At 41.5% G+C, this 49987-nt stretch carries 50 protein-coding genes and 1 riboswitch; of the genes, 41 read left to right on the top strand and 9 right to left on the bottom strand.

From position 1 onward, the window contains the following. The 3 genes from BUB92_RS06265 to BUB92_RS06255 all read right to left on the bottom strand — a co-directional run. Positions 1-197: transposase family protein (locus BUB92_RS06265; protein ID WP_200774219.1), on the bottom strand; the 197-nt coding region annotated here is incomplete at its 3' end. Between the two features lie 176 nt (positions 198-373). Beyond that, the gene (locus BUB92_RS06260; protein ID WP_159432315.1) at positions 374-793 is read right to left on the bottom strand and encodes a universal stress protein; all 420 of its coding nucleotides are present in this window, start codon (positions 791-793) and stop codon (positions 374-376) included. A 16-nt stretch (positions 794-809) separates the two neighbouring features. Then, positions 810-1940 carry a cation:proton antiporter gene (locus tag BUB92_RS06255; RefSeq protein ID WP_073091684.1) on the bottom strand — a complete coding sequence of 377 codons (1131 nt, stop codon included), beginning with the start codon at positions 1938-1940 and terminating at the stop codon, positions 810-812. Between the two features lie 118 nt (positions 1941-2058). After that, positions 2059-2140: riboswitch (Fluoride riboswitch) on the bottom strand. Positions 2141-2251: 111 nt separating this feature from the next. Here BUB92_RS06255 and BUB92_RS06245 point away from each other — a divergent pair. From BUB92_RS06245 to spoIVA, 10 genes are all read left to right on the top strand, one after another. Beyond that, entirely contained in the window at positions 2252-2974 is a 723-nt protein-coding gene (locus tag BUB92_RS06245; RefSeq protein ID WP_073091679.1) for a DUF1614 domain-containing protein, read from the top strand. Beyond that, positions 2964-4031 carry a stage II sporulation protein P gene (gene spoIIP / locus BUB92_RS06240; protein WP_073091677.1) on the top strand — a complete coding sequence of 356 codons (1068 nt, stop codon included), beginning with the start codon at positions 2964-2966 and terminating at the stop codon, positions 4029-4031. The genes BUB92_RS06245 and spoIIP overlap by 11 nt, the downstream gene beginning before the upstream one ends. After that, a complete protein-coding gene (locus tag BUB92_RS06235) occupies positions 4024-4914 on the top strand; it encodes a YIEGIA family protein (RefSeq protein WP_073091675.1) in 891 nt (296 codons plus the stop codon). Before spoIIP ends, BUB92_RS06235 begins: the two co-directional genes overlap by 8 nt. Then, positions 4914-5108, top strand: coding sequence for a capping complex subunit for YIEGIA (locus tag BUB92_RS06230; RefSeq protein WP_073091673.1), 195 nt, complete (start codon positions 4914-4916; stop codon positions 5106-5108). The genes BUB92_RS06235 and BUB92_RS06230 overlap by 1 nt, the downstream gene beginning before the upstream one ends. Positions 5109-5381: 273 nt before the next feature. After that, positions 5382-5834 (top strand): Hsp20/alpha crystallin family protein, encoded by a 453-nt coding sequence (locus tag BUB92_RS06225; RefSeq protein ID WP_073091670.1) that lies wholly within the window; start codon positions 5382-5384, stop codon positions 5832-5834. A 152-nt stretch (positions 5835-5986) separates the two neighbouring features. Continuing rightward, positions 5987-7291, top strand: coding sequence for a DUF512 domain-containing protein (locus BUB92_RS06220; protein WP_159432314.1), 1305 nt, complete (start codon positions 5987-5989; stop codon positions 7289-7291). A 16-nt stretch (positions 7292-7307) separates the two neighbouring features. Beyond that, positions 7308-8636 (top strand): ribosome biogenesis GTPase Der, encoded by a 1329-nt coding sequence (gene der, locus BUB92_RS06215; RefSeq protein WP_073091666.1) that lies wholly within the window; start codon positions 7308-7310, stop codon positions 8634-8636. 86 nt (positions 8637-8722) lie between these two features. Further along, the gene (gene plsY / locus BUB92_RS06210) at positions 8723-9310 is read left to right on the top strand and encodes a glycerol-3-phosphate 1-O-acyltransferase PlsY (protein ID WP_084728370.1); all 588 of its coding nucleotides are present in this window, start codon (positions 8723-8725) and stop codon (positions 9308-9310) included. Positions 9311-9327: 17 nt separating this feature from the next. Next, entirely contained in the window at positions 9328-10359 is a 1032-nt protein-coding gene (locus BUB92_RS06205) for an NAD(P)H-dependent glycerol-3-phosphate dehydrogenase (RefSeq protein ID WP_073091699.1), read from the top strand. A 161-nt stretch (positions 10360-10520) separates the two neighbouring features. Beyond that, positions 10521-12002, top strand: a complete 1482-nt coding sequence (spoIVA, locus tag BUB92_RS06200) for a stage IV sporulation protein A (protein ID WP_073091660.1) — start codon at positions 10521-10523, stop codon at positions 12000-12002. A gap of 399 nt (positions 12003-12401) precedes the next feature. On the opposite strand, the gene BUB92_RS06195 is transcribed toward spoIVA, so the two are convergent. Both BUB92_RS06195 and BUB92_RS06190 read right to left on the bottom strand, forming a co-directional pair. Continuing rightward, on the bottom strand, positions 12402-12866 hold the full coding sequence (locus BUB92_RS06195; RefSeq protein ID WP_073091657.1) for a hypothetical protein: 465 nt from the start codon (positions 12864-12866) through the stop codon (positions 12402-12404). A gap of 14 nt (positions 12867-12880) precedes the next feature. Then, positions 12881-13921 (bottom strand): copper amine oxidase N-terminal domain-containing protein, encoded by a 1041-nt coding sequence (locus tag BUB92_RS06190; RefSeq protein WP_073091654.1) that lies wholly within the window; start codon positions 13919-13921, stop codon positions 12881-12883. A gap of 466 nt (positions 13922-14387) precedes the next feature. Between BUB92_RS06190 and BUB92_RS11365 the strand changes: the two genes are divergently transcribed. Beyond that, a complete protein-coding gene (locus BUB92_RS11365) occupies positions 14388-14798 on the top strand; it encodes a hypothetical protein (RefSeq protein WP_143156880.1) in 411 nt (136 codons plus the stop codon). Here the strand turns inward: BUB92_RS11365 and BUB92_RS06185 are convergent. Together BUB92_RS06185 and BUB92_RS06180 are read right to left on the bottom strand one after the other, a co-directional pair. After that, complete coding sequence (locus BUB92_RS06185; protein ID WP_073091651.1) at positions 14687-15487, bottom strand: eIF2B alpha/beta/delta subunit family protein; 801 nt, start codon at positions 15485-15487, stop codon at positions 14687-14689. The two genes, BUB92_RS11365 and BUB92_RS06185, sit on opposite strands and share 112 nt — an antisense overlap. Next, entirely contained in the window at positions 15484-15888 is a 405-nt protein-coding gene (locus BUB92_RS06180; protein ID WP_073091648.1) for an NUDIX domain-containing protein, read from the bottom strand. Before BUB92_RS06180 ends, BUB92_RS06185 begins: the two co-directional genes overlap by 4 nt. 102 nt (positions 15889-15990) lie before the next feature. On the opposite strand from BUB92_RS06180, the gene BUB92_RS06175 reads away from it, so the two are divergent. The 7 genes from BUB92_RS06175 to BUB92_RS06145 all read left to right on the top strand — a co-directional run bounded on the left by BUB92_RS06175 (position 15991) and on the right by BUB92_RS06145 (position 23313). Then, a complete protein-coding gene (locus tag BUB92_RS06175) occupies positions 15991-16680 on the top strand; it encodes a tRNA (adenine(22)-N(1))-methyltransferase (protein WP_073091645.1) in 690 nt (229 codons plus the stop codon). After that, complete coding sequence (locus tag BUB92_RS06170; protein ID WP_073091642.1) at positions 16667-17776, top strand: Nif3-like dinuclear metal center hexameric protein; 1110 nt, start codon at positions 16667-16669, stop codon at positions 17774-17776. The genes BUB92_RS06175 and BUB92_RS06170 overlap by 14 nt, the downstream gene beginning before the upstream one ends. 78 nt (positions 17777-17854) lie before the next feature. After that, positions 17855-18880 (top strand): HD-GYP domain-containing protein, encoded by a 1026-nt coding sequence (locus BUB92_RS06165; protein WP_073091639.1) that lies wholly within the window; start codon positions 17855-17857, stop codon positions 18878-18880. A gap of 191 nt (positions 18881-19071) precedes the next feature. Continuing rightward, entirely contained in the window at positions 19072-19401 is a 330-nt protein-coding gene (locus BUB92_RS06160) for an HU family DNA-binding protein (protein WP_073091636.1), read from the top strand. A 157-nt stretch (positions 19402-19558) separates the two neighbouring features. Beyond that, positions 19559-21115, top strand: coding sequence for a spore germination protein (locus BUB92_RS06155; protein WP_073091633.1), 1557 nt, complete (start codon positions 19559-19561; stop codon positions 21113-21115). Continuing rightward, complete coding sequence (locus tag BUB92_RS06150) at positions 21108-22214, top strand: GerAB/ArcD/ProY family transporter (RefSeq protein WP_073091630.1); 1107 nt, start codon at positions 21108-21110, stop codon at positions 22212-22214. The genes BUB92_RS06155 and BUB92_RS06150 overlap by 8 nt, the downstream gene beginning before the upstream one ends. Then, positions 22198-23313 carry a Ger(x)C family spore germination protein gene (locus tag BUB92_RS06145; protein ID WP_073091627.1) on the top strand — a complete coding sequence of 372 codons (1116 nt, stop codon included), beginning with the start codon at positions 22198-22200 and terminating at the stop codon, positions 23311-23313. Before BUB92_RS06150 ends, BUB92_RS06145 begins: the two co-directional genes overlap by 17 nt. Positions 23314-23327: 14 nt before the next feature. On the opposite strand, the gene BUB92_RS06140 is transcribed toward BUB92_RS06145, so the two are convergent. Both BUB92_RS06140 and BUB92_RS06135 read right to left on the bottom strand, forming a co-directional pair. After that, positions 23328-25487, bottom strand: a complete 2160-nt coding sequence (locus BUB92_RS06140; protein ID WP_073091624.1) for a hypothetical protein — start codon at positions 25485-25487, stop codon at positions 23328-23330. Then, entirely contained in the window at positions 25477-27714 is a 2238-nt protein-coding gene (locus BUB92_RS06135) for an alkaline phosphatase family protein (protein ID WP_073091621.1), read from the bottom strand. The genes BUB92_RS06140 and BUB92_RS06135 overlap by 11 nt, the downstream gene beginning before the upstream one ends. Positions 27715-28002: 288 nt before the next feature. On the opposite strand from BUB92_RS06135, the gene speD reads away from it, so the two are divergent. The 23 genes from speD to BUB92_RS06020 form a co-directional block, all read left to right on the top strand. Next, on the top strand, positions 28003-28386 hold the full coding sequence (gene speD / locus BUB92_RS06130) for an adenosylmethionine decarboxylase (protein ID WP_073091618.1): 384 nt from the start codon (positions 28003-28005) through the stop codon (positions 28384-28386). A 215-nt stretch (positions 28387-28601) separates the two neighbouring features. After that, on the top strand, positions 28602-29369 hold the full coding sequence (locus tag BUB92_RS06125; RefSeq protein ID WP_143156879.1) for a polyprenyl synthetase family protein: 768 nt from the start codon (positions 28602-28604) through the stop codon (positions 29367-29369). A 26-nt stretch (positions 29370-29395) separates the two neighbouring features. After that, complete coding sequence (locus BUB92_RS06120) at positions 29396-30844, top strand: menaquinone biosynthesis decarboxylase (RefSeq protein ID WP_073091612.1); 1449 nt, start codon at positions 29396-29398, stop codon at positions 30842-30844. Then, entirely contained in the window at positions 30837-31688 is an 852-nt protein-coding gene (locus BUB92_RS06115) for a UbiA-like polyprenyltransferase (RefSeq protein WP_341372074.1), read from the top strand. The genes BUB92_RS06120 and BUB92_RS06115 overlap by 8 nt, the downstream gene beginning before the upstream one ends. Positions 31689-31737: 49 nt before the next feature. After that, the gene (locus BUB92_RS06110; protein WP_073091609.1) at positions 31738-32316 is read left to right on the top strand and encodes a UbiX family flavin prenyltransferase; all 579 of its coding nucleotides are present in this window, start codon (positions 31738-31740) and stop codon (positions 32314-32316) included. A 23-nt stretch (positions 32317-32339) separates the two neighbouring features. Continuing rightward, positions 32340-33305, top strand: coding sequence for a polyprenyl synthetase family protein (locus BUB92_RS06105; protein WP_073091606.1), 966 nt, complete (start codon positions 32340-32342; stop codon positions 33303-33305). A gap of 21 nt (positions 33306-33326) precedes the next feature. Further along, positions 33327-34109 carry a twin-arginine translocase subunit TatC gene (gene tatC, locus BUB92_RS06100; protein ID WP_084728369.1) on the top strand — a complete coding sequence of 261 codons (783 nt, stop codon included), beginning with the start codon at positions 33327-33329 and terminating at the stop codon, positions 34107-34109. A 130-nt stretch (positions 34110-34239) separates the two neighbouring features. Beyond that, complete coding sequence (gene tatA / locus BUB92_RS06095; RefSeq protein ID WP_073091603.1) at positions 34240-34422, top strand: twin-arginine translocase TatA/TatE family subunit; 183 nt, start codon at positions 34240-34242, stop codon at positions 34420-34422. A 65-nt stretch (positions 34423-34487) separates the two neighbouring features. Further along, on the top strand, positions 34488-35129 hold the full coding sequence (locus BUB92_RS06090; RefSeq protein ID WP_073091600.1) for a precorrin-2 dehydrogenase/sirohydrochlorin ferrochelatase family protein: 642 nt from the start codon (positions 34488-34490) through the stop codon (positions 35127-35129). After that, the gene (gene hemA / locus BUB92_RS06085; protein WP_073091597.1) at positions 35105-36415 is read left to right on the top strand and encodes a glutamyl-tRNA reductase; all 1311 of its coding nucleotides are present in this window, start codon (positions 35105-35107) and stop codon (positions 36413-36415) included. The genes BUB92_RS06090 and hemA overlap by 25 nt, the downstream gene beginning before the upstream one ends. Beyond that, entirely contained in the window at positions 36390-37319 is a 930-nt protein-coding gene (gene hemC / locus BUB92_RS06080) for a hydroxymethylbilane synthase (RefSeq protein WP_073091594.1), read from the top strand. Before hemA ends, hemC begins: the two co-directional genes overlap by 26 nt. Before the next feature lie 3 nt (positions 37320-37322). Continuing rightward, positions 37323-38852, top strand: coding sequence for a uroporphyrinogen-III C-methyltransferase (gene cobA / locus BUB92_RS06075; RefSeq protein WP_073091591.1), 1530 nt, complete (start codon positions 37323-37325; stop codon positions 38850-38852). Between the two features lie 15 nt (positions 38853-38867). Then, positions 38868-40037 carry a radical SAM/SPASM domain-containing protein gene (locus BUB92_RS06070; RefSeq protein ID WP_073091588.1) on the top strand — a complete coding sequence of 390 codons (1170 nt, stop codon included), beginning with the start codon at positions 38868-38870 and terminating at the stop codon, positions 40035-40037. 5 nt (positions 40038-40042) lie between these two features. Continuing rightward, complete coding sequence (hemB, locus tag BUB92_RS06065; protein WP_073091585.1) at positions 40043-41020, top strand: porphobilinogen synthase; 978 nt, start codon at positions 40043-40045, stop codon at positions 41018-41020. 24 nt (positions 41021-41044) lie between these two features. Beyond that, complete coding sequence (gene nirJ2, locus BUB92_RS06060) at positions 41045-42061, top strand: putative heme d1 biosynthesis radical SAM protein NirJ2 (RefSeq protein WP_073091582.1); 1017 nt, start codon at positions 41045-41047, stop codon at positions 42059-42061. Further along, complete coding sequence (ahbA, locus tag BUB92_RS06055; RefSeq protein ID WP_073091579.1) at positions 42042-42494, top strand: siroheme decarboxylase subunit alpha; 453 nt, start codon at positions 42042-42044, stop codon at positions 42492-42494. The genes nirJ2 and ahbA overlap by 20 nt, the downstream gene beginning before the upstream one ends. A 5-nt stretch (positions 42495-42499) precedes the next feature. Beyond that, positions 42500-42961, top strand: coding sequence for a siroheme decarboxylase subunit beta (gene ahbB / locus BUB92_RS06050; protein WP_073091576.1), 462 nt, complete (start codon positions 42500-42502; stop codon positions 42959-42961). 34 nt (positions 42962-42995) lie between these two features. Beyond that, positions 42996-44282, top strand: coding sequence for a glutamate-1-semialdehyde 2,1-aminomutase (gene hemL, locus BUB92_RS06045; protein WP_073091572.1), 1287 nt, complete (start codon positions 42996-42998; stop codon positions 44280-44282). A 12-nt stretch (positions 44283-44294) separates the two neighbouring features. Then, positions 44295-45071, top strand: a complete 777-nt coding sequence (locus tag BUB92_RS06040; RefSeq protein ID WP_073091569.1) for a CheR family methyltransferase — start codon at positions 44295-44297, stop codon at positions 45069-45071. A 215-nt stretch (positions 45072-45286) separates the two neighbouring features. Further along, positions 45287-46048 (top strand): electron transfer flavoprotein subunit beta/FixA family protein, encoded by a 762-nt coding sequence (locus tag BUB92_RS06035; protein ID WP_084728368.1) that lies wholly within the window; start codon positions 45287-45289, stop codon positions 46046-46048. Between the two features lie 38 nt (positions 46049-46086). Next, entirely contained in the window at positions 46087-47040 is a 954-nt protein-coding gene (locus BUB92_RS06030) for an electron transfer flavoprotein subunit alpha/FixB family protein (RefSeq protein WP_073091564.1), read from the top strand. Between the two features lie 101 nt (positions 47041-47141). Then, on the top strand, positions 47142-49271 hold the full coding sequence (locus BUB92_RS06025) for a heterodisulfide reductase-related iron-sulfur binding cluster (RefSeq protein WP_084728367.1): 2130 nt from the start codon (positions 47142-47144) through the stop codon (positions 49269-49271). A gap of 208 nt (positions 49272-49479) precedes the next feature. Then, the coding region (locus tag BUB92_RS06020; RefSeq protein ID WP_278280501.1) for a thiolase family protein at positions 49480-49987 on the top strand (508 nt) is incomplete at its 3' end.

The following is a 49987-nucleotide window of genomic DNA, read 5'->3' as shown; positions in this document are numbered from 1 at the left end:
TTATTTAAATAAGGAATATCTTTTATGCGTTGATACCGGTAATCATGAATTTTTTTAGTTTCCGTTTTACACACCGGGCACTTATGAGGACTTACTGGTTTAGAAATACTTATCTCATAATAGTTATCATACTGCTTGACATCATCGATGTTTACATCTTTTAAAAAAAGCAAATTTTTGTTAAACTGAAATTGCATTGGGAAGAATACCTCCTTTATGAGTGGTTTTGGTTGTTTTTATTAACAGGTATTCGACCCAATGCTTTTTATTTTCCTTCTCCTACCCCAACATTTATTATAGAACCTAAAATAAAAACGGCTGCCAACAATGACTTTGTCGACAGCCTGGCGCGGGGTTTTATGCCCCGCGTGTTTTATCTTACCAGGAGAACTTTACAGGGGGCATAATACATGACCTTAGCTGCCACACTGCCTAAGAGAAAATCTTTAATGGCAGAAGTTCCCCGATGCCCCAGAACAATAAGATCAATTTTTTTGCCGGAGGCAAAATTTAAAATAGTTTCCGCAGGATGGCCTACGCGTATTTCGTTTTTTACGGTTATTCCATGAGCTGTGGCTAAATCTTCTACGGCTTTAAGCTTTTCCTGGAAAAAGGCTTCTCCTTCCGCTTTTACATCATCTACTTCCCCGCTTAAAAATGCAAAATCAGGGGTATGAATTATTGATATGGTATACAGTTCAGCTTCGTATTTTTTGGCCAGGTCTATAGCTACTTCTAATGCCCGTAGCGAAAATTCAGAAGCATCAAATGGAACTAAAATTTTTTCAAACAACTGACTTCCCTCCTTATTAAGCATCTTCTCGCGATTCCATATGCCGGCGGGGATCAAACCATCTCTGTGCTATTATCGTAGGTATTATCGCACTTAGCACGACAGCAGTTACTAATAATGAGAACTGGGTTTTATCGATAATACCGGCTGAGAGTCCGTACATGGAGCTTATGGTACCAAATGTTAATCCGGTACTCATGAGCAGAGTTATGTAGGTGGCATCAGGCCTTACATATTTATATGCCAAGGGGAATACACCTATCCCTTTAGCTATGATTTTTACCATAAAGAGCATAAACAGCAAGCCCAGGTTCAAATAGATGGCAGATAAAGATACATTCATACCGGCTTTCATGAAAAAGAAAGGTGTAAGCATAGAGAAAGATATAACCCTCAGTTTACGTGGAATAGCTGGATTTTGCCGGAATATTTTAGATACTACCAGTCCCAGTATGAAAGCAGGAAGTACAGCATGGCTTGCTCCTAATTGGGCTAAATACATGAGCAAAAATAGTACAAGGAAAATGAGCTTTATTTCAGGTTCTATAACCTTGTCCCCGTATTGGTTAAAAATGTAGGTAAAAATACGGGGAATAAAAATTATTATTAAAGCAGAGCCTATAATAAATAATAAAGTAAACAGGCTAAATTCGGCAAACAGAATGCTTAAAGCAAGTGCTGTGCCTAAATCAGTAACAAAACAGGCTGCCATAAGTATTTTACCGGTTTCGGTGTTAGTAAGTCCTGTTTCTACTAGTACCGCATAAACAACAGCTAGAGAAGTAGTAGAAAGAGCAGCTCCTGCGATTTCTGCGGCTTGAAATGACCAGCCTGCAATATAATAGGTATAGGCAAAGGCCCCGAGAAAAGGAATTAAAAAAGAAAATCCTCCGATCAGCATACTCTCTTTAAACTTTTTCTTCATCAAATCGGTGTCAACTTCAGCTCCCGCCAGAAAAGTTAACAGGATAGAAGCAAAACCGGCTAAGAAATCGATCCATGGGGTACTGTGCAGGCCTAAGAAATTACCCCCGATTATGCCCATAGCAATTTCTATTATGGTAACAGATAAAGCTGCCTGGATAGAGATTAAACTGGCTATAAATATTAGTATGCTCATAATAAGTGCAATGCTGATGTCATTCATGGCCTATTTCCCCTTTATCCAAGATGTAAATGGATTTTGCTTTTTTTTACCCCTCTTACACCTTTCCCATCTTACCTGTCACCCCCTTATTACAGAAAATAAAGAAACTCCTACCTTAAAGAGGGTAGGAGTTATTATCTCACGGGGAGAAGTTTATTGGCTTTACCTGCCAAAAAGCGAACTCCATCGCTTTCCTATTATTTTGTAATTGTAATTTACATTATTTTTTTATTAATGTCAATATCTATACATAAATATCTAAGCGGGCGGAAAACATATTTATAAAAATATTATGAGAAAGGATGAGGGTGATGACTAATTTTCCCCTGGGACTGATAATTTTAGTTGCTGTTTCCATATTAATATATTTTGGGGCTGCTCATCGGGTTTTAGACCGGATGCGGCTGAGTGACAAAGGTGCCTTAGCTGTTATTGCGGCTATAATCATAGGGAGTTTTTTTGATATTCCGGTAATCTCAAGAATAACGGTAAATTTAGGGGGTATTATTGCCGTTATACTGGCAGTCTATGTCTGGTTGGGAGCAGGTACTGCTTATGAAAAGATACGGGCGGTTATTGCCGCTGTGGTAACCGCATTGGCTTTATTTTTGGCGGCTAGATTTTTGGGAGCCGAACCGGAACAAATATTTATTGATCCTATCTATATTTATCCTATAGTTGCCGGTGTAGTAGGCTATTTAGCCGGGAGATCAAGAAGAGGAGCTTTTTTTGCTGCCGTAATGGGAGTTTTAGCTCTTGATATAGGGCAGTATGTATATCTCGTAACCAACAATATTCGAGGCAAAGTAGTTATAGGGGGGGCAGGGGCTTTTGATTCCCTTATACTAGCGGGTATATTAGCAGTACTTTTGGCTGAGATAATAGGTGAAACCTTAGAAAGGGTGCAGGGGGGACCTGATACTGATGATAGGCCTTCTGAGCTCATAAAAAACCTCAGAGAACCTGAACCGGCGCGTAAGCCGTTAAACGAAGGTGAGGCTTATGAGGGAGGTGAGGATAAGGATGAGAAATAGCGTTTTAGTTATAATTCTGGTTTTGGTTTTTACTCTAGCTTTAAATCTTAATTCTTCAAGTGCCCATGAAGAAGCACCTCCCGGTAATTATTACACATTAGTTGATGAACACAACAATATTATTCATCAAACTTCCATTAAGGTGCAGGTAGGAGACGAATATATAAGTGAAGATAATTCTCGCTATGAAGTAGTGGAGATTATAGGATATACAGCCCGCTGTAAATATAAAGGAAAGGAAAAAATGCCGGACCTAAAGCTTAAAGAGGATAAAAATAAAAAAACGGGAATTTTGTTAGGAGAAGAAGCTGTGCCGACTGTTGGGGGCAGGAAACCTACTATTGCCGTTTACTGCACTCATAGTGATGAATCTTATGTCCCTACTGATGGAACGGAGAGCAAACCTGGAAATGGTGGTATTTATGATGTAGCCGAAGCTTTTGTAAGAGAACTGAAGAACAAAGGTTTTGACGTGAAATATGACAATAATAATCATAACCCCCATGATATAAATGCTTATAATCGTTCGCGCAAGACAGCAGTAAAACTACTTAGAGAAAATCCGGATGCCATATTTGATGTACACCGGGATGCAGTTCCTCCCGGACAATATCAGTCTAAGGTAGAAGGAAAGGAAGTTACCAAGATTAAACTGGTAGTAGGAAGATCTAATCCTAATGCGAAAACTAATTTGGAGTTTGCTAAAAGGATTAAGGCAGTTATGGATAAGGAAAAACCAGGCCTTTCTAATGGCATATTCATAGGCAGGGGAGATTACAATCAAGATTTAAGCCCCCGCGCTATGCTTATAGAAGTGGGAGCTCATACCAATGATAAAAATGATGCTATTGAAGGTATAAAACAATTTGCCGATATTATGCCTGAAATCCTGGGAGTAGGAAATGAAAAAGGAGCTGCGCCGGCCAAGAAACCTTTAACCGCAAGCGAAAACAAGAGTGCTTATGGAACAGTAATAGCTGTTATTGTAGTTTTGGCAGCTGCTCTGGGAGGTTATTATTTGCTTAATCAAGGAACGGCAGGTAAGAGAAATGGATAATTATGCGGTAGTAATTTTAGCCGGGGTGGTAGCCGGGTTTTTATCCCGGCTTTTGACCTTGCGCAGTGATTACAGACATTACCCTGCTTTTCCTCATGGCTACTTTACTCATCTATCTTTAGGGTTTATTGCGGCATGTTTAGGAGCCGTAGCTATTCCGGCTATTGCCAAGCCGGATTATGTGGCGGTAACTTTTCTAGTTTTAGCTGCCCAGCAGTTTAGGGAGATAAGAAATATGGAAAGGGAAACTATGACTAAACTGGAAGAGACTAAACTGGTAAAAAGGGGAGCTGACTATATTGAAGGTATTGCCAGAGTATTTGAAGCCCGTAATTATTTAGCTATATTTACGGCTCTGATTACAAGTGGAGTAGCCCATCTCTTCGGATGGCAGTATTCTTTAGCCGCAGGGATTATCTGCATCTATCTTTCCATGCGTTTGATGCGGGGAGCTTATATAGGTGATATAGCTGAAGTTGTGGATGCTACTGTGCATTTCGAAGGCAGTTTGCTTATGGTAGATGATGTAGTAATAATGAATGTTGGGCTTCCTGAAACCAGGGAAAAAATCCTTAAAGAAGGAATAGGGGTTTTAATAAAACCTAAAAATGATGATGCTCGGCTTACTTTGCACAACCCGGGGCAGCGCATGGCGATTATCCATGATGTAGTATCTATTTTAGGGACAAAAGTAGATATAAATGAGACGGAACTGGTTCCTCTAGCCAGGAAACACATAGATAAGGGATATTTAGCCTTTTTTATACTTCCCAATGAACCTGATAGAGAGATACTCAAACAGGTTATAAAAAATGTTCCTCTTATTGAAACAGCTCAGGGTACTGCTCTTAAAAGTTTTTATGGTAGAAAGGCGGCAGATTGATGGATACTAAAATATCAGAATATATTTTAGCTATTGTTACGAATGACATGACTAAAGTGCAGGGAGGGGGATGCCCGGTATTTTATGCCGAGAATGCAGAGGAAAAGGAAAAGATAAGCCTGCTTTTGGCCCGCGCTTTGGGCGGGGTAGTACATGATCTGGAAAATGGGGTTTATTTTATTTGCAAACACTGAGGAGCAGGTTTTTGTCTGATGGTTTGCTAAAAAGGAGGTTGATTTATTTTGGGTTTTTGGTCAATGTAAAAAAATAAATAATGAAATACGGGATTAAATAAAGAAAAAGTAAAAAAAATAAAAGAAATAAATGTATATTTTATTATAAACTAATTTAACAGCCTTATAATGGCTAAAATAATATTTGTATATCTTAATACGAAGTGGTATTTAGTAATTAGAAAGTCAAATAAAGTCAAAAAGAAAAATAAAGTCAAAAAGGAGGGATGTTAGATGTTCGGAGGGTTGACACCGTTTAACAGGAGGAGAGGCGATTTAGCACGAAGAGGTTGGGAAATGTTTGATCCCCAGGGAGTAGTGGAAAGTTTCTTCAATGATTTCTTCTATCCTCATTTTTATCAGCCCCATTATATGAAGGCAGATATTAAAGAAAATGAGAAAGAGTATGTAGTAGAAGTAGAAATGCCGGGGGTAAATAAGGAACAGGTAAATATTGAACTGAGAGATGACCGGCTTACGGTTTCTGTAGTACAAAATGAAGAGATAAAAGAAGAAAGCGCTAATTACATCCGTAGAGAAAGACGTTCCGGTTCTATGAGCCGCACTTTTATAGTAGAAGATGTGGATGAAGAAAAGGTATCTGCCAAGCTAAAAGATGGAGTTTTAACCATTATTCTTCCCAAGAAAAATGGAGCAAGAAAAAATCGCAAGATTGAAATAGAATAGTTAGAGCCAAAATATTAAACTAGGCCGGGTAAATAGCCTGGCTTATTTTATGTTTGTTTTTATTTGACTTAAATGTTAAAATAGTTATCTTGCCAGGGTGTTTTTTTTGTTAGATAATGGTTAGGAATATAAAAACATGGAGAGGTTTAGAAGTGGGTGCCTGTATAATTGATATAATAGAAGGTAGTATTGCTGAGGAGATAGGTTTAGAAAAAGGAGATATACTGCTTTCTATAAATGGACAGGAGATTAAAGATATACTGGATTACCAGTTTTATGTACAAGATGAGTTTATCGTAATCGATGTAAAAAAGACCCATGGAGAAATAATTACCTTTGAGATTGAAAAAGATGAGGATGAAGAATTGGGAGTCTTATTTGCTGATATTGTTTTTGACCGTATGAAGGTTTGCCGAAATCGCTGTATTTTTTGCTTTGTAGACCAGATGCCGCCTGGTATGCGGAAAACTTTATATATAAAAGATGATGATTTTCGCTATTCTTTTCTCTATGGCAATTTTATAACCCTTACCAATCTTAAGGAAAAAGATTGGGAAAAAATAATAGCGATGCGCTTAAGCCCTTTATATGTATCTGTACACTGTATGGATCCCGAGCTTAGAGCTAAAATGCTTAATAATCCTAAAGCGAAAAATATTAGCCGTGATTTAAAAAGGCTTAAGGATGCCGGTATAGAAGTGCATACCCAGATAGTGTTATGCCCAGGGATAAATGATGGAGTAGTTTTAAAAGAAAGTATAGAAAAATTGGCTTCTTTTTATCCTTCGGTTTATTCCGTAGGTATTGTGCCGGTAGGCCTCACTAAATACCGGGATAACCTTTTTCCTTTACGAAGTTTTACCCGAAAAGAGGCAGAAGAGATTATCCGTTTGGTAGATGAATATCAAAAGAGATTCCGTAAAAGATTAGGGAGAGGACTAGTTTATCTGGCTGATGAATTTTTTATAAAGGCAGGTCAGCCTTTTCCCCCGGCTGATTATTATGATGACTACTGCCAGATAGAAAATGGTATAGGGATGGCCAGGATTTTGCTGGATGAATTTGCCGAGATAATACCTGAGCTTCCGCAAGAAATAGAACCCAAAGAAGCATTTATAGTTACTGGTGTTTCAGGGATTCCGGTTCTAGAGCCTATTGTGGACAGGTTGAATCTTATAGAAGGATTAAGTCTAAAGCTTATACCGGTAAAAAATGAATTTTTTGGCGAACAGGTTACGGTAACCGGGCTTTTAACCGGGCAGGATATAATAAACACCCTTAAAGATGGCTACCGGGATAAGATAGTAATTATTCCCCAGGTAGTCTGCAGAGAAGGGGAAGAAATTCTTTTGGATGATATAAGTTTGGAAGACATAAAAAAGGCAACCCGAGCCAGAATTTATACGGTTGATGGCAGTGCTCATTCTTTGGTGCAGACTGTACTAAAATCACGATAAAAATGGAGGAAGGCTTATGGCGAAACCGGTAGTAGCGATTGTGGGAAGACCTAATGTGGGAAAATCTACTTTGTTTAACCGTTTAATTGGAGCTAGAAAAGCAATAGTTGAAGATATACCAGGAGTTACCAGGGATAGGATTTATGATAATTCAGAGTGGCGGGGGCGGGAATTTATAGTTATTGATACGGGTGGTATAAGGTTTGATGAAGGGGATATTTTTGCTTCCGAAATTAAGATGCAGGCAGAACTAGCTATCGAAGAGGCGGATGTTATCATTTTTGTGGTAGATAATAAGACGGGTATTACGGCCGAGGATGAACAGGTAGCCGAGATGCTGCGCCGTTCTCAGAAACCAGTAATAGTAGCTGCCAATAAGGTAGAGGATTTTTCTAAACATATTTCTTATTACGAGTTTTATCAGTTAGGTTTAGGAGATCCTATACCTGTGTCTGCTATGCATGGTATGAATACAGATGAGCTTTTAGATGCGGTAGTAGCTAAATTTCCTCCCCAACCGGAGAAGGAGGAAGAAGAAGACCGGATAAAAATAGCAATTGTCGGCAGGCCCAATGTGGGTAAATCTTCCCTGGTAAATGCTTTTCTGGGTGAAAAAAGGGTAATTGTGAGTGATGTCCCGGGCACTACCCGGGATGCTATAGATACTCCTTTTACTTATGCCGGACGCCAGTATACCTTGATTGATACGGCGGGGATAAGAAGAAAGTCGCGCATAAAGGACGCTACCGAAAGGTATAGTGTAATAAGGGCTTTGCGAAGCATTGACCGGGCTGATGTGGTTTTAATAATGATTGATGCTACCGAAGGGGTAACAGAGCAGGACAAGAAGATTGCCGGTTATGTGCATGAACAGGCGAAAGCCAATATAATTGTTGTTAATAAATGGGATTTAGTAAAAAAAGACGAGCATACCATGAATATCTATGATGAAAGGATAAGGGAGGAGCTGAAGTTTTTAGCTTATTCTCCTATTTTGTATGTGTCAGCAGTTACCAAACAAAGGGTATTTAAAATCCTGGATATAGTAGATTTTGTGGTCGAACAGCATAATCGCCGGATAACTACCGCTGAACTTAATCGGGTGGTAAATGAAGCTATCATGTTAAATCCCCTTCCTGGGGGAGGAGGAAAGAAAGTCAAAATTTTATATACTACCCAGGTACGGACAGCTCCGCCTACTTTTGTATTTTTTGCTAACCATCCGGAAGGGGTTCACTTTTCATATTTAAGATATCTGGAAAATGTTCTGCGCAAGAATTTTGGCTTTGAAGGAACACCGATAAGGCTTTTGGTCCGGCAGAATGAAAAGAAAGAATTTAACTAAAAAGGTTGACGTTAAAAAGGAAAAGCAACCTCTGGTGTCGTATATAGAGAAATCTGCTTATGATTTTTAAAGCGGGGAGGATTACCGTGCAAGAGGCAGGTTTAATAATATTATCGTATATTTTAGGGTCTATTCCTTTTTCCTATCTTTTCAGCCGTCTGTGGGGAGGAGTAGATATAAGGAAAAGAGGAAGCGGTAATGTAGGAGCCACCAATGTTCTTCGTACCCTGGGGCTTAAGGTAGCCCTGCCTGCTTTTATAGGAGATTTTTTAAAAGGAGTGCTGGCAGCTTTTTTAGGCTTAAAATGGGGAGGAGAAGTCCTGGCTTCCGCTTGTGCTATGGCGGCGGTTATTGGACATTGCTATCCGATATTTTTAGGCTTTCGGGGCGGAAAAGGGGTAGCTACGGCAGGCGGGGCAGTGCTTTTTCTTATGCCTGATGTTCTTGGTTTGCTTGCTCTAGTTTTTGTGGGCGTAATCTTTATGTTTCGCTATGTTTCGTTAGGTTCGATTACCGCAGCTTTGGTATTGCCCGTATTAGCTTATTTTATGGGTAAACCCCAAAGCTTTATGGTTTTAAGCATGGTATTGGCAGTTTTAGTTATATACAAGCATAGAGAAAATATAGAAAGGCTCTTAAGCGGCAAGGAACCTAAAATAGGGGAAAAGGCTTAGGGAGGTTTATGGGCGGCATGAGAAAAGCATGTGTATTGGGGGCTGGCTCCTGGGGAACTGCTCAGGCCTTGCTTCTAAGTGATAATATAGATAGGGTAGTTCTGTGGGGAAGAGAAGAAGACGGTATCGAGTCTATCAAGGAAGAAAGAGAGAATAAAAGGTTTCTTCCCGGGATTAAGCTCCCTTCCAATATAGAGATAAGCAGTGATATGGCTTATGCTCTTTATGATGCTGAACTGGCCATTATTGCCGTTCCTGCTCAGGCGGTACGAGGTGTAGTTAAATCTATGGCGGGCTATCTGGAAGACAAGACTTATCTGGTTAATACTGCCAAAGGGATTGAAATAGATACCGGTATGAGGATGAGCCAGGTGGTAGAAGATGTTCTGGGAGGGGAAATAAAATCAAGGTTTGCAGTATTATCAGGGCCCAGTCATGCGGAAGAAGTAGCCCGCAAAATACCTACGGTAGTTACGGTAGCCTCTTTTAAAAAAGAAACGGCTTTTTATGTGCAGGATGCTTTTATGACTACCTATTTTCGAGTTTATACTAATCCCGATGTAGCCGGGGTAGAACTGGGCGGGGCTTTAAAAAATATTATTGCTCTGGCTGCAGGTATAGTACAAGGCCTTAATTATGGCGATAATACTAAAGCGGCTCTTATTACCCGGGGCTTGACGGAGATAACCCGTATGGGCATAGCTCTGGGAGGGGATGCCAGAACTTTTTCCGGCTTGAGCGGAATAGGAGATTTGATTGTAACCTGCGGCAGCAGATATTCCCGTAACTTGAGAGCGGGAGAGCTTATAGCCAGGGGATATTCCCTTCCGGAAGTATTGGATAAGATAGGCATGGTAGTAGAAGGGGTTTATACTACCAGAATAGTTTATAAATTAGCAGCCAAAATGGGAATTGACATGCCTATTACTCAGGCTTGTTATAATGTCCTTTACGAAGGAAAAAAACCGGAAGAAGAATTAAACAGGATAATGAGCCGGCAAAAGAAACATGAGATTGAAGAGATAGTAAATAATATAGAGGGCTGGTAGAAAGTGTGAATAAAAAATCACACTTTTTTTGTTTTCTGGTTATATTACCGAATATTGATAAATATATTTATACTGTTATAGCGTAAGTTGGCATAATAGGTATCCGCACATGGAGGGGAGGGTGCCTTTAAAGTCTAAATCCGAGGGAGGGAGAAAAGAAAGTGGAAGGATACAATATTTTAAATGACATCGCCCAGAGAACAGGTGGCGATATTTATCTGGGAGTAGTAGGACCGGTTAGGACAGGAAAGTCAACTTTTGTTAAAAGGTTTATGGAGTTAATGGTCATTCCTAACATAAAAAATATATATGATAGAGAACGAGCTAAGGACGAACTTCCTATAAGCGGGGCCGGGAAGACTATTACCACTACCGAACCTAAATTTATACCTTCCAATGAAGCTATTGAGATAACTACCGGTAGCGGCATCAGCCTTAAGGTAAGACTGGTTGACTGTGTAGGTTATACGGTGGAAGGCGCTTTAGGTTATGAAGAAGATAATGAGCCGCGTATGGTGAAAACCCCCTGGTTTGACTATGAGGTTCCTTTTGAGGAGGCAGCAGAAATAGGAACCAGGAAGGTAATTACTGATCATTCAACTATCGGATTTGTTATAACTACTGATGGCAGCATAAGCGATATTCCCCGGGAGAACTATGTTAAAGCTGAAGAAAGGGTAGTAAATGAGCTTCTGGAAATTAATAAACCATTTATTATCCTTTTGAATTCACTTAATCCGCATAAAAAAGAGACCCTGGATCTGGCTGAAGAATTGGCCAACAAATATGGCGTTACAGTAATTCCCATAGATGCTGCTAATATTACTCAGGACGAGATTTATGCTATTCTGGAAGAAGTACTTTATGAGTTCCCGGTACAGGAAGTAAATATAAAGCTGCCTAAGTGGGTAGATGAGCTGAAAGAAGATTTCTGGTTCCGCGAAAATATGGAAGGGGCTATAAGAGAAGTTTTAAGTGATATACACAAAGTAAAAGATATAGATAAGGCGGTAGAAAAATTATCTGATATTGAAAACATAAGCTATGTTAGCCTCCAGGAGATGAATTTAGGTACCGGTATTGCTACGATTGAAGTTGAGGTGCCGGAAGAAATGTTTTATCGCTGCTTGAGTGAAGTGAGCGGATTTGAAATAGAGGGAACTCATGATATTATGCGGCTGATGCAGGATTTGAGTGTAGCCAAGAGGGAATACGATAAAGTGGCTGATGCCTTGAGAGAGGTAAGAGAGACTGGCTATGGAGTAGTAACCCCCAGGCTGGATGAGATGTTCCTGGAAGAACCTGAGCTCATAAGGCAGGGCAGCCGTTTTGGTGTAAGGCTTAAGGCCAAGGCTCCTTCCCTCCATATTATAAGAGCTGACATAACTACGGAACTTACTCCTTTGATTGGCACCGAGAGCCAGTGTGAAGAGTTAGTAAGGTATATTCTTGATGAATTTGAAGAAGATCCGGCCAGGATCTGGCAGTCTAATATCTTCGGCAAGTCATTGCATGATTTGGTAAGAGAAGGCATACAAAATAAACTGCACCGTATGCCGGAAAATGCCCAGGTCAAACTGCAGGATGCTTTGCAGAGAATTGTTAATGACGGAAGCGGTGGCATAATATGCATATTAATATAGGTAAATTATAATGCTTTAAACCCCGGTTTTTTAGGCCGGGGTTCGATTTTTTAATTTGGGGACGGTTCTTTTTTTAAAATCTATTACGATTCGTAAAATCACCCTCAATACTCCTTATTTTAATACTCCTTTTATTCTCTGTCCTCTCCTGGCTATTCCGACTCTTTCCAAAATTAAAAGAACAAAATCGCTGCGCGATAGCTTTTAACCATGCTTAAGTAATTATTAAAGCGAAAAATAAAAAAGTATGTCCCTTTATGGTATTGTTAACTAAACACCTCAAAAACAATCCAAAGGAAGGACATACTCTTTTATGTCTTCAATTATATAACATATAAACAAAATCCTATACACCTGTTTTTTGATAATCCTTGTTCTCCTTCTCATCTCCAAATATGGCTAAAGCTGTATCTCTAAATAATCATTTGTTACTCTATAGCTTACTTTTCCATCTACAAATATATCTGTTGGTTCTACATCACTTAAAAACTCAAACCATAATTTTATGCTTTCTGGTCTGCCACCGTGTTTCAGGTATTCCTTTACCGCAGACGGTAAGGGAACTTGGTTTTTAATTGTTTTCTCGTAGGGTATTTTACCTGTATCATTAATAGCTTTAGCTACATCTTTATCCCACAAAATTGCGTCCCCGCCAGCTAATCCTGCTTTCCAGTAACCTCCAGAATAATGCCAGAACTCAAACATAGGGAAACTCATAGAACTACCTAAAGGCTTTCCATCAGGCTTGGGAGCGGAGAAATCTATTTGCTTTAAACTACTGGCTGATACAGGTTTTGGTGCTGGGTAGTAAATAAACCCAAATATCAAAGATACAAGTAAAACTAATGATATTATCTTCCGCATAAACCTTACCTCCCTTATTTTCGGTCATATCTCTGTCCAGTATGCAGATATAAAACTACGCGACCATCAGTAACCGACCTATTATCGGCAATTAAACCTATATGCAAATAACCTTCATTAAGCTGATTGAGCGGTGTTACCATCTGAACTTCGTAATGACCGCCTTCAAACCGATTAGTGCCATATTTATTCTTAAACACAGCCGGATAACCTACTTTAGGTCCATCTTTAGGAAAATAAATTAACTCCAAAAACCATCTAGTCCCTTTGGGTGCTCTGGGTAAGTCAGCCACTATTCTGCCGGAAGGGTCAATCTTTATATGCTTATCAAGAGCTATATGTCCATATCTCTGCCCTTCCTCATATAAAATAAACCCTCTAGCATCACGCTTCAATTCATCATTGTAATACCCATCGCCCTGTAACAGCTGTTCATGCTGTTCTTTAATTTTCTGCTCTATTATTTCTCTGATTTTATTTACATCAGGCTTTGGCTGTCCTTCGGGATAAGCTATGACCATCTGGCTCTTAGCGTCCCATTCAACGATGTAACCTAACCCCTCAGCAACATATCTGGCAGGTAACATCGTTCTGCCGGGGTGTTGAATTAGGGGTGCTACATCCATCTGGACAGGTTTATCGTTGCTGTGCATGGTTTTGTTATTTATCTGCAATTTTAAAGTTTTGTTGCCTTTAAGTATGGCAGTTTGAGTGTTTGCTTGCCATGTTATATTGTTATCATCTACTCCCAGTGCATTTCCTAAAAATCTAACTGGTACAAAAGTTCTACCGGGAGGATAAATTTTGGGAGCAGTGTCCATACGGACTGGTTCAGCTTTATTATTCTTTATATCAACCAGATAATAATTGTAATTATCAATTTTAAACACTACAACTTTGTCATTTCTTGCTACAACCCCTTCATCTGCCCATGCGGTATTAACCATAAATAAGCCGGAAAAGATAAATATAAAAAGAACATAAGAGCAAAACCTCCAGATTTTACCCTTCGCCAAAACTGATGCTGTTTTCTTAAAAGTGAATTTCTTATTCATTTTTCCTCTACCTCCTGAAAAAAATTAATTGATAATAACCATTCTTTACCTGCGATAAATAATACAATTAAAGCAAGGAAAATCCTGCATGAGAAAATAAAAAATAAAATCAATTATAAACTTCAAAATAAAAAAATAACCCTGTAAACAGGAAAAAAAAAAACAAACCCATAGACAGGAAAACCCGGCCGGGAAAGCCCCGCAAGGGGCTTTCCCGGCCGTCCGGTATCAAACATATGTTCCGTTATTCAAACACATCTTCTATGAACTGGGAGAGCTGGAAGAGATAGAAGAGGTAGAAAACCCGGAGTTAAAAGTATTTCTTTTAAGCCTTTTGCTGGCGCGGGGATTTAAAAATCCAAAATTGCTTTTAAAGGTGCTTCTTTGTTATCTGGACAATATACCCAGGGATTATGAGTATCTATTTTTTGCGACGACTATAATAGATATAGAGCTGGAGGAACTGATGGAATACACGAGAGAATTAAGGCTTGAGAGGAGGGAAGATTTTATGACTTTAGCGGAGAGAATGAGGAGAGAAGGAATGGAAAAGGGAAGAAAAGAGGGAAGAGAAGAGGAAAGAAAAGAAGCTAAATGCTTTACAAAAAGGGTTGGACATAGAAATAATAACAGAGATTACCGGGCTTTCAGTGGAAAAGATAGAGGAGTTAAAGAAAAAGCTGAATTAAAAAGTACAGGGGGACGGCTTGAAAGCAAAACAGCGCAAAAGAACCGTTCCCTTGTGTTTATCGCGACGACTATAAGTTATCCGGTGATGATTTGGGTTATGAAGGAGGCTGGAATCAGGTCAAAACCAGCTTCCAGGTGGGGAATAAAATGTTCTCCTGCTATCTTATGCGTTTCACATATCACATAGCAGGGTATTCTGTGGTTAAAAGCTTCCCGGGCCAGCTCAAGGGAAGGATAGCCGTTTATAACGCTTCCATCTCTTAAAACTGTGTCTGCTCCGAGCAGCACATAATCAGCTTGGGGCAGATAAAGGTTAATACAGTCATCAGGTATTATTTTTATATTTAAAGGCAGATCTATTTTACGGGCTGCCCTTTCTCCATAGGCATAGGAACTGCCAGGAGGATGGGAACGGGCTATAAGCACAGCAAATCTTCGTCCCTGCCGGTAAGCTGATTTGATAATTTCTATTATAGTAGAGCTGTAGCTGCAGGTTATGAGGGTAGATTTGTCTTTTACCAGCTGGGATCCTTTTTGTATAGTCTGTTTTTGCCTGGTAAGTACCTGGTTTATAATGCTATCAGCTATGGCAGCTGCCTTAAGGCGCAGGTCAGGAAGTGATAGGGAGGTATTCTCTTCCCGGTTTAACTCTGCGGTATAGCTGGAAACCAGGTTATAGATAGAAACCATACTGGGGCGTATAGTTTTAATATCTTCGGATAGATGGTTCATGGACTGGAGAAAAGAAATATTATCGGCAGCTGGTAGCAAAAGGGCGGCCTTTTTTAATATACGGACTGCTTCCAGGGCCAGGTAGCTGGCACCGTGGGTTTGGTCGTTTTTGAGGTTATAAATAGCCTCTTTTACTTCTTTCATTTTACCCTCTCCCAGGCTTCATAAAGTCCGGGGACGGTAGGAAGGTCTTTTATTTTTTCCGGCACCACCCATCTAAATTCAGTATGTTCCCAATCCAGACGGAGTTTTTTAAGCCGGGTTAAGCGGAAATGGAAAGGATGGACTATCCACACCCGCTGCATTTTTTCGTCTTTTACCCGGAGCGGTTCTCCTATTTTGAGCAGTTGATAATCTTCACCGGTAAGGCCGGTTTCTTCTTCGAGTTCGATTTGGGCTTGAATAAGGGGCAAATTTCCCTCTTCTATATAGCCGCTTATGCCTGCCCATTTGTATTGATAAGAGCTTACCTGGCTGCTTCTCTTTAGTATTAGCACTTTGTCTTCATATTCCAGAAAACAGGTTACCACATGACATTCCTGCATTTTTACACCCCGTTTTGTGATTAGTGTGAATATAGAGGCTTGTATGACAAATAGTTCTTAGGTTATATTATACCAATAAATATAGATGAAAGGGTTAAAATAGTGGTACAGGATAAGAGGTTATTGGCTATAAGCCAGATGATAATAAAAGGCAAATCGCTGGCCGATATAGGTACTGATCATGCCTATCTTCCTGTTTATCTGATAAAAAATGAACTGGTTCCCCGGGTTATTGCTACTGATGTGGCTGAAGGTCCTTATGCCCGAGCGGTAAAGGAAGTTGCAAAGTGGGGCTTTAAGGATAGAATAGAGGTGCGCAAGGGAGATGGGCTTAAGGTACTCCAAAAAGGGGAGGTTTATAATGTAGTTATTGCCGGTATGGGGGGAGAGACGATAGCTTCTATTTTAGAAGAGGATTGGGCAAAAGCGGAAAGCTTTGGTCATTTTGTTCTGCAGCCGATGAGCAAGCCGGATGTTTTGCGTAATGTCCTGGCTTCCCGGGGATGGATAATACTGGATGAAAAGGTGGTAGGGGAAAAGGATAAGTTTTTTGTCCTTTTAAGCAGCAGGCCAGGAGATAAGCCTTATTCCCTTTCCCCTCTAGAAGCGGAACTGGGGCCGGTTATTTTAAAAAGTAAAGAATATCTTCCTTTTCTTCGATATTATTTAAAAAAATACCAGAGGATAGTTGCTGAGCTTAATAAGTCCCAGGGAGAAGAAAAAAAAGACCTGCTTATCAAGTACCGGGCGAAGATAAAAGAGTTAAAGGAGGTTTTGCATGGCCAGGGTTAGAGATATTGTAAAAATAATGGAGAAACATTTTCCCTTGGATTTGGCTTCGCCATGGGATAACTGTGGCCTTATGCTGGGATCGCCGGACAAAGAGGTACAAAAAGTTTTGCTGTGCCTGGATTTAGATGCTGCCGGTGTGGAAGAGGTGATTGCTCATGCTCCTGATCTGGTAATAACCCATCACCCTTTGTTTTTCAAGGAATTCAAGAAGATTGATTATAATACTCCTCTGGGCCGTCTTATAAGAGAATTGATCACACATGATATATGTGTTTATTCAGCTCATACCAATCTGGATGCGGCTTCTAGAGGGGTAAACCAGATACTGGCCGAGATTCTGGAACTGGATGATATAAAGCCGCTTTTTCCGGAAAAAAGCGAAAAGCTTTATAAACTGGTAGTTTTTGTGCCTTACAGTCATGTGGAAGAAGTAAGAAGGGCAGTAAATGGTGCCGGGGCAGGATATATAGGAAATTATTCAGACTGCAGTTTCCGTACCCCGGGTATAGGAACCTTCAAGCCGGGAGAAGGGACTAATCCTTTTATCGGGGAAAAAGGAAAGGTAGAAGAGGTGGAAGAATATCGACTGGAAACAGTTGTGCCCGAGGTTTTGTTATCTGGGGTAATCGATGCGATGCTTGAGGCTCATCCCTATGAGGAAGTAGCTTATGATGTCTACCTTTTGCAAAACCAGGGTCAGGTTTACTGTATGGGAAGGCAGGGTTACTGGAAGGAAGAGACAAGCCTTATGGAATGTGCCTGCCATGTAAAGGAGAAACTGGGGGTTGAGAAGCTTAAAATAGCCGGGCCTCCCGATAAGAGAATAAGAAAGGTGGCAGTGATAGGAGGAGCCGGCATGAGCCTTATCTCCCGGCTCCCCAAAGATATCGATCTTTTGATAACAGGAGATGTAAAATATCATGAGGTCAAAGAAGCCTTGAACTGGGGACTGGCCGTAATCGATGCCGGACATCAGGAAACCGAAGAGATAGTGCTTCCCTGGATAAGGGATTTGTTAACCAGGGAAAGCCAGGCTTCCGGTTTAGATGTGGAATACATCTATATGCCCGGGAAGAAATGTTTTTGGAATATATAGTTTTAAAAAAGGAATAGAGCCAATTTTTGTAGAATAAAAAGATAAAAATAATATATTTCAAAATAAAGGGGAAAGTGTATGCTTAAAATACGCGTGGAAAGCCTGAAACCAGGCATGAAGCTGGGCAAAGATATTTTTACCTATGATGGAAAACTTTTATTAACTAAAGGAACAGTTATTTCGGAAGAACACCTTAAGAATTTTGCTTCCCGCAATATAAAAGATATATATATTATGGAAACCAGTCCTCAGCTTAAGGCTACCAAGAGCTTTGAGGAAGCTTTTGATGACTCGCTGGATATTGTAAAATCGTTTATGCTGGAAGCCAAGCTGGGTGGGAATCCTGATTATGCAGAAATCGAAAATTCCGTAGATACTCTGGTGCAGCAGGTTTTCAGCGTAACGGATATTTTCCGCCATATGCGGCTCCTGAAAGATAAAGATGATTATCTTTTTACCCACTCCATAAATGTTTCTCTTCTTTCCATACTTATCGGCAGGTGGCTAAAATGTTCCGAGGAAGAAATTCGCCTGCTGGGCATGGCCGGGATGTTGCATGATATAGGCAAGGTTTATATAAGCAATGAGATCCTTAATAAACCGGGTAAGCTGACACCAGAGGAATTTGAGGAGGTAAAAAAACATACGATACTAGGGTATAACCTGATAACTCAGAATGAGGATTTAGATGAAAATATAGCCAAGGCGGTTTTGATGCATCATGAAAGGCTGGATGGTTCAGGCTATCCTATGGGGACTAAAGGGAAGATAAATTTTTATGCCGCGGTGGTGGCAGTAGCCGACGTTTATGATGCTTTAACTTCTAATCGGGCTTATGCGGGTAAGCTTTCGCCTTATACCGCAGCCGATATTCTCTGGCAGGAATCTTTTGGCAAGCTTGATCCCAGGATTACCAAGGTTTTTTATGACCGCATAACCAATTTTTATGTAGGGAACGAAGTAGTTCTTTCCAACAATAAGCGGGGAGTCGTTATTTATGTTGACAGGTGTAATCCTACCCGGCCTATTGTAATGGTAGGAGAAAATGAATTTATAAATTTAGCGGAAGATCTCAGTGTGAGTATTATAGAAGTTATCGATTGATTGGGGGATAAAAATACCTTAAAATAGGCATTTGTATGTATAAAAGTTTTATTTCTATGGCAGAATGTTATTAATCAGGCAAGAGTAAAAATTTTTTATAAAATTCTTTAAAAAATTGGTTTTTAATGCAGGAATTAAGCATTTTTTGCGGAATCTAAATATGGTGAATAAAATTAAAGGGAGGATTAGGCGTGAACAAAACGGAACTTGTGAAGGCTTTGGCGGAAAAGGCAGAAATGACTCAAAAAGATGCAGGTAAAGCTTTAGATGCTATGCTGGAGGTTATCCAGCAGGCTTTAGCTGCCGGTGACAAGGTACAGCTTATTGGTTTTGGCAGTTTTGAAGTCCGTGAGCGCAAAGAAAGAAAGGTTATAAGTCCGGCTACCGGAGAAGAAATTGTGGTTCCTGCTACCAAAGTTCCTGCATTTAAGCCAGGAAAAGCCTTAAAAGATGCAGTGGCCGTAGTTGAAGAAAAGAAGCCGGCAGCCAAGGGCGGCAAAAAGAGCTGTAAGAAAAAATAAGGGGCTAAAATGATAAATCGGTAGAGGGTGTGATAAACACCCTCTTTTTTAGTTTCTGTTTGCCAACCTTCATAAATTATTAAATTTTATGCATATAAAAAAAAGTACGGGTAAATCTATATAGAACAAAGGCTTATATCTCCATAAGGGGGATTTTATGTTTCCTTTTACCAGAAAACGTAAAATCCAGACAGAAGCGATAAAAGCTGATATGGGGGCGGATGATGTTAAGCTGCCTTCCAGGCTGGAAGAAAAAATAGATTTGCTCAAGCCCTGCCTGGCTAAAAATGACGATATAGTGGGAAGACCTTTCTATTTAAAAGGGGACCCTGGTCTCAAGGCTTATGTTGTCCATCTGGAAGGCATTGTGGATAATATAAGCCTGCAGCAGGATATTTTGCGCAGCCTCATGTTTTATGCCCGGGGAGAAGATTGTAAGGAAAAGGGTTTAGAATATATAGTTGATCATATATACCGCAACTGCCTTACCGTAACCCAGATACAAAAAATAGGAAATTTTTCGGAAGTAATCAGGGCTGTATTTGATGGCTTTGTAGTTTTGTTTTTCGATGGGATAAGTGCAGCTTTAAGTATTGATATTCGCAAGGTTGACCGCCGCAATGTAGAAGAACCTGTTCTGGAAAGAGCTCTGCGCGGCTCAAAAGAAGGTTTTGTGGAAAACATAGTAGTTAATACTGCTCTTATAAGAAGAAGGCTTAAAGATCCAAATTTGGTGGTAAAAAAATTTACCGTAGGCAAAAGGACGCGTACAGATGTTTCGCTGCTTTATGTTGAAGATATTGCTGATCCGGAAATAGTCAGAAATGTAAGTGAGAAGCTGGATAATATTTATATGGATGGAATTTTAGGCACTTCTTATCTGGAACAGCTTATTGAAGATCATCATTATACCCCTTTCCCCCAATTCAAAACTACGGAGAGGCCTGACAAGGCAGTTATGGAGCTTTTAGAAGGCAAGATAATAGTTCTGGCCGATGGCTCTCCTGATGCTCTTATTATACCTAGCCTATTTGTCAGCTTTTTGCAGGCTTCGGAAGATTATGTAGAAAGGCCGATAATAAGCTTTTATCACCGCTTTTACCGCTATTTAGCTTTTTTTCTGGCTGTATCGCTGCCTGCTCTGTATATAGCCCTTTTAAGCTTTAATCCGGAACTGGTGCCGGTACAGCTGCTTATTAGTCTGGCCCAGGGCAGAGATAAGGTACCCTTTCCGGTAGTCCTGGAAGTTATAATTCAGGAGATTATAATTCAGCTGGTCATTGAAACAGGCCTCAGACTTCCGACCCCTATGGGGCAGACGGTAGGAGTAGTAGCTGGTATAGTATTAGGACAGGCAGCTATTGCCGCTGGCCTTGCCAGTCCGGCTATTATAATTATTGTGGCTATAACTACTATAAGCACTTTTGCCATACCTAATTCCACGATGGTTTTAGCCAGCCGCCTGGTTCGCGTATTTATGATTCTTATGGCGGCTGCTTTCGGCATGTTTGGATTTTCCATAGGCTGGTTTTTACTTCTGGTCCATCTTATAAGCCTGGAAAGCATGGGAGTTCCCTATATGGCTCCTTATGCTCCTATGCGTTATCCTGATTTTAAGGATGCGGTTTACCGTACATTTATTTCCCAGATGCTGAAACGCCCGGTATCAATACCTGTCCAGGATAAGGTGAGAAAGAGGAGAGAAGATGGATAAAAGCAGATTTGAAATCACCAGCAAGCAGCTTATTTTTATAATAGTGGGATCAGAGGTAGCAACCGGAATACTCAGTTTGCCACGGGTATTAAGTGCCGAGGCAGGACAGCATGCCTGGATAGCAGTCCTTACTGGAGCCCTGGTTCCGTTGATTTGTATTTATCTTATCGATACTTTATATAGAGGTTTTGACGATCCTGATTTTGTAAGGGTAAGCCATGCCCTTTTTGGCAAGGCTCTAGGCAGTTTACTGGTTATAACTTTTATTTTATATATAATCTTTTTTCAGGGTATTGTTATCCGGATTTTTGCGGAAATAACCAAGATTTTCCTTTTGCCTCGAACCCCTTTGTATATAATTCTCTTCCTTATACTTTTGCCGGTATATTATGCTGTGAGCAAAGGAGGCAGAGTAGTGGGAAGGTTAAATGAGATACTTTTCTGGATACTTTTAATAGATCTACTGGTACTTTTGGTTTTATTACCTCTGGGGGATTACACTTTGCTTTTGCCCCTTAAAGATTTGGATTATAAAGGTTTGTTGAAAGCTACCCGGGAGAGCTTTTATTCCTATGCCGGGGTAGAAATTTTATTAATATTGTATGTAATGGTAAGAAAAAAAGAAGAAGTTTTTAAAGCAGCTATAGTAGGACAGTTTATCGTCATATTTTTTTATTTGGTGACGGTTGTCATAGCTCTTTTGATTTTCGGTTTTGAAGCTATCCAGCAGTTAACCTGGCCGGTTTTAAACCTGCTAAGTGTAAGACATGTGGCGGTTCTAGAAAGGCTAGAAATAGTGTTTCTCCTTTTCTGGCTGGGAGTAGGAGCAAGGCCGGCTATCAATCTGAGTTTAGCTTCTGCTTACTCTTTTTGCCGGCTGGGGAGGTTGTCTTTAGCCAGGTATTATGTCCTGACAAGCATGGGTATAGCTCTGGCTATATATCTGGTTGCTATATGGCCCCGGGACTTGATAGAAGTTTTCCAGCTGGCGAATTATGCAGGCTTTTTATTTTTACTCACTTCTCTAGGTTATCCGCTTTTATATCATATCGCCAAATTTATGCGCAAAGGCGTGATTAACCATGGGAAAACTGCTTAAAGTAGGACTTTTTATATTATTTTGCCTTTCCTCTCTGGCGGGGTGTTTTGATGCCGAAGATATTGAGAATTTCAATATTCCGCTTATCGCAGCTTATGATGTGGCTGAAAACAGGGAAGAAGGCGTAGATGTTACCGTCCTTTACCCTAATGTAGCGCAGAGAAACCGGGAGTTTGTGGAAAAGATTTCGGGAAAGGCGATAGGGGATACGCGGGCGGGGAGGGGAACCAGATATCCCAGCACATTATTGTTAGGTGATATACAAGTAGCCCTGTATGGAAAGGACTTGGCCTGTCAGGGCTTAGGCCCTTATATTGATAATTATGTCCGTGATCCACGTATAAAAAAATCTCTGTTTATGGTGGTGGTGGAAGGCCGAGGAGACCAGTTTCTAGAGAGAGCGCACAAAATTAACCCCTATCTAGGCTTTGAAATTCCCGGATTATTTACTTCTAAAAAGAAAAACCAGTTTTATGCGGTTACTACTTTGCATGATTTTTTTCACGCCGTCAATACTGCGGGTAAAAATCCGGTAGTCTGTACGATGGAAGTTTTGCCTAATGGTCAATATAGAGTGAGCGGGACAGCTATTTTTAAAAAAGATAGGATGATAGATGTAGTAGGAATGGATGAAACAATCCCCCTTATTCTGCTTAGAGGAGAAGAAGGCTGTTGTGGTTTTATTCCCTTTGTAGTTAAAAAAGATGGAAAGGTAATAGATAAAGGTACGGTGGAGATTAACAGCAAAAGAAAAGTAAGGGTACAAAGAGAAGGAGAAAAATTTATTTTTTATATAAAATTAAAAATTACCGGCAGATTGGTCGAACATTATGCTACCAACCGGCTTATACTAGAAGATAAAAACTGTATAAAAGATATAGAAAAAGCCCTGGCAGGACAGATCAAAAAGGAGGGCGTGAAGTTAATCCACCGTATGCAAGATGAGTGGAGAGTAGATTGTCTGGATATAACCAAGTATGCCCTGGCTAAATGGCGTAAGGAAATCAAGGATGTGGTAGAAGAAGAAACCTTTGTTAAGAATGCTGACATAAGGCTTGAGGTAGAGGTAGATATCCCCTTCTGGGGGGCTAAAAATTAAATAAGGGAGACCTTTTATATTTCTCCCTTTTTTATTTGCATATACAGAAGAAGGGTGGCGGCAAACCAGAAGAGGTAACCGGCAGGTATTATTCCGGAATCATTAAAGACCAGGGCAGCTATGGCTCCCAAGAGAAGGCCCTGAATGCCGGCAAAAAGAACAGGATCTGCCTCCTGCAGGTTGCGGGAAAGGGGAGAAGGTTTTAGCAAAATAAAGGAAAAGGTTAAAAGCAGGATAAGGAAAGCCCAGCCCAGCTGGGTATAGTTTATTACCCGCTGATAAAGGAGCAGTTTAGCATTGATTATATTCATAAAGGCCGGCCATCCTCCTTCTATAATTGCGTTTATGCTTTTCCCGATATGGGATTGCATGGCAGATGGTTGTTTAAGATCCATGGTTATCATAAAGGATAATACAATAAGAGTAAGGATTATGATGCCTGCTATGTCTTTATTTTTTAAATGCTGGTTATATAGCTTTAACCAGGTATAACTTAAAGCCAGACAGGCAGTTATAGTGCCGCCGAAATTGGCTCCCAGATGGGGAGAAGCTAAAACGAATATGGTTAGAGCCAAAAGGATTCCTAAAAAGACCTGGAAGGCATAAGATGGATACTTTCTTATGCCCAGTACTGACCAGGTTATAACTGATCCGATGAGTATTCCCATATATTCATTGCCTATGCCGAAATAGCGGATGCCGTTTATAAGCTGGTAGCTCATGATACAATTTTTGACCAGGTCAAGATGGAACAAGGTGTCTATAAGTATAAGCAACATGTTTAAGCCAGCCATAAACATAATAGGGTTGATACGGGTTTTAGCATATAAAAGCCAGCTTATGCCCACCACAGATGAAGTAAGGATAAGTGATAGCATCAGAAAATATGGCAAATGGTATATTTTTATTAATGGCATAATAAGCAAAACAGCTGGTATGGCCAGGGGAAAAGAAAGGAGAATTAAAATAAATTTTTCTTCTTTCTTCCGCTTAAAGGCTGATAAAGCCAGTGCTAAGGAAAGGATAGCCAGCAAAGCGTAAAAAGTAAGTATACTGGCCTGATTTACAAGATTAAAAACCGCCTGCCGGTTTATTTCTTTTAATGTAGTGATAGGCGAGGCTTCTTTTTTGGTAAATAAAGGATCTTCTTTTCCTGCACCTATGCTGTTTAATATGGAGTAGTGCAGGTTTTCCAGGGTTATTATGCCTTCCCGCCGCGTAGAAAAGCTTTGCAGGAGCCCTTCATAGCCTGATTTTTTTATCCATATCGGCATAAGCCAGGTAGAAGGATTTTTCCCCTGCTGGGAAGGCTGCAGGTTTATTATATAGCTGGCTGAGGTTTGGTTTTCCTGGGCGATAGAAGCGATAGAAGAATCTATTTTTCTTAAAATTTCTGTTCTTTTTTGCTGATAAGCAGCAGGAGAAAATAAGGAAGCCATAGCTTCCAACCGGTAAAGGTCCCCATATTCGATAACCGCTACGGTTTTAGCGGGAATTTTTTTAGCTTCTTTTTCCAGCATTTCATAATCAGTCCATACCAGAGAAGGAAGGCTGGGATCATTAGCTGTTGTGGTTTGATCAATTATTCCCCGGTCAACCAGTCCCTTTTGATCCATTAGCACTACTGGGGCCAGCCTTACATGGTAACCTGGACGGTCAGCATTACCGATAACCAGGGTGGTATAACCATGGGCTTTTATCTTTTCTCCCAGCTTTCCTACTTCTCCCCGGTTCTGGCGTAGATTGTTATTTTTAATGGTCATGATGGTGCTAACTACGATGTTTTCAGGATGGGGTTTTATACCGGTATGGCGGTAAAATATATCTCCTGCTTTTTCACCATTTATAGTTTCCGCAGCGCCAAAGTTAAGCTGGGAATAGTTGCTTCCCAGAGCTGGTTTACCGGCTGACAGAGTAGCACAGGCATTTTTGCCGCTGCGGCCGGGAGCGGCAGAGGTATTAAGCAGTCCTACTCCCCATTCCTTTTGTATTTGCCATAAAAAAGGGGTATTTACCGGATCTATATCATCAAGGGTCAGGTTGTCTACCATGTAGATGACTACTTTATCATAGGCAGGTGAAGGTTTATCTCCCCCTCTGGCCGGGCTGCAGGGGGGGATTAGGAAAAAGATAAGGGTTAATATGGCTATTATATTTATATTTTTAATTTGCATATGATTTCACCTGATCGATTTTTATTAGGGTTAGCCAGTATAAAGCTATTGCATATAAGAGTATGAAAGAAGCAGCGATTACTCCGGTATCGTTGACGGCAAAAACAACTATAGCAGCTGTAATGAGAATATTTATGGTTTTGCTTATATATGGATATTCCTTTTTTATACTCTTTATAATATCTTTTTTCCGGATTTGAACCCAGATAAGGATGAGAATTTCTAATAAGAGCACCAGGGTCCATACCGATTGGGAGATGGTATTGGCTACTATACCAAGTTTTATGCGTATTATGGAGAAAAAGGCCTGACTGCCTCCCGCCAGGAGATTTTGTATAGCCTTTCCGGCATGGGAAGGATTAGGATTTAAAAAAGCATCCAGGCTGGCAATAGCTATGACGACAAGAACAGATAATAGCGCAGCCGCGGAAATTTTCTTTATATTAAGTTTATCCTGTGTCATGACCAGGATAAAAACTCCCCAGGTAAAAAGAGAAGCTATAAATCCTCCTACATTAGCTCCTAATTTAGGATAGCCTATAGCGATAGAGGCTATAAATAGAGGAAGTGAAGCCAGAATGATGTTAAGCCTGCTCTTGGGTTTAAGCCTTTTTATGGCCAGAGCAGTAGCCACGACAGTAGAGGCGATAAGTATTCCCATATAGTCATTGCCTATGCCGTAAAATCTCCCCCCGGCTATAACATCCGAACCTAAAGGAGAATTAAGCATTAAAGGAGACCCGGCCAAAATATCGCCTATAAGCAGCAAGGAAGTAGCCGATGTTAATATAAATAATCCCTGCTCGCGATTTGTTCCCAGCTGGCAAAAAGCTAAGGCCAATAACCATGCCAGGGCCAGGGTCAATATTATCGAAATAAAGAGTGATTGGTATCCGGTAAAGCTTATAAAGAGAAATACCACCGGTATACTTAAGGTGGCAAAGATGATTTTTTCCAGCCAGGGATAAAGGCTTTCTTTTTTATTTATGACCATTATAAAGCCCCATAAAATTAAAATCACCGCCCAAACCATGAAGGTTATGTTTAAAGGGAGCCGGTGAGCTCTTAAATTTTTAAAAAAGTCGAGCTGGTTTTTTAAATCTTCCAGGGTGCTGCTTTGCTTTATAACCTGCATGCCCTGGTTATCCGGAATTATTTGGCTGTCAAAATAGGCAAATATAGAAGGTATAATATCTGCGCCGGCGACTATTCCTTCCCGGCGGGTAGTAGGAGAGGACAGGAGGCCTTTTTGACCTTCCGGATAATGTACTATTATGGGAGTTAATCCCAGATTGCCTTCTTCTATCATCTGTTTATGGGGATTAGGGGACATAATAATAAGCATAGTCTGGTCAAGGTTAAGGAGAGATAGGATTTGGCCGAGCAGCCTGTCATCACGCTCCAGGGCTTGCTGGCGCTGTTTTTTTATTATATCAGGAGCTGCATTTATACTATCTATTTCTACCCGGCTGGTATCCCCTAAATCAATAAACAGGATATCACTTAACGGTAAATATCTTTTTATATAAGAAAGCATAGCCTGATGATCAGTCTCTACCCCTCCCAGGACCAGAGGGTTAACCTGGATAAGATCCTGGCTTACATTTCCCAGCGGCACTTTGCCGTTTTCATCCATAGCCAGAAGTGCTATATTGCGATTGAGGATGGATATAGTATCTGCATTGCCGACAACAGCAACAGTAAGTCCGTTTTCCCGGGCTATTTTGCCTATCTGGCCAGGCTCATAAGGAGGTTTGTATTTAGAAGAAGTATTTTTAAGCATTTCGATATATATGTTTACTACTCCTTCGGGAGGAGGTGTTTGGCCGGTAAAAACCGCGTATAAATTTTGGGCTTTAACGGTAGCATTTTGTCTGGCAAAAACATAAGGTAGTACAGTAATATCTTCATTGCTGTTAAAAGATAATTCAGCATTGGGAACAGTTCCGATTTTGAGGCCGCTTCCTATTGACATATAGGAGCTGGAAGGGTTACGATTTTTAGCTCTGACATTCATAAGGCCTAGGGCGCTTTCTTCCAAAAGCTTATCCAGATTAGGGGTATCTGCCTCTATAAGATCAGCGACATCTATAAAATCCATCACGATGATGATTGCTTTTTTAGAGTCGTTATCAGATATTCCCAGGGCAGACTGGGACATAAAAAAGGAAAAAACAAACCAGAAAAATATAAAAAGACTGATAACTTTTTTTAACTTAATGCTCATACTGGTGGCCTCCTGTTTATGATCGAGGTTTTAAAATATTCTCTTATTAATCATTTGCTATTATACAGGAACAAAACCGGGAAAAAAACTGATAATTAAATCTGCTAAAAATATAATTTGCTTTAAATAGTTAATTATCCTTTAAATCAAATTATTTTTACTGCTGGGACAGAAAAATTTTAATTTATGGTTGACTTTCTATGCATTTATGCTAAAATTCTACATGTATCTTGTGCATTGAAGGAGGTTTGGGAAACCAAACGCAATTTTTGAAGGGAGGCGACATTATTGCAGGCTTTAGGGCGTCATATTTTAGCTGAAGTTTATGGTTGTAAGTTTGAGGTATTAAATGATATCAAAAAAGTAGAAGATATCATGATCAATGCCGCTTTAGAAGCTGGAGCAGAAGTTAGAGAATTTGTTTTTCACAAATTTAGTCCGCAAGGGGTAAGTGGAGTCGTTGTGATTTCAGAATCCCATCTGGCGATTCATACCTGGCCGGAATTAGGTTATGCAGCAGTAGATGTATTTACCTGTGGCGACAAAGTTGATCCGTGGGATGCTTGCAACTATCTGGCTAAACATTTTGGGGCTGAGTATGTAAATGCCACGGAAGTAAAAAGAGGCATTATAGAACAAGGCCAGGAAGAACGCCTGGTGGTGAATATTTAGGAGGGATACTATTTTAGTTGACCGATGCCGCTTAAAAACCAAGAGGGGTAAATACTATTAGTAGACCTTATTCGTTAGCAGAGAACGAGTAAGGTCTATTTATTTTATATTATTTTTCTCCCTCTAAATGCAGTTTTTCATTTATAATAAAGAGTAATTATATCAGTCATAAAAAGCTGCACTTGCTAAATGTGCATTGGGGAAGAGGGGAACATATGATGAAGCAATATATGATGCCGGCCAATTTAAGAGAAGAGATGCAAAAAGTGGATGAGGTCTTTAACCAGACGATAAGTGCCTGGTCAGGTGAAATGAAACCTTATATTATTAAACTGGAAAGTGATCCACTATGGCAGGTTATTCCCGCCTTTGTGCTGGGAGTTTGCCGCTATCAGGGCGTAGACCCTGACTTAAGCATAGCTATGGCCAACATATTCCGCAATATCTACTTTGCCAGCTATATACATGAACAGATAAAGGATGATGAAGAAGGGCAGGAATATAATCAGAAGATGCGGTTTTCCATTTTAATAGGAGACTATATATTTGGTAAAATCTTAAAATTACTCTTAAATGCCAATGCTGCTCAGCTGGTTGATATTTTTGCCTCCCTTATCTGTAAACTGAGTGAAGGTTTGACCGTAAAATACAAAATGGATGCCGATTTTATAGATAATCTTAACAATATTTATGCTCCTTTTTTCCGTGCTGCCTTACTTTCTGCTTCCCGTTTGGCAGGAAAAGGGGAGAGCGAAGAGTTTTATGGTGATTTAGGGCATAATCTGGGACTGGCTATATGCTGGCATATTATGGATAACTCGGAAGAAGGCATGGTGAAAGTTAAGTATTATCTAGATGAAAGTATGAGGATTTTAAAAAAGATAGCTCCGGAAAATAAGCTGACTGCTGGCTATGTTTATAAGCTTATGGTTGAATCCTACCCTTTGCTTTTCATAACCGGAGAAAAGATGGCTGCTGTATAGTATAATCTGATGGGGGTAATTGGTATATGGCCTATCAAGACCTGAGAGAGTTTATAAAATGCTTAGAAAGGGAAGGAGAGCTTAAACGGATAAAGGTACCGGTAGATCCTGAACTGGAGATAACAGAAATAACCGACCGGGTATCTAAAGCCCATGGACCAGCTCTTCTTTTTGAAAATGTCAAAGGCTCCCGGATGCCGGTTTTAATAAATGCTTTTGGCAGCAGAAAGCGAATGGCTATGGCTCTGGGGGTAAGAGACCTGGAGGAGATTGCGGAGGAAATAAGCGATATACTGGGAATAAAGGATAATATACCTAAATCTATATGGGATAAGGTAAAGATGCTGCCGCGGCTGGCAGAACTGGCTTCTTTTATGCCCAAAATGGTAAAGAGGGCTCCCTGCCAGGAAGTAGTAGATTATGAGCCTTCCTTGGATATTATGCCGATTTTAAAATGCTGGCCTAAAGATGCAGGAAGGTTTATTACCCTGCCTCAGGTTTATACGAAAGATCCCGAGACTGGAAAAAGAAATGTAGGCATGTATCGGATGCAGGTTTATGACAGCAGGACTACAGGTATGCACTGGCATATGCATCATGATGGGGCGGAAAATTACCGCAAAAATTGCCGGCTGGGCAGGCCTACAGAAGTAGCTGTTGCTTTAGGAGGGGATCCGGCTATAACCTATGCGGCAACTGCTCCTTTGCCCAAGGATATCGATGAACTTATATTTGCCGGTTTTTTGCGCAAAAAACCGGTTGAACTGGTAAAATGCAAGACGGTTGATTTAGAAGTCCCGGCCGATGCGGAAATCGTGATTGAAGGTTATGTTAACCCGGGAGAAACGAGAATTGAAGGACCGTTTGGTGATCATACCGGCTATTACTCTTTAGCCGATGAGTTTCCGGTATTTCATGTGCAGTGTATAACCTACCGGCGGGATGCAATTTATCCAGCTACGATTGTAGGCAAGCCGCCACAGGAAGATTGTTATATAGCTCTGGCTACTGAGCGTATATTTTTACCTCTTTTAAAATTTCAGCTGCCGGAAATTGTAGATATGCATTTGCCCATGGAAGGTGTATTTCACAACTGTGTAATTGTATCTATACGCAAATCTTTTCCTGGACATGCGCGTAAAGTCATGAATGCGCTCTGGGGGATGGGGCAGATGATGTTTGCCAAGTTTATCATTGTCGTAGATGAAGATGTAGATGTGCAGAATGTATCCGAGGTTATGTGGAAAGTATTTAACAATGTAGATCCTAAGCGAGATACGGTGATTATGGAAGGGCCACTGGAGGTTCTGGACCATTCTGCTCCCTTGCCTTTATATGGAGCCAAAATGGGTATTGATGCCACTAAAAAATGGAAAAGCGAAGGCCATAATCGCGAATGGCCGGAAGATATCGTTATGTCTCCGGAAATTAAGGCTTTAGTTGATAGAAGATGGAGTGAATACGGCCTTGATTAATAAGTTAAAGCTTTTTCTGGAGATGATAGATTTTGAACATACCCTTTTTGGTTTGCCTTTTGCTTATCTGGGAGCTTTTCTGGCTGTGAAAGGGATGCCTTCTTTCCATGATTTATTCTGGATTACGATAGCGATGGTAAGTGCTCGTACAGCTGCTCTTTGCCTGAACCGGCTTATCGACAGGGAAATAGATAAGGCTAATCCGCGTACCCGGGATCGGGTTATACCTGCTGGCAAACTTTCGGTGCCTGGAGTATGGATTGCCGTATTTGTATTTTTAGTTCTGCTTTTTTATTCAGCTTATCAGCTTAATATACTTTGTGTAAAACTGGCTCCTTTAGCGGTAGCTGTTTTATGGGTATATTCCTATACCAAGCGTTTTACCTGGTGGTGCCATTTGATATTAGGGATAGCTATAGGGATGGGACCTGTAGGTTCCTGGCTGGCGGTTACCGGAAGTTTTGCTCTCGAGCCTCTGGTTTTGGGCGCGGCAGTAGCCTTTTGGATTGCCGGTTTCGATACCATGTATGCCTGCCAGGATATTGAATTTGACCGTTCCTATGGTTTAAAATCTATACCTGCCCGCTTTGGAGAAGAAGGGGCTTTAAAGTTTTCGGCTTTTTTTCACCTTTTGACTGTTGTTTTTTTGGTTTTAAACGGTTTGCTTTTAAAGCTTGGTTTTTATTATTATTTAGGTGTAATCTTTGCTGCTCTGGTGCTTGTTTATGAACACCTTCTGATCAAGCCTGGTAATCTGAAGAAGGTAAATTTTGCTTCTTTTGTTATTAATCGCTATGTAGGGCTTATAATATTTGGGGCTACACTTATGGATATTTTTATTTGAGAAGAGAAAAAATAGCTGGCAAAGAAATCTTTTTAGGAGGTCAAAAATTTTGAAGAGATATGTAGTTGCTTTTACAGGTGCCAGTGGGGTAATTTATGGAGTAAGATTGGTGGAGGAGCTTTTAGAAAGAGATTATGAGGTCCATCTTATTGTCAGCGATCCGGCTAAGATTGTTCTTACCCAGGAAATGGGCTGGGATTTCACTGAACCGGAAGAGGAGGTTTTTAAAAAGCACTTTAAAGGAAATCTTCGGGTATATGATAATGCTGATATAGCAGCTCCGGTGGCCAGCGGTTCTTTTCTTATTGATGGCATGATAGTTATTCCCTGTACGATGTCTACTATATCATCTATTGCCCATGGAACTTCGAAAAATCTGCTGGAAAGGGCTGCTGACGTAATATTAAAAGAAAGAAGGCAGCTGATTATCGTGCCGCGAGAAACTCCTTTGAGCACCGTACATCTTAGAAATATGCTCATTTTATCGGAAATGGGAGTCCATGTGATACCGGCTATGCCTGCCTTCTACCATTTTCCTAAAACCATAGATGATATGGTCAATTTTGTAGTGGGAAAAGTACTGGATGCGATGAGGATACCTAACGAATTGTATAACAGATATAACTAAAATTAAGCTTTAAGGGGAAAACTATGGGGTTTGATTTTTTTAAGCCGATAGAAGAAGAGCTTAAGATAGTGGAAAAAAGCCTGGGCGAAAACATAAATACCGATATCCGCATTCTTGATGAGGCAGCCGGCCATTTGATAAGTGCAGGGGGGAAAAGGCTAAGGCCGGCTTTTGCCCTTTTGAGTGCTAAAGTTTTCCGCGATGATTTAGAATATATACTTCCTATGGCCACCGCTCTGGAACTTGTGCATATGGCTACCCTGGTACATGATGATGTTATTGATAATTCGGAAATGAGAAGAGGCACTTTTACGGTAAAAAGCGGCTGGGGAAACCGGATTTCTATTTATGCCGGGAATTATATTTTTGCCCGGGCATTAGCTCTGGCGGCCTCTTATGGCCGCAGTGATATTTTAAATATTCTGGCTGATGCCAGTATGAAGATATGTGAAGGTGAGATCGTTCAGTTGCTGAGTGCCTATGATGTTACGAAGGGGTTAAAAAATTATTTGCGCAGGATTGAACGTAAAACGGCTTTGCTGATAGCTGTAAGCTGTGAACTGGGGGCTGCTTTATGTAATGTACATGCCAGGCAGATAGAAGCTTTAAGGCTTTATGGCCACTACCTGGGCATGGCTTTTCAGATTACGGATGATATTTTAGATTTGGTGGCCGATGAAAAAGTTTTGGGCAAGCCTACGGGAAGTGATATAAGGCAGGGGGTAATTACCCTTCCGGTGCTTTTTGCTTTAAAGCATAGCCCGCGAAAAGATGAACTGAGAAAGCTTTTATCCTCCCCTGAGCTCTGTTCCCGCTATGTCGATTATATTATTGACAAGGTTTTAGATGCCGGGGGAGTAGATTATGCTTATGAAGTAAGCACTCGTTTTGCCCGTAAGGCTAAAAAACAGCTCTCTTATCTTCCTGATGTTGCCGTAAAGCAAAATTTGCATGATATAGCTGATTTTATAATCAAACGAGATTATTAATAAGGATAGGGGAGAGGTTTTGTGGTTTTTAGCGATTTGTCACCCGAGGATAAGCAGACGATAATTGAACATCTGGAAGATCTGCGTAAATCTTTGCTTATAAGTATTGTTGCCATTATCATAGCCGCCGTTTTTGCTTTTTATTACAGTGAACAGATATTATCTATCATCATGTCTCCTCTTACATCGCTGAATGAAAATCTGATTGTTACCGGGGTTACGGAAGCTTTTTTTGTTAAGCTTAAACTATCCTTCCTGGCTGGTTTTGTAATAGCTTTTCCCGTAGTAGTATGGGCTTTATGGCGCTTTATTAAACCGGCTCTTTATCCCCATGAACGCAAATATGTATATATTCTTTTCCCTATAACTATAGGACTTTTTGTGGGTGGGGTGCTTTTTGCTTATTTTGGGATTTTAAAGCTAATTCTTAATTTTTTTATCTATATTGCCGGTGAAAATCTGGAAACCATGTTTAAGGTGGACCAGTATGTAAGTTTTGTTCTGGCTTTTACCCTGCCTTTTGGCATTGTGTTTGAACTGCCGGTAGTAGTGTTTTTCTTGAGCAAACTAGGTATTATAAGCCATGAAGCTATGGCCAGAAACCGCAAGTACGCCCTTTTGGTGATAGTAATCCTGGCTGCAGCTTTAACTCCTGGACCGGATCCTTTTTCCCAGATGATGATGGCAATTCCCGTATACCTCCTGTATGAAATAAGCATATGGATTGCCAGATTTTCCCGTCCCGGGGAGGAAAGGATGCGCAAGATGGAGGCGCGGAAGAAGACGCAGGAGGAAACGGATTAGAGGGTTTTTGACCAAAATAGCGAAAAGGCTTGGGGTTTACAAAGTTTTTGCTTTTTGTCATAATAGCAGTAATAATCGATGCGGATTAAATTCTAAGCGGGGTCTTTTTAAATGCAGAGGAGGAATTTGTATGTTGGGTTTAATAGGTAATTTTGGTCCCTGGGAACTGGTATTGATTTTGCTTATTGTTCTTATTATTGTGGGTCCGGGAAAACTTCCCCAGGTAGGGCAATCTCTGGGAAAAGCTATCCAGAGTTTTCGCAAGGCTAAAGAAGAGGAGTTTGAGGAGTTAGAGGAGAAAAAAGATAAATAAAGGCTTTAAAAGGCCTTTTTTTTTAACATAGAAGAAAGTATTTTTAGAAACTTGAGGAGTAGAATATGGCGCATTTATTCCCGGCTTTTATTAATCTGGAAGGAAAAAATTGTTTAATAATTGGCGGTGGCAAGGTAGCCGAGCGCAAAGTAGCCAATCTTTTGGCCTATGGTACAAACATCAAGGTAGTAAGTCCTAAAGTAACTGAAAATATTAAAGAGTGGGGGGAAAAGGGGCTTATTACCGTGAACTTGCGGGCATTTGACGATAGGGATCTAGACGGTATATTTATGGTCTTTGCGGCTACCAATGACAGCGATCTCAACCGCAGAGTAGCCCGGATTTGCCGGATGAAGGGTATTTTGCTCAATGCGGTTGATGATCCGGTGAACTGTGATTTTTATGTACCGTCTGTGGTGCGCAGGGATTCGCTGGTGGTGGCTATTTCCACGGAAGGGAAGAGCCCTCTTTTTGCCCGCAAGATGCGGGAAGAATTAGAAGGTTTAATTCCTGAAGCCTACGGATGGTATGTTGATTTACTGGGGGAAGTGAGGGAAAAGGCAAAAGCGAAAATAAATGATATTAATGAGCGGGAAGCCTTATTTCATAAGCTGGTTAATGATGAGATATTGGGCTTGCTGCGTAAAGGGGAATGGGAAAAGGTGAAGGAGAGGGTGGAAGAATGTATATCCTCCTTACAGGACTAAGCTATCGCACAGCTCCGGTAGAGGTGAGGGAAAAGCTAGCTTTATGCACGCATGATTTAAAAGAGGCTTATACTTGCTTAAAGAACGAAGAGGGGATCGAAGGGGTGGTAATCCTCTCTACCTGTAACCGCATGGAAATATATGCGACCACCCGCGATTTAGACAAGGCCAGGGAGAGGGTATATGCTTTTCTGGCAGCTTATTCAGGTATAAAGAGGGAAGAGCTTAAGCCTTATCTTTATGATTTGAGCTGCTATGATGCGATTTACCACCTGTTCAAGGTGGCTTCCGGATTAGATTCTATGGTGCTGGGAGAAACCCAGATACTGGGCCAGGTGAAGGAAGCTTATATGCGAGCTAAAGAAGAGGGGGCAACCGAAGGGGTAATTAATACCCTTTTTCAAAAAGCTCTTTATGTAGGAAAAAGGGTAAGGACGGAGACGATGATTGATCAGCATCCGGTATCGGTAAGCTATGCTGCGGTGGAACTGGCGCGGAGTATACTGGGCACCTTAAATGGCAGGACGGTAATGCTGATAGGGGCCGGTGAGATGAGCGAACTGGCTGCTTATTACCTTTTGCAGAACGGTGCCAGTTCGGTTATAGTTTCTAACCGTTCTTATGAAAATGCCCTTAAGCTGGCGGCCAAGTTTAATGGGCAGGCAGTGAGGTTTGATGAAATAGAAAATTATCTCCTTGTGGTAGATATTGTCATAAGCTGTACAGCAGCTCAGCACTATGTAATGCGCAGGGACAACTGTTATAAAGCTTTGCAGAATAGGGGTGGCAAAAAGATAATAATGATTGATATTGCGGTCCCCCGGGATATTGATCCTGAGCTGGGGGAAATAGAAGGTGTATTTATTTATGATATAGATGATCTTAAAGATGTAATAGATGGGAGTTATTTAGCTCGGCAAAAAGCAGCTAAACAGGCACAAAAAATTATTGATGAAGAGATGAAAATATTTAATGATTGGCTTTCCTGTCTTTATGTAGTTCCTGTCATTAAAGCACTCCGCAGCTGGGGGGAAGAGATCAAACAGAAAGAGATTACCAGGGCTTTTAATCGCCTGGGCAATTTATCAGAGAGGGAGAAGAAGATAATTATTTCTATGGCCAACTCTATTGTCAATCAGCTTTTACATTTTCCCATTGTTAACCTTAAAGAAATGGCGCTTTGCCATAATGAGGGACATCTTTATGCGGAAGTAGTCAAAAAATTGTTCTCACTCCATATTGATGAAGGGGAAGGAATTTATGACGACTTTGAAGTTGGGAACTAGAGGAAGCCAGCTGGCGGTCTGGCAGGCCAGGCAGGTAGCCTGGCGGATTAAAGAGGAGTTTCCGGATATTAATATTCAGATTTATACGGTAAGGACGAAAGGAGATAAGATTTTAGATGTAGCTCTTTCCAAAATTGGAGATAAAGGGCTTTTTACTAAGGAAATTGAAAAAGAGCTGCTTTCCGGGAATATTGATATAGCTGTACATAGCATGAAGGACCTGCCTTCGGTTCTGGAAAGAGGGCTAACCCTGGGTGCAGTTTTAAAACGTGAAAATCCGCAGGATGTTCTGGTATCAGCGCGCAGGTATAAATTTGACAGCTTGCCAGAAGGAGCAGTAATAGGCACTTCCAGCCTGCGGAGGACGGCCCAGATTAAGGCGGCTCGGCCTGATATAAATGTAGTGGATATAAGAGGAAATGTCGAGACCAGGATCAGAAAAATGATGGAAAATGATCTCGATGCTATTGTCGTGGCCTATGCCGGGGTAAAAAGGCTTAATTTAGAAACCTATATAAGCGATTATTTGCCTTACGAGATTATGTTGCCGGCAGTAGGCCAGGGAGCTATTGCCGTAGAATGCCGGGAAGGAGACCAGAAGGTATTAAGGATTCTTAAGCGGATTAATGACCAGGCTACTATGGCGGAAGTTAGAGCGGAAAGAGCTTTTATGCGGACTTTAGAAGGCGGATGCCAGATGCCGGTAGGAGCTCTGGCCAGGAGCCTGGAGGGGAAACTGGTTTTAGAAGGACTTATTGCTTCTCTAGATGGCCGGATGGTTTATCGGGACAAGATGGAAGGAAGTATAGATTATCCTGAAGAATTAGGTATAAAGCTGGCGCAAAAGCTGCTTAAAGAAGGTGGAGAAAAAATATGGCAGGATATAAAATGGCAGGGGAATTAGGGTATGAGTAAGAAGGGATTTGTTTATTTAGTAGGAGCTGGACCGGGAGATCCGGGGTTATTTACTTTAAAAGGAGCCAAGGTTTTACAAAAGGCGGAAGTAGTAGTATATGACCGTCTGGTGAGTGATAAAATACTTGCTCTTGCTAATCCAGAGGCGGAATTTATCTATGTGGGCAAAGAGTCAAGCCATCATGCTTTGCCCCAGGAGAAGATAAATGAGCTTTTAGTAAAAAAAGCTTCCGAAGGCAAAGTAGTAGTCAGGCTAAAAGGCGGAGACCCTTTTCTTTTTGGCCGGGGTGGGGAGGAAGCTCTGTATGTAAAAAGGCACGGGGTTCCGTTTGAAGTGGTGCCTGGTATTACTTCAGCTATCGCGGTACCTGCTTATGCCGGGATTCCTGTAACCCATCGGGATGCTACTTCTACCCTGGCTATAATAACCGGGCATGAGAAGCCGGGCAAGGAAGAAAGTTCTATCAGATGGGAAAATATAGCTACGGGAGCGGGAACACTGGTTTTTCTTATGGGCGTAGAAAATCTCCGCTTTATATGCCAGAAGCTGATGGATAATGGGAGAAGTGGAGAAACTCCAGTAGCTCTGGTAAGGTGGGGCACTTTACCTTATCAGGAGGTGTTAACCGGGACTTTAGCTGATATAGCTCACAAGGCAGAACAGAGTAATTTTAAGCCTCCTGCCGTCATCGTGGTAGGTGAAGTGGTAAGCCTGCGCGAGGAGTTGAAATGGGTGGAGGACAAGCCCTTATGGGGAAAAAGGATTGTAGTAACCAGGGCGCGGGCTCAGGCCAGTTTGCTTAGCGAAAAGATATATGAGCTAGGTGGAGAAGCTATTGAATTTCCTACTATAGCGATTAAACCGTTGTCTGACCTGCATGTTCTGCATAATGCTTTGTATAACCTGGAGCATTACAACTGGATTATATTTACCAGTGTAAATGCGGTGGAGATCTTTTTTAAAGAAATGAAGGGGTTAAAGCTTGATATAAGAGAGCTAAAAGGGGTAAATATCTGTGCCATAGGCCCGGCTACCAGGGATAAGCTGGAAGAGAAAGGCCTTATCGTAGATGCGGTTCCTGATGAATACAGGGCGGAAGGCATTCTTTCCTTACTTCAGCCTAAAATAAAGCCGGGAGACTGGGTTCTGCTTCCCCGGGCTAAAGGGGCAAGGAGCGTTCTACCCCAGACTTTGCACGCATGGGGGGCACATGTCAATGAAGTATATCTTTATGAAGCAGTGCCGGTAAGCACCGTAAGTGCCAAAACCAGAGAAGAAATAATTAAAGGAAGAGTAGATTATATTACTTTTACCAGTTCTTCGACGGTAAGCAATTTTGTAAAAATAATAGGAAGGGAAAATATTCCCTCCATAAATAATAACACCAGGATTGCCTGTATAGGGCCGATAACAGCGGAAACAGCGGCTAAAGAAGGTTTTAAGGTGCAGCTGGTAGCTGGGGAATATACCATAGATGGACTGGTAAATGTTTTGGTAGAAGATGCTAAAGCTTTATCCTGAGGGGAGGAAGTAGATGTGATAGGATGTACTAAACTGCTTTGCGGTACGGCTACGGTATCAGAAGTTATCAAACACGGCGGACAGGAGGTCCCCCCCAGTTTGCTGCAGTTTTCGGAGATAAGAAGGCCTCTGGTGGTATGGAATATGACTAACCGCTGTAATCTAAGATGCCAGCACTGTTATATAGATGCCGAAGATAAGCATTATAAAGAAGAGCTTACGACGGAAGAAGCCCGGGATTTTATATATGATCTGGGAAAAATGCGGGTTCCTGTTTTGCTTTTTTCCGGAGGAGAGCCTCTCTTAAGAAAAGATTTGTTTTTACTGGGAGAACTGGCCGCGGAGCAGGGATTAAGACCGGTTATTTCCAGCAATGGGACTCTTATTGATGACGAGATGGCCAAAAAGATCAGAAAAGCAGGTTTTCAGTATGTAGGGATAAGTATTGATGGCAGGGAAGAAACCCACGATAATTTTCGCGCGCAAAGAGGTTCTTTTAGGGCGGCTTTGCGCGGCATAAGGGCCTGTCTGGATAATGGAGTGAAGACAGGTATTCGCTTTACGGTGCATAAACAAAATATGGATGATCTGCCAGCTATTTTAGAGCTGGTAGAAAAAGAAGGTATTCCCAGGTTTTGCATGTATCATCTGGTATATTCCGGCCGGGGTAAATCTATGGCGGCTATGGATACCTCACAGGAAGAAAAGAGGAGTATATTAGAATTTTTGAGCCGGAAAACGGTAGAGCTTTTTAATAAAGGTGTAGAAGTAGAAATATTGACTACTGATAATCATGCTGATGGCATATTCCTTTTCCACTACATAAAAGAAAAAGAGCCTAAGAGGGCTGAGGAGATAGTACAGCTTTTGCATATGCATGGAGGATGTTCAGCCGGCACCAAGTTTGCCAATGTTGATGCTTACGGTCGTGTTCATCCCTGTCAATTCTGGCAGGATTATACAGTGGGCAATATAAGGGAAAAGCCGTTTAGCGAGATCTGGAATGCTGATGATGAGCTGATGGTTAAATTACGGGAAAAAGAAAAGCATGTTAAGGGAAAATGCAGGGAATGCGCGCATAAATCCCTTTGTGGAGGCTGCCGCATAAGGGCCAGGGAAGTATATGGCGATATTTGGGCTGAAGATCCTGCCTGTTATCTTACGGAAGAAGAAAGGAAGGGGTAGTTTAAATGTCTTTTCCTGTTCACCGCATGCGAAGGCTTAGACAGAATGAAATTATACGCTCAATGGTAAGGGAAACGGTTCTTTTACCCGAGGATTTTATCTACCCTCTGTTTATAGTTTATGGCGAAGATAAGAAACAGCCGGTTAAATCCATGCCCGGAGTTTTTCAACTTTCTCGGGACAGGCTGCAGGAGGAGATTGACGAGCTTAAATACTGGGGCATAAAAGCGGTACTTCTTTTTGGCATACCGGAATATAAAGACGAGGTGGGAAGCTCGGGCTATCAGGAAAACGGCGTGGTGCAGGAAGCGATTAAGACTATAAAAGATTTATGCCCGGATATGTATGTGATAACTGATGTTTGCCTTTGTGAATATACTGACCATGGACATTGTGGAGTTTTAGATGCTAAGGGAAACATCGATAATGATGCTACTTTAGAGCTGTTAGCCCTGGAAGCTTTATCTCATGTTAAAGCGGGGTGTGATATGGTGGCCCCCTCTGATATGATGGATGGACGTGTAGGTTATATAAGAAAAAGGCTGGATGAGGAAGGTTTCAGCCATATTCCTATAATGTCCTATGCGGCTAAATTTTGTTCAGCTTTTTACGGGCCGTTTCGCGAAGCAGCTGAATCAGCACCCCGGTTTGGAGACCGCCGTACTTATCAGATGGATCCTGCTAATGCTAGGGAAGCTTTGCGCGAAGTAGCTTTAGATATTGAAGAAGGTGCGGATATAGTTATGGTAAAGCCGGCTCTTGCTTATTTGGATGTGATAAAGGCGGTAAAAGAAAAGTTTGGACTGCCGACAGCTGCCTATAATGTAAGCGGAGAATATGCCATGATAAAGGCGGCAGCTCTTAATGGGTGGCTGGATGAAGAAAAGGTTATGCTGGAGGTTTTAACCTCCATAAAAAGGGCAGGAGCTGACCTTATTATAACTTATGCGGCCAAAGATGCGGCAAGGATAATAAGATCTTAAATTGATGGCTGGGAAGTGGTAATTATGATAGTTTCCTGGAATACTACCAATCAATGCAATATGTTTTGTGACCATTGTTACCGTGATGCAGGAGCTAAGCTTAAAGCAGAACTTTCTACTGAGGAAGGGAAAAAGCTGATTGCTGAAATCAAGGAAGCCGGGTTTAAAATCATGATTTTTAGCGGCGGCGAGCCTTTAATGCGTCCTGATATTTTTGCCCTGGGAAGCTATGCTGCCGAGCAGGGTTTAAGGCCGGTTTTAGGGACTAATGGTACCCTTATTACGCAGGAAGTTGCCTTTAAGTTAAAAGAAGCCGGCTTTATGGCTGTAGGGGTAAGCCTTGATAGCCTGGATGCGGAGAAAAATGACCGCTTTCGCAAACTGGAAAATGCTTTTAATCTTACGGTAGAAGGCATGAGAAATCTTAAAAGGGCCGGGGTGCCTTTTCAGATACATACTACCGTGATGGACTGGAATGTAGATGAGATAGAAAATATTGCAGATTTTGCTGTTTCTATAGGGGCTATGGCCTATCATGTATTTTTCCTGGTACCGACGGGGCGGGCAGTTAATATTGAAGAAGAAGCTTTACGGGTTGTGCAGTATGAAAAGATGATAAACAGGCTTATGGAAAAACAGAGAAGGATAGACATAGAAATAAAACCTACCTGCGCTCCCCAGTTTATAAGGATTGCCGATAAAAAAGGCATTTCTCTCCGTTTTACCCGGGGTTGTTTGGCGGGAATAAGCTATTGCATAATAAGCCCGCTGGGAGATGTGCAGCCCTGTGCTTATCTTAATATACCTTTGGGAAATGTGCGGGAAAAACCTTTTAATCAGATATGGAAAGAAAACAGGATACTCAATATCTTAAGGACTATGGATTATGGCGGAAAATGCGGCATTTGTGATTATAAAGAGAGATGTGGAGGCTGCAGGGCCCGGGCTTATTTTTACAGCGGGGGCGACTTTATGGCGGAAGATGAGTGGTGCCTTTATAAGCCGAAAGGAGGCGTAAAGGATGGAACTCACCCGGCTTGATAAGGAAATATTAAATATATTGCAAAATGATTTTCCCTTAGTAGAGAGGCCTTATGCGGTAATAGCGGATAGATTGGGTATAAGTGAGGAAGAAGTATTAGCCCGGGTAAAGGTGCTTAAAGAAGAAGGCGTTATAAGGCGTATAGGTGGAGTTATCGATGCGCAAAAGCTAGGCTTTTATTCTACTCTCTGTGCCTGCCATGTAGAAGAAGATAAGGTTTGGGAAGCAGCCGGTATTATTAATCAGGAAAAAGGGGTAACCCACAATTACCTACGCGATGACTGGTATAACCTCTGGTTTACCTTGACATCTCCTTCACCCGAGGAAGGAGAAAAGATTATAAAAGATCTGGAAAAGCGCATCGGTGCGGAGATAAAATCCATGCCCGCCCAAAAGGTTTACAAAATAAAGGCGGTTTTTACAGGCAGGTGAAAACGATGGATGTTCTTGATCGCGAAATTATAAAAGCCCTGCAGGGTGATATACCTTTAAGCAGCCGGCCCTGGCAGGAGATAGCCGAGAATATAGGTATAAAAGAAGAAGAGTTGCTAAGCCGCATAAGAAAATTTAAGGAAAATGGCATAATCAGGCGTCTGGGAGCTGTAGTCCGCCACAATAAGGCAGGTTTTACCGTAAATGCTATGCTGGCTTTACAGGTAGAGGAAAGCAAAGCTGATGAAGCAGGCTTGAAGCTGGCTGGTTTTGAGGAGATAAGCCACTGTTACCTGCGCAAGGTGCCGGAAGATTTTCCCTATAATCTTTTTGCCATGGTACATGCTTCTAGCGAAGAAGAGTTAGCAGGGATTATCAAACGCATTGTCGAAGCGACGGGAATTAATGAGTACAGGGTTTTGCGCAGCCTACGGGAGATGAAAAAGGTAAGCATGACATATTTTTAACCTGGATGTGAATATAGATGAGGAGGGGAAATGATTGCAGAGGGAAAAGTCAGATCAGCTTTTCAAAATAGCCAAGGAATGCATGCCGGGAGGAGTTAGCAGCCCGGTCAGGGCCTTTAAGGCTGTGGGAATGGATCCCCTTTTTATCCAGAGAGGACAAGGAGCTAGGATCTATGATGTAGATGGCAACGAGTTTATTGATTATGTGGGTTCTTTTGGGCCTCTTATTTTGGGACACAGCCATCCGGAAGTAGTTAAGGCTATCAGGGAAGCGGCGCAAAACGGAACCAGCTATGGAGCACCTTGTGAGAAGGAATTGGAACTGGCGCAGATGATATGCAGTGCTATTCCTTCTATAGAAAAGATACGTTTTGTAAATTCAGGCACTGAAGCTACTATGAGTGCCATCAGGCTGGCCCGTGCCTATACCGGAAGGAGTAAAATCGTAAAGTTTGAAGGCTGTTATCATGGACATGCCGATTCTTTTCTTATCAAGGCAGGGTCGGGGCTTTTGACTTCCGGGGTACCTAACAGTGCTGGAGTGCTGGAAGAACAAGCCCGCAACACTCTGGTGGCCAGATATAATGATCTGGAATCAGTAGAGAAGATTTTTCGCGAAGAAGGAAGGGATATAGCAGCGGTTATTGTAGAACCGGTTGCAGGTAATATGGGCCTGGTGCTTCCTGATCCTGATTTTCTTAAAGGGTTAAGGAAAATAACTTCTTATAGTGGCAGTCTGCTTATTTTTGATGAGGTTATAACTGGTTTCCGCATATGTTATGGTGGTTTTCAGGATTTTGCCGGTATTACTCCTGATCTCACTACTCTGGGCAAGATTATTGGGGGAGGGCTTCCGGTAGGAGCTTATGGCGGACGGAAAGACATAATGAGCCGGGTAGCTCCCGAAGGTGATGTATACCAGGCAGGGACCCTATCAGGAAATCCCCTGGCTATGGCAGCCGGGGTTGCGACTTTAAAAATTTTGCAGGATAGGGATTGGTATGACCGGCTGGAGGTTATTACCTATATGCTGGCAACCAGGCTGAAGACAGTTTTTGAGGAGCATGGCTTTTTCTACACTATAAACCGCATAGGCTCTATGTTTTCGGTGTTCTTTACAGAATCCGAGGTAAAAACTTATGAAGATGTCCTGAAATGTGATACGGCAAAGTATGCTCAATTCTATCGGCATTTGCTGGAAGAAGGAGTTTATTTCCCGCCTTCGCAGTTTGAAGTCTGTTTTGTATCCTGTGCCCATGAAATGGAAGATATAGAGGCTACAGTGCAGGCAGTAGCCCGTGCTTTAGATAAAATGGCTTAGGGAGGAGAAGAATTGAATATCAACAGCTGGGAATGGTTTGTTGCCAAGTTTGAGGCTTTAAGCAAAATTGATCTGACGGCTTATAAAAGGCCGCAGATGGAAAGGCGCATAAACAGTTTTATGCGTTCGGTAGGAGTCGAAAACTATTCCGATTTTATAAATCTACTCACCAGGGATCACAATATCTATCGCAAATTTTTGGATCATATTACTATAAATGTTTCCGAGTTTTTCCGCAATCCTACCCACTGGGAGGTACTGCGCAAAGAAGTAGTTCCTATGCTTTTAAAGGAGAGAAACAGTCTTAAAATCTGGAGTGCAGGCTGTTCTACGGGTGAAGAACCTTATTCTTTAGCCATAGCAGCTAAGGAGGATAGATGGCCCCTTAAGGAAAAGATACTGGCTACTGATATTGATCGGGAAGTGCTGGAAAAAGCAGACATGGGGCTCTATACAGCCAAAACGATAGAAACAGTCCCACCCTCTTATGTCAAAAAATATTTTGTCCAGCAGGGGGCTCATTACCGTATCAGTGATGAGATCAAACAAATGGTCAATTTTAAACAGCACAACCTTTTGCGTGATCCTTTTGGCACTGATTTTGACCTTATTCTGTGCCGCAATGTGGTAATCTATTTTACTGAGGAAACCAAGGACAAATTGTATCGAAGGTTTGCCGAAGCTTTAAGACCAGGAGGCGTAATCTTTATAGGCAGCACGGAGCAGATATTTAATGCGCGCAATATCGGCTTAAAATCGATTTTCACATTTTTTTACCAAAAAATATAAGGGAAAAAGAAACATTTTACAGAAAATTTTTGAATTAAAAAGAAGCAGGAAAAAAAATATTTACAGCGAACTTTGAAGTAGGGTGTTTTTTAACGGTAAAATTGCCGTAGAGAAGATAAAAGCCTTATATTTTGGGGGTGGTGGAGAACAAAGCACCAGTATTTGCAGTTTTCTAGGTTTTTGGCCGTTTAAAATTAAGAGAGGGAAAAGGAGGAATGAACTTGAAGGTTCTAGTATGTGTTAAGCAGACATTTGATACTGAAGCTAAGATCGAATTAAAAGATGGCAAGATTTCTGATGCCGGTATTAACCTTATCATTAACCCTTATGATGAAGTAGCTGTTGAAGGTGCTATCCAGCTTAAAGAAAAAGGTATAGCCAGTGAAGTAGTAGTAGTATCTGCTGGTTCTGATAAGGCTATGGATGCTATCCGCACTGCTCTCGCCATGGGTGCAGACAGAGGCATACTCATTAAGCAGGATACCGGTGCTGATGAATATGCCAGAGCTGTAGCTATAGCTGAAGTTATAAGGAGTGAAGACCCGAATCTCGTTCTGGCAGGCCATGTTGCTGCTGACGATGGTTCTTCCCAGGTACCTACCCGTATTGCTGAAATTTTAGGGTGGCCGCATATAAATGTTATAACCAGCCTGGAAATTGCAGATGGCAAGGTAAGATGTTCAAGTGAAGCTGATGGTGGCTCTCAGGTTACGGAAGTTAAGCTTCCCGCTGTTATTTCTTGTCAGGTAAGCTGGAATGAGCCCCGTTATCCTTCCATGAAGGGTATCATGCAGGCTAAGAAGAAACCGGTAGCTACCGTTGATGCTGTAGCTGTGGAAAACAAGACCAGGATAATCGAATACTTCTTGCCGCAGGCTAAACAGGCAGGAGTAAAAGTAGAAGGCGAGCCCGAAGAATGTGCTGCTAAACTGGCAGATTTCATCAAGAATACTGCCAAGATTGAAGTAAAAGCTTAATAGGCTTAAGGCATGATTTATAAAAAGGAGGGTAATTGATGGCAGGAACATGGGTATTTGTCGAACAAAGAGACGGTAATGTACGTAAGGTAACGTATGAAATGATATCTGAAGCGAAGAAGTTTGGGGATGAAGTGTGTGCAGTTATTTTTGGTAAGGGAATTGAAGGCTTAGCTCCTCAATTTGCTAAATATGGAGCTGACAAGGTTTATGTAGTAGAAGGAGATGTATTTGCTCAGTATAATACTGGTGCTTTTGTAGCCCAGATGGCAGCTATGATAGAAGAATACAAGCCCAATGCAGTGCTCTTTGCCCATACTTTTAATGGCAGAGACTTTGCTTCCCGCTTAGCTCAGAAATTAAATGCCGGTCTGGCTACGGACGTAATTGCTGCCGAAATTAGTGCTGGCAAAGGCGTATTTACCAGAGCTATTTATGCCGGTAAAGCTTTTGCCAAGGTAGAAGTTACTACCCAGCCGATTTTGGCTACGGTTCGTGCCGGTGTATTTGAAGTTAAAGAAAATCCTGCTGCGGGGGAAGTAATTAAACCGGCAGTGGTAGCTACCCAGGCTAATGTATATCAGAATATAATTGAATTTAAGCCTACCGTATCGGCTAGACCCGAACTTACCGAAGCTGATGTTGTTGTATCCGGTGGCCGCGGATGTAAAGGGCCGGAAGGAATTAAACTGGTAGAACAGTTAGCAGACCTTTTAGGAGCAGCTGTAGGTGGCTCCCGTGCTGCTATTGACTCGGGATGGCTGGGCCATGAATACCAGGTAGGCCAGACGGGTAAGGTTGTTAACCCGACTCTGTATATTGCTTGCGGAATTTCCGGAGCTATTCAGCATCTGGCCGGTATGTCCTCCTCCAAATTCATTACCGCTATCAATACTGACCCCGAAGCTCCAATATTCAATGTGGCAGATTTCGGAGTAGTAGGAGACCTTTTCAAGGTTATACCTGTACTGTGTGAAGAACTCAAGAAATAGTTTGTATTCAGAGGGCAAAATGTAATAATGGATATTTACTGGATATACAGCAATGTATATCCAGTAATATCTTATTTTTTTATTGAGGGAGGGAATGAAGAATGATATTTGGCTACATTCCTTTAGAAGGCGGCTATGAAGTTCCTATGCGCGTGGTAGGAGCTAATATTCCCTTCGAATGGCTTATTTATATCTTAATGTTCATACCGCTTGGAGTTTTTATATATGGTTTTTATAAACGGGTACAGGTATGGATGCTGGCTAAAGGGGAAATTCACCGCAATGATAAGATAGGACAGAGGATTTGGTCCTGGTTTGTTTATACTTTCCTGCAGCTCAGGCTTTTTAAGAAACCTACGCCAGGTACTATGCATGCATTTCTCTTCTGGGGATTTTTGGTATTATTCCTGGCCGCAGGCGTAGATGCATCTCATCACTGGTTAGGCTTTCCGCATATCGAAGGGGCTTCTTATATAGGATTTTCCGCTTTTGTTGATATTTTTGGAGCTTTAGCTCTAATTGGTATTATTGTATTAGCAGTAATTCGCTATGTGCAAAAGCCCGACCGTCTGAATGATACTAAATCTTCGGATGGTTGGATTATTCTGCTTGTTTTTGCCATTTTGCTGACAGGCTATTTTATTGAAGGCGCACGTATTATGGCTCAGATCAAGTGGTCAACCCACATATCGGAGATTATGTATGAAAAATACGCATCTCCGGTAGGATGGTATTTTGCCTTCTTGTTCCAGGGTATGAGCCGGGATGCTGTCCTTATGTGGCACAGGATCCTCTGGTGGTTCCATATGGCTCTTGCTTTCCTCTTTATAGCTCTCATACCTTATACCAAGCTGTGGCATATAATGACCGGCATGCTCAATTATATCTTCCGCAATTTGGAACCTTCGGAAATTCGGGTTATAAAAAATATTGAAGAAGCTGAAACCTTCGGGGTAGAAAAAATTGAAGAATTTGGCTGGAAGGATCTTTTAGATCTTGATGCCTGCATCCGCTGTGGTAGATGTCAGGAAAATTGTCCGGCTTATAATACGGGTAAACATCTTAATCCCAAGATTACCCTTATCCAGCATATGAAACAGCATCTGGATGAAAAAGCTCCTTATCTCCTGAAACAGAAAGAACAGGAAGCCGATGCTGAAATGGTTGCTATGACGGAAGAAGCTGAGGCCGTAAATCCTATGGAAAAGAGCCTCATCTACGATGTAGTTACTACGGATGTCATCTGGGACTGCACCAACTGCCGGGCTTGTATGGAACACTGTCCGATGTTTATTGAGCATATTCCCAAGATTATTGAAATGCGCCGCAATCTGGTTATGTGGCAGGGCGATATGCCTTCCGAGGCGCAGATGGCTTTCACCAACATGGAGCGCAACTACAACCCGTGGGGTGTAGGCTGGGCTAACCGCGCGGAATGGCTTAAGGAAAGAGGCATCAGGGAAATGGTCAATGTTCTTTCCGAAGATGGCGGCGAATTTGAATATCTGCTCTATGCCGGGTGTGCCGTTTCCTTTGATGACAGGTATAAGAAAGTAGGAGAAGCTCTGGTAAGGCTTCTTAATAAAGCTGGTGTAAGCTTTGCTTATCTGGGCACAGAAGAGATGTGCTGTGGAGATTCCGCCCGCCGGTTAGGTAATGAATACCTCTTCCAGACTCTGGCTATGCAGAATATTGAAAACTTCAATAATTATGGGGTAAAGAAAATAATCGTTGTATGTCCGCATGGCTATAATACTATCAAGAAAGAGTATCCGCAACTGGGCGGAACTTATGAAGTATATCATTATACCGAAATACTGGCTAAACTGGTAGCCGAAGGCAAGCTTAAGCCTTCTAAAGTCCAGGCGGTCAAGACTACTTATCATGATTCCTGTTTCCTGGGCAGACACAACGATGTTTATGACGAACCCAGGCAGGTACTCAAGGCTGCCGGCTGCAATATAGTGGAAATACCGCAGACCAGAAATAAAGGATTCTGCTGTGGTGCAGGTGGCGGACGTATGTGGCTCGAAGAGCATGCGGTAGAAGGCTACAAGCGTATAAATGATACCAGAACTGAACAGCTCTTATCACCTGATCCGGAAATGATAGTTACTAACTGTCCGTTCTGCCTGACCATGATTTCGGACGGAGTCAAAGGGGTCAATATGGAAGAAAAAGTTAAAGTATTTGATGTGGCCGAAGTGCTCTGGAAGTCTATTGAGCAGTAAAGTAGTAAAAACTGGTTTTAAAGGTTCAAGGTTATTTTCAGGGTAACCTTGAACCTTTTTTTATGCTGTAAACCATAACCTAACAGGATAAAAGATTTTTTGGGGAATAAAAAGGATAATATGGCTATATATAGAATATAAGAAAATAGGAAATATTTATTATTTTCTGCTTTGTTTTTCTTTACACTACTTAACGGGAGGGAAGTTTGTGCACAGGGAGGTAGTAATAGTAAGTGCCTGCCGTACACCGATTGGCACCTTTGGCGGGCAGCTCAAAGATGTAAGTGCCGTTGAATTAGGGGCTCTAGTTATGAAAGAAGCCTTAAACCGTGCCGGTTTAAAGGGGGAACAGCTGGATGAAGTTATTTTCGGCTGTGTTCTGCAGGGGGGACAGGGACAGAATGTAGCCCGCCAGGCAGCTATAAAAGCCGGCATACCGGAAACAGTTACTTCATTTACCATCAACAAGGTATGCGGCTCTGGCCTCAGGGCGGTAAGCCTGGCAGCCCAGATTATCAAAGCAGGGGATGCAGATATAATTCTGGCCGGGGGAACCGAGAACATGTCAGCAGCTCCTTATCTTCTGGAAAAAGCGCGTTTTGGCTATCGCATGAACAGCGGGGTACTGGTGGACATGATGATCAAAGATGGCCTCTGGGATGCTTTTAACGACTATCACATGGGAATAACCGCGGAAAACATAGTAGAACAGTGGG

The organism is Thermosyntropha lipolytica DSM 11003 (assembly GCF_900129805.1).
GTDB lineage: Bacteria > Bacillota > Syntrophomonadia > Syntrophomonadales > Syntrophomonadaceae > Thermosyntropha > Thermosyntropha lipolytica.
The sequence above is the reverse complement of the archived record's forward strand: the minus strand, read 5'-3'. Positions and strand labels throughout refer to the sequence as shown.

Coding starts and splice junctions, on each gene's coding strand:
- BUB92_RS06255 (WP_073091684.1), bottom strand. CDS start 1,940: ATGAATGACATCAGCATTGCACTTATTATGAGCATACTAATATTTATA.
- BUB92_RS06245 (WP_073091679.1), top strand. CDS start 2,252: ATGACTAATTTTCCCCTGGGACTGATAATTTTAGTTGCTGTTTCCATA.
- spoIIP (WP_073091677.1), top strand. CDS start 2,964: ATGAGAAATAGCGTTTTAGTTATAATTCTGGTTTTGGTTTTTACTCTA.
- BUB92_RS06235 (WP_073091675.1), top strand. CDS start 4,024: ATGGATAATTATGCGGTAGTAATTTTAGCCGGGGTGGTAGCCGGGTTT.
- BUB92_RS06230 (WP_073091673.1), top strand. CDS start 4,914: ATGGATACTAAAATATCAGAATATATTTTAGCTATTGTTACGAATGAC.
- BUB92_RS06225 (WP_073091670.1), top strand. CDS start 5,382: ATGTTCGGAGGGTTGACACCGTTTAACAGGAGGAGAGGCGATTTAGCA.
- der (WP_073091666.1), top strand. CDS start 7,308: ATGGCGAAACCGGTAGTAGCGATTGTGGGAAGACCTAATGTGGGAAAA.
- BUB92_RS06205 (WP_073091699.1), top strand. CDS start 9,328: ATGAGAAAAGCATGTGTATTGGGGGCTGGCTCCTGGGGAACTGCTCAG.
- BUB92_RS06195 (WP_073091657.1), bottom strand. CDS start 12,866: ATGCGGAAGATAATATCATTAGTTTTACTTGTATCTTTGATATTTGGG.
- BUB92_RS06190 (WP_073091654.1), bottom strand. CDS start 13,921: ATGAATAAGAAATTCACTTTTAAGAAAACAGCATCAGTTTTGGCGAAG.
- BUB92_RS11365 (WP_143156880.1), top strand. CDS start 14,388: ATGGAATACACGAGAGAATTAAGGCTTGAGAGGAGGGAAGATTTTATG.
- BUB92_RS06185 (WP_073091651.1), bottom strand. CDS start 15,487: ATGAAAGAAGTAAAAGAGGCTATTTATAACCTCAAAAACGACCAAACC.
- BUB92_RS06180 (WP_073091648.1), bottom strand. CDS start 15,888: ATGCAGGAATGTCATGTGGTAACCTGTTTTCTGGAATATGAAGACAAA.
- BUB92_RS06170 (WP_073091642.1), top strand. CDS start 16,667: ATGGCCAGGGTTAGAGATATTGTAAAAATAATGGAGAAACATTTTCCC.
- BUB92_RS06165 (WP_073091639.1), top strand. CDS start 17,855: ATGCTTAAAATACGCGTGGAAAGCCTGAAACCAGGCATGAAGCTGGGC.
- BUB92_RS06155 (WP_073091633.1), top strand. CDS start 19,559: ATGTTTCCTTTTACCAGAAAACGTAAAATCCAGACAGAAGCGATAAAA.
- BUB92_RS06150 (WP_073091630.1), top strand. CDS start 21,108: ATGGATAAAAGCAGATTTGAAATCACCAGCAAGCAGCTTATTTTTATA.
- BUB92_RS06145 (WP_073091627.1), top strand. CDS start 22,198: ATGGGAAAACTGCTTAAAGTAGGACTTTTTATATTATTTTGCCTTTCC.
- BUB92_RS06140 (WP_073091624.1), bottom strand. CDS start 25,487: ATGCAAATTAAAAATATAAATATAATAGCCATATTAACCCTTATCTTT.
- BUB92_RS06135 (WP_073091621.1), bottom strand. CDS start 27,714: ATGAGCATTAAGTTAAAAAAAGTTATCAGTCTTTTTATATTTTTCTGG.
- BUB92_RS06125 (WP_143156879.1), top strand. CDS start 28,602: ATGATGAAGCAATATATGATGCCGGCCAATTTAAGAGAAGAGATGCAA.
- BUB92_RS06120 (WP_073091612.1), top strand. CDS start 29,396: ATGGCCTATCAAGACCTGAGAGAGTTTATAAAATGCTTAGAAAGGGAA.
- BUB92_RS06105 (WP_073091606.1), top strand. CDS start 32,340: ATGGGGTTTGATTTTTTTAAGCCGATAGAAGAAGAGCTTAAGATAGTG.
- tatA (WP_073091603.1), top strand. CDS start 34,240: ATGTTGGGTTTAATAGGTAATTTTGGTCCCTGGGAACTGGTATTGATT.
- BUB92_RS06090 (WP_073091600.1), top strand. CDS start 34,488: ATGGCGCATTTATTCCCGGCTTTTATTAATCTGGAAGGAAAAAATTGT.
- hemA (WP_073091597.1), top strand. CDS start 35,105: ATGTATATCCTCCTTACAGGACTAAGCTATCGCACAGCTCCGGTAGAG.
- hemC (WP_073091594.1), top strand. CDS start 36,390: ATGACGACTTTGAAGTTGGGAACTAGAGGAAGCCAGCTGGCGGTCTGG.
- cobA (WP_073091591.1), top strand. CDS start 37,323: ATGAGTAAGAAGGGATTTGTTTATTTAGTAGGAGCTGGACCGGGAGAT.
- hemB (WP_073091585.1), top strand. CDS start 40,043: ATGTCTTTTCCTGTTCACCGCATGCGAAGGCTTAGACAGAATGAAATT.
- nirJ2 (WP_073091582.1), top strand. CDS start 41,045: ATGATAGTTTCCTGGAATACTACCAATCAATGCAATATGTTTTGTGAC.
- ahbA (WP_073091579.1), top strand. CDS start 42,042: ATGGAACTCACCCGGCTTGATAAGGAAATATTAAATATATTGCAAAAT.
- ahbB (WP_073091576.1), top strand. CDS start 42,500: ATGGATGTTCTTGATCGCGAAATTATAAAAGCCCTGCAGGGTGATATA.
- BUB92_RS06035 (WP_084728368.1), top strand. CDS start 45,287: ATGAACTTGAAGGTTCTAGTATGTGTTAAGCAGACATTTGATACTGAA.
- BUB92_RS06030 (WP_073091564.1), top strand. CDS start 46,087: ATGGCAGGAACATGGGTATTTGTCGAACAAAGAGACGGTAATGTACGT.
- BUB92_RS06025 (WP_084728367.1), top strand. CDS start 47,142: ATGATATTTGGCTACATTCCTTTAGAAGGCGGCTATGAAGTTCCTATG.